General features: G+C 74.2%; 52 protein-coding genes (1 of these 52 only partly in view). 12 read left to right on the forward strand and 40 right to left on the reverse strand.

Features of this window, described 5'->3' with window-relative positions; genetic code table 11:
* Positions 1 to 139 precede the first annotated feature (139 nt).
* The 3 genes from ACZ6ZT_RS16305 to ACZ6ZT_RS16315 all read right to left on the reverse strand — a co-directional run bounded on the left by ACZ6ZT_RS16305 (position 140) and on the right by ACZ6ZT_RS16315 (position 2166).
* Entirely contained in the window at positions 140 to 442 is a 303-nt protein-coding gene (locus tag ACZ6ZT_RS16305; protein ID WP_469719821.1) for a TFIIB-type zinc ribbon-containing protein, read from the reverse strand.
* A gap of 75 nt (positions 443 to 517) precedes the next feature.
* Positions 518 to 1474, reverse strand: coding sequence for a phosphotransferase family protein (locus ACZ6ZT_RS16310; RefSeq protein ID WP_469719822.1), 957 nt, complete (start codon positions 1472 to 1474; stop codon positions 518 to 520).
* A gap of 506 nt (positions 1475 to 1980) precedes the next feature.
* Positions 1981 to 2166, reverse strand: coding sequence for a hypothetical protein (locus tag ACZ6ZT_RS16315; protein WP_469719823.1), 186 nt, complete (start codon positions 2164 to 2166; stop codon positions 1981 to 1983).
* Between the two features lie 545 nt (positions 2167 to 2711).
* Between ACZ6ZT_RS16315 and ACZ6ZT_RS16320 the strand changes: the two genes are divergently transcribed.
* On the forward strand, positions 2712 to 3905 hold the full coding sequence (locus tag ACZ6ZT_RS16320; RefSeq protein WP_469719824.1) for a serine/threonine-protein kinase: 1194 nt from the start codon (positions 2712 to 2714) through the stop codon (positions 3903 to 3905).
* A 36-nt stretch (positions 3906 to 3941) separates the two neighbouring features.
* On the opposite strand, the gene ACZ6ZT_RS16325 is transcribed toward ACZ6ZT_RS16320, so the two are convergent.
* From ACZ6ZT_RS16325 to ACZ6ZT_RS16365, 9 genes are all read right to left on the reverse strand, one after another.
* Positions 3942 to 4754 (reverse strand): TrmH family RNA methyltransferase, encoded by an 813-nt coding sequence (locus ACZ6ZT_RS16325; protein WP_469719825.1) that lies wholly within the window; start codon positions 4752 to 4754, stop codon positions 3942 to 3944.
* Between the two features lie 42 nt (positions 4755 to 4796).
* Positions 4797 to 6062 (reverse strand): uroporphyrinogen-III C-methyltransferase, encoded by a 1266-nt coding sequence (gene cobA / locus ACZ6ZT_RS16330; RefSeq protein ID WP_469719826.1) that lies wholly within the window; start codon positions 6060 to 6062, stop codon positions 4797 to 4799.
* Positions 6063 to 6679: 617 nt separating this feature from the next.
* The gene (gene cobT, locus ACZ6ZT_RS16335) at positions 6680 to 9934 is read right to left on the reverse strand and encodes a nicotinate-nucleotide--dimethylbenzimidazole phosphoribosyltransferase (protein WP_469719827.1); all 3255 of its coding nucleotides are present in this window, start codon (positions 9932 to 9934) and stop codon (positions 6680 to 6682) included.
* A 254-nt stretch (positions 9935 to 10188) separates the two neighbouring features.
* On the reverse strand, positions 10189 to 11409 hold the full coding sequence (cbiE, locus tag ACZ6ZT_RS16340) for a precorrin-6y C5,15-methyltransferase (decarboxylating) subunit CbiE (RefSeq protein ID WP_469719828.1): 1221 nt from the start codon (positions 11407 to 11409) through the stop codon (positions 10189 to 10191).
* A gap of 70 nt (positions 11410 to 11479) precedes the next feature.
* Positions 11480 to 12220: a GNAT family N-acetyltransferase gene (locus tag ACZ6ZT_RS16345; protein WP_469719829.1), complete on the reverse strand. Its 741-nt coding sequence runs from the start codon at positions 12218 to 12220 to the stop codon at positions 11480 to 11482.
* 227 nt (positions 12221 to 12447) lie between these two features.
* The gene (locus tag ACZ6ZT_RS16350) at positions 12448 to 13314 is read right to left on the reverse strand and encodes a MetQ/NlpA family ABC transporter substrate-binding protein (RefSeq protein WP_469719830.1); all 867 of its coding nucleotides are present in this window, start codon (positions 13312 to 13314) and stop codon (positions 12448 to 12450) included.
* A gap of 88 nt (positions 13315 to 13402) precedes the next feature.
* Positions 13403 to 14071, reverse strand: coding sequence for a methionine ABC transporter permease (locus ACZ6ZT_RS16355; protein ID WP_469719831.1), 669 nt, complete (start codon positions 14069 to 14071; stop codon positions 13403 to 13405).
* Complete coding sequence (locus tag ACZ6ZT_RS16360) at positions 14068 to 15132, reverse strand: methionine ABC transporter ATP-binding protein (protein ID WP_469719832.1); 1065 nt, start codon at positions 15130 to 15132, stop codon at positions 14068 to 14070. The genes ACZ6ZT_RS16355 and ACZ6ZT_RS16360 overlap by 4 nt, the downstream gene beginning before the upstream one ends.
* A gap of 389 nt (positions 15133 to 15521) precedes the next feature.
* Positions 15522 to 16169: an HAD-IA family hydrolase gene (locus ACZ6ZT_RS16365; protein WP_469719833.1), complete on the reverse strand. Its 648-nt coding sequence runs from the start codon at positions 16167 to 16169 to the stop codon at positions 15522 to 15524.
* 68 nt (positions 16170 to 16237) lie between these two features.
* Here ACZ6ZT_RS16365 and ACZ6ZT_RS16370 point away from each other — a divergent pair, with 68 nt between their 5' ends.
* Positions 16238 to 16606 carry a hypothetical protein gene (locus tag ACZ6ZT_RS16370; RefSeq protein ID WP_469719834.1) on the forward strand — a complete coding sequence of 123 codons (369 nt, stop codon included), beginning with the start codon at positions 16238 to 16240 and terminating at the stop codon, positions 16604 to 16606.
* Entirely contained in the window at positions 16599 to 17036 is a 438-nt protein-coding gene (locus ACZ6ZT_RS16375) for a hypothetical protein (protein ID WP_469719835.1), read from the forward strand. The genes ACZ6ZT_RS16370 and ACZ6ZT_RS16375 overlap by 8 nt, the downstream gene beginning before the upstream one ends.
* A 64-nt stretch (positions 17037 to 17100) precedes the next feature.
* Here ACZ6ZT_RS16375 and ACZ6ZT_RS16380 read toward each other — a convergent pair whose 3' ends face one another.
* From ACZ6ZT_RS16380 to ACZ6ZT_RS16390, 3 genes are all read right to left on the reverse strand, one after another.
* On the reverse strand, positions 17101 to 17607 hold the full coding sequence (locus ACZ6ZT_RS16380) for a GNAT family N-acetyltransferase (RefSeq protein ID WP_469719909.1): 507 nt from the start codon (positions 17605 to 17607) through the stop codon (positions 17101 to 17103).
* A gap of 17 nt (positions 17608 to 17624) precedes the next feature.
* On the reverse strand, positions 17625 to 18176 hold the full coding sequence (locus ACZ6ZT_RS16385; protein ID WP_469719836.1) for a sigma-70 family RNA polymerase sigma factor: 552 nt from the start codon (positions 18174 to 18176) through the stop codon (positions 17625 to 17627).
* Between the two features lie 74 nt (positions 18177 to 18250).
* Positions 18251 to 19426, reverse strand: a complete 1176-nt coding sequence (locus ACZ6ZT_RS16390; RefSeq protein WP_469719837.1) for a glycerophosphodiester phosphodiesterase — start codon at positions 19424 to 19426, stop codon at positions 18251 to 18253.
* Between the two features lie 300 nt (positions 19427 to 19726).
* Between ACZ6ZT_RS16390 and ACZ6ZT_RS16395 the strand changes: the two genes are divergently transcribed.
* Positions 19727 to 20356: a lysophospholipid acyltransferase family protein gene (locus tag ACZ6ZT_RS16395; RefSeq protein WP_469719838.1), complete on the forward strand. Its 630-nt coding sequence runs from the start codon at positions 19727 to 19729 to the stop codon at positions 20354 to 20356.
* 20 nt (positions 20357 to 20376) lie between these two features.
* On the opposite strand, the gene ACZ6ZT_RS16400 is transcribed toward ACZ6ZT_RS16395, so the two are convergent.
* The 3 genes from ACZ6ZT_RS16400 to ACZ6ZT_RS16410 form a co-directional block, all read right to left on the reverse strand.
* Positions 20377 to 21852 carry a membrane-associated oxidoreductase gene (locus tag ACZ6ZT_RS16400; RefSeq protein ID WP_469719839.1) on the reverse strand — a complete coding sequence of 492 codons (1476 nt, stop codon included), beginning with the start codon at positions 21850 to 21852 and terminating at the stop codon, positions 20377 to 20379.
* A gap of 69 nt (positions 21853 to 21921) precedes the next feature.
* Positions 21922 to 23466, reverse strand: coding sequence for an MFS transporter (locus tag ACZ6ZT_RS16405; protein ID WP_469719840.1), 1545 nt, complete (start codon positions 23464 to 23466; stop codon positions 21922 to 21924).
* Positions 23463 to 24014: a TetR/AcrR family transcriptional regulator gene (locus ACZ6ZT_RS16410; RefSeq protein WP_469719841.1), complete on the reverse strand. Its 552-nt coding sequence runs from the start codon at positions 24012 to 24014 to the stop codon at positions 23463 to 23465. The genes ACZ6ZT_RS16405 and ACZ6ZT_RS16410 overlap by 4 nt, the downstream gene beginning before the upstream one ends.
* An 89-nt stretch (positions 24015 to 24103) precedes the next feature.
* Here ACZ6ZT_RS16410 and ACZ6ZT_RS16415 point away from each other — a divergent pair, with 89 nt between their 5' ends.
* Positions 24104 to 24625: an HAD domain-containing protein gene (locus ACZ6ZT_RS16415; RefSeq protein WP_469719842.1), complete on the forward strand. Its 522-nt coding sequence runs from the start codon at positions 24104 to 24106 to the stop codon at positions 24623 to 24625.
* A gap of 54 nt (positions 24626 to 24679) precedes the next feature.
* On the opposite strand, the gene argH is transcribed toward ACZ6ZT_RS16415, so the two are convergent.
* Together argH and ACZ6ZT_RS16425 are read right to left on the reverse strand one after the other, a co-directional pair.
* Entirely contained in the window at positions 24680 to 26107 is a 1428-nt protein-coding gene (argH, locus tag ACZ6ZT_RS16420) for an argininosuccinate lyase (protein ID WP_469719843.1), read from the reverse strand.
* Between the two features lie 87 nt (positions 26108 to 26194).
* Positions 26195 to 27388 carry an argininosuccinate synthase gene (locus tag ACZ6ZT_RS16425; RefSeq protein ID WP_469719844.1) on the reverse strand — a complete coding sequence of 398 codons (1194 nt, stop codon included), beginning with the start codon at positions 27386 to 27388 and terminating at the stop codon, positions 26195 to 26197.
* Positions 27389 to 27564: 176 nt separating this feature from the next.
* On the opposite strand from ACZ6ZT_RS16425, the gene ACZ6ZT_RS16430 reads away from it, so the two are divergent.
* Entirely contained in the window at positions 27565 to 29184 is a 1620-nt protein-coding gene (locus tag ACZ6ZT_RS16430) for a HEAT repeat domain-containing protein (RefSeq protein ID WP_469719845.1), read from the forward strand.
* Between the two features lie 82 nt (positions 29185 to 29266).
* Positions 29267 to 29959: a L,D-transpeptidase family protein gene (locus ACZ6ZT_RS16435; RefSeq protein WP_469719910.1), complete on the forward strand. Its 693-nt coding sequence runs from the start codon at positions 29267 to 29269 to the stop codon at positions 29957 to 29959.
* Between the two features lie 30 nt (positions 29960 to 29989).
* Here ACZ6ZT_RS16435 and ACZ6ZT_RS16440 read toward each other — a convergent pair whose 3' ends face one another.
* The 6 genes from ACZ6ZT_RS16440 to ACZ6ZT_RS16465 form a co-directional block, all read right to left on the reverse strand.
* The gene (locus ACZ6ZT_RS16440) at positions 29990 to 30526 is read right to left on the reverse strand and encodes an arginine repressor (RefSeq protein ID WP_469719846.1); all 537 of its coding nucleotides are present in this window, start codon (positions 30524 to 30526) and stop codon (positions 29990 to 29992) included.
* Positions 30527 to 30533: 7 nt separating this feature from the next.
* Complete coding sequence (locus ACZ6ZT_RS16445; protein ID WP_469719847.1) at positions 30534 to 31724, reverse strand: acetylornithine transaminase; 1191 nt, start codon at positions 31722 to 31724, stop codon at positions 30534 to 30536.
* Entirely contained in the window at positions 31721 to 32629 is a 909-nt protein-coding gene (gene argB / locus ACZ6ZT_RS16450) for an acetylglutamate kinase (RefSeq protein ID WP_469719848.1), read from the reverse strand. The genes ACZ6ZT_RS16445 and argB overlap by 4 nt, the downstream gene beginning before the upstream one ends.
* On the reverse strand, positions 32626 to 33783 hold the full coding sequence (gene argJ, locus ACZ6ZT_RS16455; RefSeq protein ID WP_469719849.1) for a bifunctional glutamate N-acetyltransferase/amino-acid acetyltransferase ArgJ: 1158 nt from the start codon (positions 33781 to 33783) through the stop codon (positions 32626 to 32628). The genes argB and argJ overlap by 4 nt, the downstream gene beginning before the upstream one ends.
* Positions 33780 to 34808 (reverse strand): N-acetyl-gamma-glutamyl-phosphate reductase, encoded by a 1029-nt coding sequence (argC, locus tag ACZ6ZT_RS16460; protein ID WP_469719850.1) that lies wholly within the window; start codon positions 34806 to 34808, stop codon positions 33780 to 33782. Before argC ends, argJ begins: the two co-directional genes overlap by 4 nt.
* Positions 34809 to 34898: 90 nt before the next feature.
* Positions 34899 to 36320, reverse strand: coding sequence for an aminotransferase-like domain-containing protein (locus ACZ6ZT_RS16465; RefSeq protein WP_469719851.1), 1422 nt, complete (start codon positions 36318 to 36320; stop codon positions 34899 to 34901).
* Between ACZ6ZT_RS16465 and ACZ6ZT_RS16470 the strand changes: the two genes are divergently transcribed.
* Together ACZ6ZT_RS16470 and ACZ6ZT_RS16475 are read left to right on the forward strand one after the other, a co-directional pair.
* On the forward strand, positions 36319 to 37239 hold the full coding sequence (locus tag ACZ6ZT_RS16470) for a DMT family transporter (RefSeq protein ID WP_469719852.1): 921 nt from the start codon (positions 36319 to 36321) through the stop codon (positions 37237 to 37239). The two genes, ACZ6ZT_RS16465 and ACZ6ZT_RS16470, sit on opposite strands and share 2 nt — an antisense overlap.
* Positions 37240 to 37347: 108 nt before the next feature.
* On the forward strand, positions 37348 to 37545 hold the full coding sequence (locus tag ACZ6ZT_RS16475) for a DUF1918 domain-containing protein (RefSeq protein ID WP_469719853.1): 198 nt from the start codon (positions 37348 to 37350) through the stop codon (positions 37543 to 37545).
* Position 37546: 1 nt separating this feature from the next.
* Here the strand turns inward: ACZ6ZT_RS16475 and ACZ6ZT_RS16480 are convergent, their stop codons facing one another.
* Positions 37547 to 38821 carry a glycoside hydrolase family 10-like protein gene (locus ACZ6ZT_RS16480; protein WP_469719854.1) on the reverse strand — a complete coding sequence of 425 codons (1275 nt, stop codon included), beginning with the start codon at positions 38819 to 38821 and terminating at the stop codon, positions 37547 to 37549.
* A gap of 154 nt (positions 38822 to 38975) precedes the next feature.
* Between ACZ6ZT_RS16480 and ACZ6ZT_RS16485 the strand changes: the two genes are divergently transcribed.
* The gene (locus ACZ6ZT_RS16485) at positions 38976 to 39878 is read left to right on the forward strand and encodes a 3-hydroxybutyryl-CoA dehydrogenase (RefSeq protein WP_385009133.1); all 903 of its coding nucleotides are present in this window, start codon (positions 38976 to 38978) and stop codon (positions 39876 to 39878) included.
* Positions 39879 to 39884: 6 nt separating this feature from the next.
* Here the strand turns inward: ACZ6ZT_RS16485 and ACZ6ZT_RS16490 are convergent, their stop codons facing one another.
* From ACZ6ZT_RS16490 to infC, 9 genes are all read right to left on the reverse strand, one after another.
* The gene (locus ACZ6ZT_RS16490; RefSeq protein ID WP_469719855.1) at positions 39885 to 40421 is read right to left on the reverse strand and encodes an NUDIX hydrolase; all 537 of its coding nucleotides are present in this window, start codon (positions 40419 to 40421) and stop codon (positions 39885 to 39887) included.
* Between the two features lie 51 nt (positions 40422 to 40472).
* Positions 40473 to 41810: a transcriptional regulator gene (locus tag ACZ6ZT_RS16495; protein ID WP_469719856.1), complete on the reverse strand. Its 1338-nt coding sequence runs from the start codon at positions 41808 to 41810 to the stop codon at positions 40473 to 40475.
* Positions 41811 to 42323: 513 nt separating this feature from the next.
* Positions 42324 to 44852: a phenylalanine--tRNA ligase subunit beta gene (gene pheT / locus ACZ6ZT_RS16500; protein ID WP_469719857.1), complete on the reverse strand. Its 2529-nt coding sequence runs from the start codon at positions 44850 to 44852 to the stop codon at positions 42324 to 42326.
* The gene (pheS, locus tag ACZ6ZT_RS16505) at positions 44852 to 45979 is read right to left on the reverse strand and encodes a phenylalanine--tRNA ligase subunit alpha (protein ID WP_360887488.1); all 1128 of its coding nucleotides are present in this window, start codon (positions 45977 to 45979) and stop codon (positions 44852 to 44854) included. Before pheS ends, pheT begins: the two co-directional genes overlap by 1 nt.
* Before the next feature lie 151 nt (positions 45980 to 46130).
* Positions 46131 to 47357 carry a sensor histidine kinase gene (locus tag ACZ6ZT_RS16510; RefSeq protein ID WP_469719858.1) on the reverse strand — a complete coding sequence of 409 codons (1227 nt, stop codon included), beginning with the start codon at positions 47355 to 47357 and terminating at the stop codon, positions 46131 to 46133.
* Positions 47358 to 47413: 56 nt separating this feature from the next.
* On the reverse strand, positions 47414 to 48271 hold the full coding sequence (locus ACZ6ZT_RS16515; RefSeq protein WP_469719859.1) for a TrmH family RNA methyltransferase: 858 nt from the start codon (positions 48269 to 48271) through the stop codon (positions 47414 to 47416).
* A gap of 184 nt (positions 48272 to 48455) precedes the next feature.
* Complete coding sequence (gene rplT / locus ACZ6ZT_RS16520; protein ID WP_007263143.1) at positions 48456 to 48842, reverse strand: 50S ribosomal protein L20; 387 nt, start codon at positions 48840 to 48842, stop codon at positions 48456 to 48458.
* A gap of 102 nt (positions 48843 to 48944) precedes the next feature.
* Positions 48945 to 49139, reverse strand: coding sequence for a 50S ribosomal protein L35 (gene rpmI / locus ACZ6ZT_RS16525; RefSeq protein WP_030387121.1), 195 nt, complete (start codon positions 49137 to 49139; stop codon positions 48945 to 48947).
* Between the two features lie 102 nt (positions 49140 to 49241).
* A complete protein-coding gene (gene infC / locus ACZ6ZT_RS16530) occupies positions 49242 to 49964 on the reverse strand; it encodes a translation initiation factor IF-3 (RefSeq protein ID WP_469719860.1) in 723 nt (240 codons plus the stop codon).
* A gap of 324 nt (positions 49965 to 50288) precedes the next feature.
* Between infC and ACZ6ZT_RS16535 the strand changes: the two genes are divergently transcribed.
* Positions 50289 to 50669, forward strand: a complete 381-nt coding sequence (locus ACZ6ZT_RS16535) for a DUF1844 domain-containing protein (RefSeq protein ID WP_469719861.1) — start codon at positions 50289 to 50291, stop codon at positions 50667 to 50669.
* A 73-nt stretch (positions 50670 to 50742) separates the two neighbouring features.
* On the opposite strand, the gene ACZ6ZT_RS16540 is transcribed toward ACZ6ZT_RS16535, so the two are convergent.
* The 3 genes from ACZ6ZT_RS16540 to ACZ6ZT_RS16550 are packed head-to-tail and all read right to left on the reverse strand — an operon-like array spanning position 50743 to position 53488.
* Complete coding sequence (locus tag ACZ6ZT_RS16540; protein WP_469719862.1) at positions 50743 to 51483, reverse strand: SseB family protein; 741 nt, start codon at positions 51481 to 51483, stop codon at positions 50743 to 50745.
* Positions 51484 to 51485: 2 nt separating this feature from the next.
* Positions 51486 to 52694, reverse strand: coding sequence for a type VII secretion-associated serine protease mycosin (gene mycP / locus ACZ6ZT_RS16545; protein WP_469719863.1), 1209 nt, complete (start codon positions 52692 to 52694; stop codon positions 51486 to 51488).
* Positions 52691 to 53488, reverse strand: coding sequence for a hypothetical protein (locus ACZ6ZT_RS16550; protein WP_469719864.1), 798 nt, complete (start codon positions 53486 to 53488; stop codon positions 52691 to 52693). Before ACZ6ZT_RS16550 ends, mycP begins: the two co-directional genes overlap by 4 nt.
* Positions 53489 to 53607: 119 nt before the next feature.
* Here ACZ6ZT_RS16550 and ACZ6ZT_RS16555 point away from each other — a divergent pair, with 119 nt between their 5' ends.
* Positions 53608 to 54801 carry an amino acid deaminase/aldolase gene (locus ACZ6ZT_RS16555; RefSeq protein ID WP_469719865.1) on the forward strand — a complete coding sequence of 398 codons (1194 nt, stop codon included), beginning with the start codon at positions 53608 to 53610 and terminating at the stop codon, positions 54799 to 54801.
* Positions 54802 to 54811: 10 nt separating this feature from the next.
* On the opposite strand, the gene ACZ6ZT_RS16560 is transcribed toward ACZ6ZT_RS16555, so the two are convergent.
* On the reverse strand, positions 54812 to 55074 hold the final stretch of the coding sequence (locus ACZ6ZT_RS16560) for a haloacid dehalogenase-like hydrolase (protein ID WP_469719866.1). 1036 nt of this gene lie beyond the right edge of the window; the window shows 263 of its 1299 coding nt (coding positions 1037–1299); the start codon falls outside the window, past its right edge; the stop codon is at positions 54812 to 54814.

Consider the following 55074-nt stretch of genomic DNA (forward strand, 5'->3'; position numbering starts at 1 on the left):
CAGCGGGAGAGCGCTTCCCTGACACGGAAGAGGTCACTGGTTCAATCCCAGTATCGCGCACCAGACCGGGAAGCCCCGGCCGTTTCGACGGCCGGGGCTTTCGCGTGTCCGGGCTGACCGGGCCGACCGGTCCCGGCTCTCAGGACGAGAAGAGCATGCGGCCGAAACCGCCCTTGTGGTGGCCGTGACCGTGGCCGTGGTGGCCGCCGTGCTGCGGAGCGCCCCAGGCCGGGGCCGCGTGCTGGACCGGGTACGGGGCCGGCGGGGCGGCGGGCGGCGGGACCTGGCCGTACTGCTGCGCGGTGTACTGGGATTCCAGCCGGGTCAACGCCTCCAGCTCGCCGTAGTCGAGGAAGATGCCGCGGCAGCCGCTGCACTGCTCGATCTGGACGCCGTTGCGGTGGTAGGTGTGCATCATCGCGTGACACTTCGGACACTGCATGACCGGTTCAACTCCTTGCCCTCTGCTGCGGCGCCGGGCCCGCGCCCGGCGCCTTCCGCTCACCTTACGACGGAGCTAGGGCTCCAACTCGGCCCGGAACGTAGCCATTCGGACACAGGAATCCAGCATCAGCCGCTCCGCCTCGTCCAGCGGACGGTGGACGGGGGCCGCCTTGGCGACGGCGAGGGCCGCCGTCTGCACGGTCAGCGCCCGGGCGGCCAGGTCGAGTTCCGGCCAGGGGTCGGTGCCGGGCGGGCCCGCGGCCGGGCCGCCCGCGCCGCGGTAGGCGTCGAGGAAGCGCGCCCAGGCGTCGGGGGCGAGGACGCCGGCCGCGTACCAGGCGGCCGGGCGGGCCAGGTCCCAGGCCGGGGCGCCGAGTCCGAGGTCGTCCACGTCGATGAGCCGCCAGGGCCCGTCCGGGGCGGGATGGCGTACGAGCTGGCCGAGGTGGAGGTCGCCGTGGCAGAGCGCCGCCGCCCCGGGCGGCGGGGCGGCCTCGCCGCGGGCCCAGGCCGGGAGGGTGCCGGCAGCGGCGCGGACGGCCCGGCCGTCGTCCCGGCCGGCCTGCGGGGCCCGCGCCAGCCGGCGCAGGGCCAGGGCCACCTTGGCGGGGCCGCGCATGGGCGGGACCGGCCCGGGGAGGACGTCCGGCGGGGTGCGGTGCAGGGCCGCGAGCAGCCGGGCGGCCTCCTCCCAGGGGGCGTCCTCGGGGCGGCCGGGGTCCACGGGGCTCCCGTACGGCCAGAGGGAGACGGGGCGGCCGTGGACGGTCCCGGTGCGCAGCGGGGGCAGCAGCACCCCCGCGAGGGCGCCGGACCCGGCGACGCGGATGCGGGCCGCGAGGTCCTCCGGGTCGCCGCCGGGGGCGTGCGCCTTGGCGACGGCGTCCCCGCAGCGGACGACGGTGCCGTCGGGCCGGTCGGCGAGGATGTCGTACGGCTGCCCGGGGCCACCACGCGCCCAGGCGGCGAGGGCGGCGGGCAGGGGCGCGGGCACCGGCAGCGCGCTCACGCGGCGGCCAGGGGCGTGCATGGCGGTTCCGGCGCGGGCGGGGGCGCGGGGGCGGCACCGTACGGCGATTCCGGGGCGGACACGGGGGCGGACCGCGATCCCGGGGCGGGCCCGAACGGCGCTACCGGCGCGGACGGCGCTACCGGCGCGACCGCGTGCGCGAACGGTGGGCGCGGCGCGGACGGCGCTCCCGGGGTGGGCGCGGGTACGGCGGCGGGCGGCGTGACCGGCGCGGGGGCCGACGGCGGCGCCGGCACGGGCAGAGAGCCCGGCGCGGGCGCGGGCGTCTGGGTGCGCCGGGGTGAAGGGGTGTGGCCGGGGTGTTCGTGCGCCATGGGTCTCCCGTTCGTCCGGGACGAGGCTACGGCGGGCGGCGGGGCAATGAAAGAAAGGGTGCTGCCCGTCCGACTCCCCAGTCGTACGGGCAGCACCCTTCACCTGCCGTCCGTCGTCGCTCCCCCGTCCCCACGGGGTGCGACGTGGCGAATGTCCCGGCCCGGGCCGCTCTCCCGGACCTGGGGCGCCGCTCAGCGCCCCAGCATCACGCTCACGGACGACGCCTGTGCCACCACCTGGTCGAAGCCTCCGAAGAGGAAGAGCAGGAGGGCGGCCAGGGGGAGGACCATCGCCGCCGCCACCAGCGGGTGGCGCGTACCGGACTCATGGCCGTTGAACGCGAAGGCCTTGCGTCCCTGCCGTGCGATGTCCGCCATGGTCCTCTCCCTGTCGTTTGGCAGCGGCGGGCTCGTGACCTCGGGGGACGAGTGCGCCACCCGCCGCTTGTCTTCAACACTAGGCGGCCGGGAGGCCCCTGGCCTCATGCCCTCGTACCCTTGCCGGGCCTACGGGAGGATGAGGAGGGGACATCCGGAGTACTCCCCTGGGTGGAGACCGCTCCCCCGTCCTGGGGGTCTTCCCGGAGGGGATGACCGGAGGGTAGTGACTTCGCTCACTTCCGTCACTCCCCGCACACGCGTGTCCTCGTACGCGGTGTGGACGCCCTCGCGCGGCCGCGACCCACGCCCCGCTCGTGGAACGGCTCCCTCCGGGGCGGGTCGCGGCGCCAATCCCCTTGCCCCGGCAGTGGTTTGGGCACCCGGGCCGGTCGGGGGGCGGGCCCGGCCGGTCGGGCCGACACACCCTCAAGTGGCGTGCCCCGCACTGAGGATCGAATCCCGTGACGAGGGCGCGGCCTCTGAGCGCTCGTGCCGGATGGTCCGTAAGCTGTGCCAGGTCAACAGGACGACCGGTCAGCGGGGTGGACATGGCGATGATGCGGCTCCGGCGCGAGGATCCGCGTGTCGTCGGCTCGTTCAGACTGCACCGGCGGCTCGGCGCCGGCGGCATGGGCGTGGTCTACCTCGGCTCCGACCGGCGCGGACAGCGCGTCGCCCTGAAGGTGATCCGGCCGGACCTGGCCGAGGACCAGGAGTTCCGCTCCCGGTTCGCCCGCGAGGTGTCCGCCGCGCGGCGGATCCGCGGCGGGTGCACGGCCCGGCTGGTGGCCGCCGATCTGGACGCCGAGCGCCCCTGGTTCGCCACGCAGTACGTGCCCGGGCCCTCCCTGCACGACAAGGTGGCCGAGGAAGGCCCCCTGACGGCCGCGCAGATCGCCGCGATCGGGGCCGCGCTCTCCGAGGGGCTCGTCGCGGTGCACGAGGCGGGGGTGGTCCACCGCGACCTGAAGCCCTCGAACATCCTGCTCTCCCCCAAGGGCCCGCGGATCATCGACTTCGGCATCGCCTGGGCGACGGGGGCCAGCACCCTGACCCACGTGGGCACCGCCGTCGGCTCCCCCGGCTTCCTCGCGCCCGAACAGGTGCGCGGCGCCGCCGTCACCCCGGCGACCGACGTCTTCGCGCTCGGCGCCACCCTGGCGTACGCGGCGACCGCCGACTCGCCCTTCGGGCACGGCAGTTCCGAGGTCATGCTGTACCGGGTGGTGCACGAGGAACCGCATCTGGTGGGGGTGCCGGACGCGCTGGCGCCGCTGGTGCGGGCCTGCCTGGCCAAGGACCCCGAGGAGCGGCCGACCACGCTCCAGCTGTCGATGCGGCTGAAGGAGATCGCCGCCCGGGAGGCGCAGGGGCTCGGCGAGGTGCGTCCGCCCGTCCAGCGGGTCCGCGCCGACCGGCCCGTGGGGCGGTCCGTCGACCAGACGGCCCTGTACACCGAGTACGGCGCGGAGCGGCGTACCGGCGGGGGCGGCGGCACCCCCGCGCCCCGGGAGCGGGCCCCGCACGGTGGTCCGGCCTCGCGGCCCTCGTCGCCGCGCAACCCCGGCTCCACGGCGGGCCGTACGGGGGCCGGCGGCCGGCCGGGGCCGCGTACGACCGGGACGGGACGCCGGCCCTCGCGGCCGGACCCGAAGCTGCTGCGGCAGCGGCTGATCGTGTTCGTCGTGGTGACGCTGCTGGTGGCGCTGGGCATCGCCCTGGCACAGAAGCTCTAGGCGTCCGGGCCCCCGGCGGGGGCCCGGAGCCGGGCGTCAGGGGCGGCTGCCGGCCACCGCGTAGAAGGCGACGGCCGCGGCGGCGCCCACGTTGAGCGAGTCGACGCCGTGCGCCATGGGGATGCGTACCCATTCGTCGGCGGCGACCAGGGCCTGGGTGGACAGGCCGTCGCCCTCGGCGCCGAGCATCAGCGCGACCCGCTCCCCGGCCTCGGGGACGGCCCGCTCGATGGGCGTGGCCTTCTCGTGCGGGGTGAGGGCGAGGAGCCGGAAGCCCGCCTCCCGTACCGAGTCGAGGCTCTTGGGCCAGGCGTCGAGGCGGGCGTAGGGGACGGAGAAGACCGCGCCCATGGAGACCTTCACCGAGCGGCGGTACAGCGGGTCCGCGCAGTCGGGTGACAGCAGGACGGCGTCCATGCCGAGGGCGGCGGCGCTGCGGAAGATGGCCCCGATGTTGGTGTGGTCGTTCACCGCCTCCATGACGGCCACCCGGCGGGCCGACACGAGCAGTTCACTGGCCGTGGGCAGCGGCTTGCGCTGCATCGAGGCGAGGGCGCCGCGGTGCACGTGGTAGCCGGTGACGCGTTCGGCGAGGTCCGGGCTGACGGCGTAGACCGGGGCGGGGAGCTCGTCGATGACGTCGCGCATGACGTCGACCCACTTGGCGGAGAGCAGCATCGAGCGCATCTCGTACCCGGCGTCCTTGGCGCGTCTGATGACCTTCTCGCCCTCGGCGATGAAGAGGCCCTCGGCGGGCTCGCGGCGGCGCCGGAGTTCGACGTCGGTGAGGCCGGTGTAGTCGCCGAGGCGCGGGTCGTCGGGGTCTTCGATGGTGATGAGATCAGCCACAGGGTGATACTGCCTTGTCCTGGGTGTGGTGCCAACGGCCTGTCAGGCGCCGGCGGTGGGGAGGGCGCCGGCGGCGGGGTCCGGGGCGCCGGGGGTGTGGACGCGGACGACCTCGCCGATGACGATGACCGCCGGCGGGCGGACCTCCTGCGCGCGCACGGTCTCGCCGACCGTGGCCAGGGTGGCGTCCACCCGGCGCTGGGCGGCGGTGGTGCCCTCCTGGACGACGGCGACCGGGGTGTCGGCGGCGCGGCCGTGACGGACCAGGGCCTCGGCGATCAGGCCGATCTTGTCGACGCCCATGAGGATCACCAGGGTGCCGGTGAGCTTGGCGAGGGAGGCCCAGTCCACGAGGGATCGCGGGTCGTCGGGGCCGACGTGGCCGCTGACCACGGTGAACTCGTGCGCCACGCCGCGGTGGGTGACGGGGATGCCGGCGGCGCCGGGTACGGAGATGGAGCTGGAGATGCCGGGCACGACGGTGCACGGGATACCGGCTTCGGCGAGGGCCTGGAGCTCCTCCATGCCGCGGCCGAAGACGTACGGGTCGCCGCCCTTGAGGCGGACCACGGCCTTGCCGGCCTTGGCGTGCTCGATCAGCGCGTGGTTGATGGCCTCCTGGGCCATGAACCGGCCGTACGGGATCTTCGCGGCGTCGATGACCTCGACGTGCGGCGGGAGCTCGTCCAGGAGGTCGCGGGGGCCGAGCCGGTCGGCGATGACGACGTCGGCCTCGGCGAGCAGGCGCCGGCCGCGGACCGTGATCAGGTCGGGGTCGCCGGGGCCGCCGCCGACGAGGGAGACGCCGGGCTCCCCCTTGTGGCGGTGCGCGGGGGCGGTGAGGGTGCCGTCGCGCAGGCCCTCGACGACGGCGTCGCGGACGGCGGCCGAACGGCGGGGGTCGTTGCCGGTCAGCACGGCGACGGTGACGCCCTCGACGCGGCCGGTGGCCGGGGTCCAGGCGGTGGCGGCGGAGGCGTCGTCGGCGCGGACGCACCAGACGCGCTCGCGCTCGGCCTCGGCGGAGATCCGCTCGTTGTCCTCGCGGTTGCGGGTGGCGATGAGGGCGTACCAGGCCCCGGCGAGGTCGCCATCCTGGTAGCGGCGGCGCTCCCAGCGGATCTCGCCGGTCTCCGCCATGGCGTCGACGGAGGGGGTCGCCGAGGGGGAGATCAGCAGGACGTCGGCGCCGGCCGCGATCAGCGCGGGAAGGCGCCGCTGGGCGACCTGGCCGCCGCCGATGACGACGACGCGGCGCCCGGCCAGGCGGAGCCCTACGGGGTAGGCGGGGTGTGCCGGGTTTGCCATGGCGATGCGGCTCCTGATGCGGCGGGGTGGTCGGCGGGCCGCTGCTGCGCTGGAGCGGCGTGACGGGCGCGCGGTGCGCGGCGCCCGTCCGGCACCACGATACGACCCATCGGCGCTGGTGGTACCTGCGGGGGCGGGGTTGGCGGGACTCCGCCGGGGCGGACAAACCGACCGCCCGGCACCCGGATGAGGGGCGCCCCCCTGCCCCGGACCGGGAGGGTCCGGAGTCGGCGGGACGGCCCGGGACGGGCTCCGGGGCCCCTGGTCGGCGCCCCGCTGCGGAGCCCCGTACGGCGGCATCGCCGGGGGCCGGTCCGGGAGGATACGGGACCGTCGGGGCAGCCCCGGTCGGGCTCCGGGGGCTCCTGGCCGACGCCCCGCTGCGGCGCCCCGTACGGCGCCACCGCCGGGGGCCGGTCCGGGGGTCCGGGACCGTCGGGGCAGCCCCGGACGGGGTCCTGAGCCGCCGGGTCGGCGCCCGGCTGCGGAGCCCCGTACAGCGCCACGGCCGAGGCCGGTCCGGGACCGTCGGGGCGGCCCCGGACGGGGTCCCGAGCCGCCCGGTCGGCGACCGCTGCGGAGCCCCGGCCCGCGCCGCGGCCGGGGGTCGGGCCGGGTTACTTCTCCGTGACTCCGGCCGAGTCGAAGGTGGCCACCTCGTGCATGGCGCGGGCCGCGCTCTGTACCAGCGGGAGGGCCAGCAGGGCGCCGGTGCCTTCGCCGAGGCGGAGGTCCAGGTCGACCAGGGGGCGCAGGCCCAGCTTGTTCAGGGCGGCCACGTGGCCCGGCTCCGCGCTGCGGTGGCCGGCGATGCAGGCCGACAGGGCCTCGGGGGCGATGGCGCGGGCCACCAGGGCCGCCGCGCCGGCGCTCACGCCGTCCAGGATGACCGGCGTACGGAGCGACGCGCCGCCGAGGAGGAGGCCCACGATCGCCGCGTGCTCCAGGCCGCCGATGGCCGCAAGGACACCGACCGGATCCAGCGGGTCGGGCTGGTGCAGCTCCAGGGCGCGGCGGACGACCTCGACCTTGCGGGCGTGGGTCTCGTCGTTGATGCCGGTGCCCCGGCCGGTGACCTCGGCCGGGTCCACGCCGGTGAAGACGGAGATGAGGGCGGCGGAGACCGTGGTGTTCGCGATGCCCATCTCGCCCGTCAGGAGGGCCTTGTTGCCCGCGGCGACCAGGTCGCGGGCCGTCTCGATGCCGACCTCGATGGCCGCGACGGCTTCCTCGCGGGTCATCGCCGGGCCGGTGGAGAGGTCGGCCGTGCCGGGGCGCACCTTGCGCGGGAGCAGGCCCGGGGTGGCGGGCAGGTCGCCCGCGACGCCGACGTCGATGACGCAGACCTCGGCGCCGACCTGGTTGGCGAAGGCGTTGCAGACCGCGCCACCGCCGAGGAAGTTGGCCACCATCTGCGTGGTGACCTCCTGCGGCCACGGCGTGACGCCCTGGGCGTGCACCCCGTGGTCACCGGCGAAGATCGCGACGGCGGCGGGCTCCGGGATCGGCGGCGGGCAGACCCGGGAGAGGCCGCTGAGCTGGGCGGAGAGGATTTCGAGCATGCCCAGGGCCCCGGCGGGCTTGGTCATGCGCTTCTGCCGCTCCCAGGCCTCGCCGAGCGCCTTCGCGTCGAGCGGGCGGATGCTGGCGACCGTCTCGGAGAGCAGGTCGTGCGGCTCCTCGCCGGGCAGCGCGCGGCGCCCGTACGTCTCCTCGTGCACGACCCAGGACAGCGGGCGGCGCTGGGACCAGCCGGCCTGCGCGAGCTCGGGCTCCTCGGGGAACTCGTCGACGTAGCCGACGCACAGGTACGCGACGACCTCCAGGTGCTCTGGCAGGCCGAGCGCGCGGACCATCTCGCGCTCGTCGAAGAAGCTGACCCAGCCGACGCCGAGGCCTTCGGCGCGGGCGGCGAGCCAGAGGTTCTCGACGGCGAGGGCGGAGGAGTACGGGGCCATCTGCGGCTGGGTGTGCCGGCCGAGGGTGTGCCGGCCGCCTCGGGTGGGGTCGGCGGTGACGACGATGTTCACCGGGGTGTCGAGGATGGCCTCGATCTTGAGTTCCTTGAACTGCTTCGCCCGGCCCTTGGGCAGCGACTTGGCGTAGGCCTCGCGCTGGCGCTGGGCGAGCTCGTGCATCGTCCGGCGGGTCTCGGCGGAGCGGATGACGACGAAGTCCCAGGGCTGCGAGTGGCCGACGCTGGGGGCGGTGTGGGCGGCCTCCAGGACGCGGAGCAGCACCTCGTGCGGGATGGGGTCCGTACGGAAGCCCTTGCGGATGTCGCGGCGCTCGCGCATGACGCGCAGGACGGCTTCGCGCTCGGCGTCGTCGTACGCGGGGGCGGGCGCGCCGGCCGGGACGGCCGGCTCTTCGGGGGCCTCGGGGGCCTCGGGGGCCTCCCCAACCTCCGGGGCTTCGTGCGCCACCGGGGCCTCGCCGGTGTCGGGGGCCTCGGCGGCCTCAGGGGCCTCCTGGCTCTCGGGAGTCTCAGGGGCTTCCTCGGGCGCCGCCTCGACCGGCTCGGCGTTCTGCGGCTCGGGCTCGGCCGGTACGTCGACGGGCGCGGGCGCATCGGCGGCGGCATGCGCCACGGCTTCCGCGGGGTCGGCCGGAGCCTGCGCGACGGGCTCGGCGGCCGCGGGCTCCACGGCCTCCGCCTCCACCGGCTCCGCCGCGGCCGGCTCGGGCGCGGCGGGCGCCTCGGCCTCGGGGGGCTGGGGCGCGGCCGGGGCTTCGGCCACGGGCACCTCGGGGGCTTCGGGAACCTCCGGACCCTGCGGCTGCGCCGCCTCGGCGGGCTCCGGTGCCTCGGGACCGGGCTCGGGGGCCTGGAGGGCGGCCTCCGGGGTCACCGGCTCGGCCGCCCACGGCGTGCCCGGCTGCGGCGGGATCTCGGCGGACTGCGCCACCGGGGCATCGGCCTGCGGGAAGTCCAGGTACTCGGGGCCGGTGGTCGGCGGGCCCGCGTGGCCGGCGGGGACCGGCGTCTGCGCCACCGGCATCCCGGGATCGGCGGGCACGGCGGCGGCCACGACGGCGGGCTCGGCCGCCGGCTGCGCCACAGGCGCGGGCTCCGGCTCCGGCTCCGCCGCCAACTCCGGCGCGGGCTCGGGCTCCGCCAAGGGCTCGGCGGTCGCTACGGACACCGCCCCGGGCACCGGCTCGGGCGCCGGGGCGGCGACGGGCGCCACGGGAGCGGCGGCCGGGACCGGAACCGGCGGGGCGGCGGCGGGGGCCGCGGCGGGCCCCCGGTCCGCGAGGGAACGTACGACTCCGGTGGCCTCGGGCACGGCCGGACCCATGTGCAGCGGGCGGCGCGGCGCGACGACGGGAGCCGCGACCGGGGCCTGCGCGGCGGCGGGCGGGACCACGAGGCCGCCGAGGTCGAGGGCGCCGCTGTCGCGGCCGCCGGTCTCGTGCGCCCCCGCGCTGTAGGCCGCGGGGTCGGCGTAGGCCTCGGGGTGACCGGCGCCCGCGTACGGGGCGGAGGGGTCGGGGAAACCGGGCTGCGGGGGCGCGGGGTAGCCGCCCTCGGCGTAGCCCGGCTCCGGGAAGCCGGGGTGGCCGGGCTGGGGGTAGCCGGCCGCGGGGGGCTGCGGGTACTCCTGGTAGACCGGCTCGGACGGGAAGGCCGGCACCGGCGGGACCACCTGCGGGTCGCTCCAGGAGCCCTGGGCGCTCGGCATCAGCAGCAGTTCCTCGTCCTCCGCCTCGGCGGAGTCGTCCATGAGGTCCTGGAAGGCGTAGCCCGCCGGGGGCTGCGCGGGCAGCGGCGGCAGGGGCGGAACCGGAGCGGGGATGCCCTGCTGCTGATCCACCATGCCCGCGTTGTCCGGGTGACCCTCGCCCGGGACCTGGCCGGTGTCAGTCATGCGTACCCCTCGCCCATCGGTGTTGCCTCTTCGATCGCCCGCTCGCCCACAGGGCCCGCCGTACGGCGTGTGCCGTGCGGCGGGGTCGCCGTGCAGGACGACGCCTCACGTGCGCCCGCCCGACAACTCCTGAGCATTGTCGCGCTCGTCGGCCGCCGGGGCGGCCAGAAATCGGTACGGTCCGCTGTGGACTGCGCCACGTCGCGCGTCCCGCGGCCGGTACGACGATCGGCCAGCCTACCCCGGGCCGGGGGTCAGCGGCTCGGCGGGCGTTCGGCTGCCAGCAGGAACACCACGGAACGCTCCTGTTCGGCCCAGGTCCGGGTGTCGAGGCCGACGGACTGGAGCAGGGCGCACTCGACGGCGTATCCGTGCTCGCTCAGGGCGCGTCCGATGGCCTCGGCCTCGTCGCGCGTGGAGGCGTGGCTGACGATCCGTTCGGGACGCCGGTCGGCGACCGCGGCGACGACTTCGGCGCCGCCCCCGCCGACGCGTACGACGTCGGGCTCGGGGAGGTTCTCCAGGACGTGCGGGGCCCGGCCGTGCACGACCTGGAGCTGGACGCCGCGTTCGCGGGCGGCGGCCGTGACGTGGGCGCACGCGTCCGGGTCGGCGTCGACCGCGATGACGGCGGCGCCGAAGGCGGCGGCGTCCACGGCGAGCGCTCCGGAGCCGGATCCGATGTCCCAGACGAGGTCGCCGCTACGGGGGCCGAGGCGGGCGAGCTGGGCGGCGCGCAGCTGGGCGGACTGCCCCTCCCCCGGGGGCTGTCCGGCGCCGGGCGGCCCCGGCCGGGCCCAGCCGCGTGCGGCGGGGGGCTGGGGGCCCTGGCCGAGCAGCCAGGCCGGTTCGGCGGTGGCGGCGACCTGGCCGGCGCCGCCGATGACGATGACCACGTTGGGGTCGCGCCAGGTGTGGTCGGCGGCCTTGTCGGAGGTGAGGACGGTGACGCGTTCGCGGTCGGTGCCCAGTTCCTCGCAGATGACGAAGGTGCGGTGGACTCCGTCGAGCAGCAGGGCGAGTTCGGCGGGGCCGGCGCCGGGCGAGGTGAGGACGGCGACCTTGCTGTGGGCCCGGCAGACGTTCACGGCGCGGCGCAGGGTGCGCGGGTGGGCGACGACGACCTGGGCGTCGTCCCAGGGCATGCCGGCGCGGGCGAAGGCGGCGGCGACGGCGGAGACGGCCGGGACGACCTCGACTTCCAGGCCGTGTTCGGGGGCGCGCAGGACGCGTACGACGCCGAAGAAGCCGGGGTCGCCGTCGGCGAGGACGACGGCGGTGCCGCGGTGTCCGGCGATGCGGCGGGCGGCGAGGCCGAGGCTGCCGAGGCGGATGCGTTCGGCGCCGGGCGGGATCTCGGGGAGCGCGAGGTGGTGGGCGGCGCCGGCCACGAGGGTGGCGGCGGAGAGCGCGGACCGGGCGGCCGCGGTCAGGGGTGAGCCGTCCCAGCCGATCACCGTGACCCGGTCGGCCATCGTCGTCAGTCTCCTGGGGTGGGGTCGGGCGCAGCGTCGTCGGGCACGGTGAGACTACCTGGTCATCGGGTCAGTTCCAGTCGGCGCCGACGGCGCGGCCCGGTGCGTCGCCGTGCCGTGCGGGGGCGTATCCGGGGGCGTGGCCGGGGTAGCCGGGGCCGCTGTCGTAGCCGCCGTTGTAGCCGTTGTATCCGTCGTAGCCGTGGTCGTCGCCGGCGTCGTCGAGGTCCTCGGGGACCAGGCTCCAGACGATGAGGTCGGTACGGGTGTCGGTCCAGCTTCCGTCGGCCGCCTGGGTGCGCACTATCCAGGCGTTGCGCAGGACGCCTTCGCTGATGCAGCCGATCTTCTGCGCGACCTGCTGGGAGGCGGTGTTGTCGGCGGCGGTGCGCAGTTCGAGACGCTCGAAGCCCTGGTCGTGGAAGAGCCATTGGGCGACGGCGAGGACGGATTCGCTGGCGTAACCCTCGCCGCGGGCCCAGGGGGCGGTGACGTAGCGGACCTCGGTGGTGCGGGTGTGCCAGTCGGTGTTCCGGAGGTGGACGGTGCCGACGAGGCGATGGGTGAGGAATTCGGTGACGGCGAGGACGATGCCGGCGCCGCCGGTGCGTTCGGCGTGGGACTGGCGGGTGACCCAGGCGTGGGCGTCGGTGTGGGTGTAGGGGTGCGGGACGGAGGTCCAGGCGGTGACCTGTTCGTCGTTCATCATCTCGGCGAGCGCGGTGACGTCGTCTTCCTCGAAGGCGCGCAGCACCAGCCGGTCCGTGCTGATGGTGACGTCCGGGAAGGTGGTAGTCATGCGCAGCTCCATGCCTGAGACCGTGGGGCGACCGTGGTGCGGGACCGTTCGTGCGGGTCGTAGGCCACAGCATGCAGCATCGGCCGGGTGATGTGCAGGGCCGGGCTGCCCGGGAGCGGGCAGGCTCCGGCAGACTCGCGGCCCCGCGCGGCCGGAAGGCTGCGCGGGGCCGGGATTCCGGTGTCCACCAGGCGGTTCGCGTCGGGGGCGGGCCGCCGGGAGGGTCGCGGGGGGGGAGGTCAGGAGGCGGCCGGGGCGCCGAAGGCCGGGGTGACCGAGCCCTGGTACTTGTCCTCGATGAACTTCTTGACCTCGTCGGAGTTCAGCAGCTTGGCGAGCTTCTGGACGCGCGGGTCGTTCTGGTTTCCGTCCTTGACCGCGAGGAAGTTGGCGTAGGGGTTGCCCTCGGCCTTCTCCAGGATGAGGGCGTCCTTGGCCGGGGAGAGACTGGCCTCGATGGCGTAGTTGCCGTTGATGACGGCGGCGTCGACGTCGTTCAGGGCGCGCGGGACCGTGGCGGCCTCCAGCTCCTTGAACTCCAGGCCCTTCTTGTCGGTGATGTCGGAGAGCTTGGCGTTGGTGCCGACGCCGTCCTTGAGGGTGATCAGCTTGTTCGCGGCGAGCAGCTGGAGCGCGCGGCCCTCGTTGGTGGTGTCGTTGGGCACGGCGACGGTCTGGCCGGGCTTCAGGTCCGTGAGGGCCTTGACCTTCTTGGAGTAGAGGCCGAGGGGCTCCAGGTGCACGTTCACCACGGGCACGATGGTGGTCTTGTTCTTCTTGTTGAAGTCGTCGAGGTACGGCTTGTGCTGGAAGTAGTTGCCGTCGACCTGGCCCTGCTGGGTGGCGGTGTTGGGCAGGACGTAGTCCGTGAACTCCTTCACCTCCAGCTTGAGGCCGGCCTTGGCGGCGAGGTTGTCCTTGACGAACTTCAGGATGTCGGCGTGCGGGGTCGGGGAGGCCGCGATGACCAGCGGCTTGCTCTCGTCGGCCTTGCCGCCGTCCGAGGTCGCCGACGAGGGGTCCGAGGAGCTGCCGCAGGCGGTGAGGCCGAGGGCGAGCGCGGCGGAGGCGGCGGCGAAGGCGGTGAGCTTGATGTTCTTACGCACGAAGAGTGCCTTTCTTGCGGTACGGGTCCGGTGGGACCCGCTGGTGGTGGCCCAAGCACGACAAGTGCGGGCTCTTTGTGGGGGAGGTTCAGGCGGTCCGGCCGCGGCGGGCCAGGACGCGTACCACGCCGTCACCGATGAGCTGGATCACCGTGACGAGGGCGATCAGCACGACGACGGTGGCGACCATGAAGCCGGTCTCGAAGCGCTGGAAGCCATACGTGATGGCCTTGGATCCGAGTCCCTCGCCGCCGACCGCGCCGGCCATGGCGGAGTAGCCGACCAGGGTGATCACGGTGGTGGTGACGGCGGCGACCAGGGAAGGCAGGGCCTGCGGGAGCAGGACCCTGCCGACGAGGGTCGGGATGCCGCCGCCCATGGACTCGACGGCCTCGACGAGGCCGTGGTCGACCTCGCGCACGGCCGTCTCGACGAGCCGGGCGAAGAAGGGGATCGCGCCGATCGCGAGCGGGACGATCATGGCGGTGGGGCCGATGAAGGTGCCCACGACGGCCGTGGTGACCGGGATCAGGAAGATCAGCAGGATGATGAACGGCAGCGAGCGGCCGACGTTCACGATCACGCCGATGACCTTGTTGACCGGCCGGTTCTGGAGCAGGCCGCCCTTGTCGGTCAGGACCAGGAGGATGCCGAGGGGCAGTCCGCCGAGGACGGTGACCAGGGTGGACCACAGCACCATGTAGAGGGTGTCGTACGTGCCCTGGGTGAGCAGGGGCTGCATCTCGGACCAGGTCACTTCACACCATCCTCGACCAGCGCGGCCAGTTCGTTCTCGATCGCCCCGGCGGCGTCCGCTTCCTCGACGACGTCCACCTGGAGGCCCTGCTCGCGCAGGAAGCCGACGGGCACGACGTTCTCCTCGTAGCGGCCGGGCAGTTCGATGCGCATCCGGCCGATCTGGCGGCCGGCGACGGTGTCCATCGCGGCGCCCAGGATCGAGATGTCGATGTTGTACGTGCGCGACAGCTGCGAGATGACCGGCCGGCCGGCGGCCTCGCCGTGGAAGGTGACGTCCACGACGGTCCGGTCGGGGCCGGTGGCGGCGCCGCTGACCGGGAAGAGTTCGGAGGCGAGCTCGGAGCCCGGGGTGGCGAGCAGCTCGGCGACGGTGCCGGACTCGACGACCTTGCCCCCCTTCATCAGCGCGGCGGAGTCGCAGACGGCCTTGACGACGTCCATCTCGTGGGTGATGAGCAGGACGGTGAGGCCGAGCTGCTGGTTGAGGTCGCGCAGCAGCTGGAGGATCGAGCGGGTGGTCTCGGGGTCGAGGGCGCTGGTGGCCTCGTCGGACAGGAGCACCTTGGGGTCGCCGGCCAGGGCGCGGGCGATGCCGACGCGCTGCTTCTGGCCGCCGGAGAGCTGGGTGGGGTAGGCCTTGGCCTTGTCGGCGAGGCCGACGAGGTCGAGGAGCTCCAGGGCCTTGCGGGAGCGCTCGCGGCCGGAGACGCCGAGGATCTCCAGGGGCAGCTCGACGTTGGCCTGGACGGTGCGCGACGACAGCAGGTTGAAGTGCTGGAAGACCATGCCGATGCGGCTGCGGGCCTCGCGCAGTTCCCGGCCGGCGCGCCGGCCGCGGCCGGCCAGCGCGGTGAGGTCGGTGCCGTCGACGGTGACCGTGCCGGTGGTGGGGCGCTCCAGCAGGTTCACGCAGCGGATCAGGGAGGACTTGCCGGCGCCGCTCTGGCCGATGACTCCGTAGACCTCGCCCTCGCGGACGTGCAGGTCGACGCCGTCCAGGGCGGTGACCTCGCGGCCACGGGACTGGTAGACCTTCGTGAGGCCCGATGTGGTGATCACAGGAATTCCGTCGCTGTCGAGTGCACGGCGTGCGGGTGCCGTGCACGGGGCAAACATCTGGGACGCGATACGGCGATACCGTCGGAAAGAGGATGGTGTCGACGCGTGCGCGGGGCGGGAGCGGTCCGTACGGCGGTCAGCGGGTGACGGCTGCGGCGGAGCGGCTCGGCCTGTCTCGCTTCGGGGCGCGAGACCGCGGGTGGGGGGCCCTCAGAAGGCGCGCATTCGACACATACAACGAGCACCGGGCGTCATCGTCGCCTCGGTCGCAAGGGTGCGGCTGCTCGTCGTGGTCATGCGCCCCAGTAAACCAGACGTGGTGACTCACCGATCCATGGTGTCCGCATAGCGGACGGATTCCGGCCGCCATACGGACATCCGGGGCCTCGTCAGCCGGCCGTCTCCAGCGTCACTCCGGCGGCGTCGGCCCGTGCGGACACGGCCGAGAGGTCCCCGACGACCACGTCCGCGTCGAGCTCGGCGTCCCGGTGGGTTGTGGTCAAGGCCACGGTCGTCATCCCGGCGGCGCGGCCGGCGGCCAGGCCCGCGGGGGCGTCCTCGAAGACCACGCAGCGGGCCGGGTCGACGCCCAGGCGCCGGGCGGCGAGCAGGAAGGGCTCCGGGTCGGGCTTGCCGCGGGTGATGTCGTCGGCGGCCACCAGTTCGGGGCAGTCGATGCCGGCCTCCCGCAGCCGGGCCTCGGCCAGCGGGCGGGTGGCCGAGGTGACCACGGCCCAGCGGCCGGCCGGGAGCGCGTTCAGCAGCTCCTTGACCCCGGGGAGCAGGACGACTCCGCCCGGCACGTCCTCCACCTCCAGCGCCTCGATGCGGGCCAGGGCGTCCTCGCGCCACCCGGCGGGCAGCAGCTCGGCGATGATCTCGGCGGCGGGGCGGCCGTGCAGCTCCACCCGGGCGAAGTCCTCGTCGGATATCCCGTACTCCCGGGCCCAGCGGGTCCAGCAGCGGCGTACGGATTCCATCGAGGAGACGAGCGTTCCGTCGTTGTCGAACAGCAGGGCTTCGGCGCGCAGCTTCATGCCCTCCAGGAAAGCCCGGGACGAGGGGTGAGCGCATCGGGTCTTTCGGCCCGTAATACCCTCGCTGCATGCTCGACGCCCTGACGGCCGCCATCGGCGCGGCCGCCCTCGCCCTCGCCGCCTGGTGCGGCCACGCCGCATGGCGGGACCAGCCGACCAAGGACTGGCACTTCATCGGCATGGCCGTGGTGACCGTACTGGTCCTGGCCCAGCTGGCGGTCGGCCTGGTGCAGCTGGCCCGGGGAGAGAAGCCGCAGCAGGGCACCGTGCTCTTCGTGGCCTACCTGATCGGCGCCTTCGCGGCGGTTCCGGCGGCCGGGATGCTCTCGCTCAGCGAACGGACCAAGTGGGGTTCGGTGACGGTGGCCGCGGGCGCGGTCGTCCTCGCCGTCCTCGAAGTACGGCTCTACGACATCTGGGGAACCACCGGTGCCTGACACGACGACCGAGACCGGGACCGGTACGGGATCCGGCGGCGCCGGGCGGAAGCGCCTGGTCTCCGGGCCGGGGCTGCTGCTGGTGTGGCTGTACGGGGTGATGGTGGTCGGAGCCGTGTCGCGCTCGGCGTACCAGATCTCCACCGAGTTCGACCGGGCCCCGCTGGCGTACGCGCTGTCCGGCGCGGCGGCCCTGGTCTACGCCTTCATCACGTACTCGCTGGTGCGCGGCGGGGAGCGGGCCCGCCGGGCGGCGCTGGTGTGCTGCGCGGCGGAGCTGGCGGGGGTGCTGGCCGTGGGGACCTGGACGCTGGTGCGGCCGGACTCCTTCCCCGACGCCACCGTGTGGTCGGACTTCGGGATGGGCTACCTGTTCATCCCGGTGATCCTGCCGGTGACGGGCATGCTCTGGCTGCGCCGCCGGCGCTGAACCCCGGCGCTGAGCCCCCGGGGCGGGGACTCAGCGCGGCGGACCGGACGGACTACGACTACGACTACGCGCTGACGGCGAAGTCGGACGGCTTCGCCGCCTCCTTCTCCAGGATCACCAGGTGCACGCCGTCGGAGGCGGTGCGGTTGCCGACCTGGGCGTAACCGGCCTTGCGGTACAGACGCAGGTTCGACTCGCTCTTGACGCCCGTGTGGAGGCGGAAGCGGGTCGTGCCGGCGTGGCCCGCGAGGGCCCCCTCGACCGCGCGCAGCAGCCGGGCGCCGAGGCCGTGGCCCTGCAGGCGCGGATGCACGCACAGCTTCGCGATGCTGGCCGTGCCGTCCTCGCCGACGCTGCCGCGCACCGTGCCGACCACCTCGTCGCCCAGCCGGGCCACCAGCACGGTGTCCGACGCGAGCTCCGCCTTGAGGGAGTCCAGGGACTGGGTGAGCGGCTGGATCAGGTAATTGCCGTACAGCTCGGCCTCGCGCTGGAACGCCAGGTACTGCAGCTTGAAGATCTGCTCGGCGTCATCGGCGGTCGCCGCCGAAATGATCACGCTCATGCCCATGTGCGCATGCCTCCCGCTCACCTGGTGGCTCTCCGGTTCTCAGGCTCCCTTCCCCGCGGGCCGGGAGCCTCAACCTCTGCAGCCAGCATTCTGCGCAGACATCCCAGGCAACGGGAACGCACGGGTCCCAAACTTCCTTGTGAGATACCCAACTCTCCTGCGATTTCACGGTAAGTGAGGTCTCTCGGCGAAAGAAGTGCGCCCATCAGCTGCGGGCAGCGTCCGGGCAATCGGGCGACCGCCGATCGGAGGGCCCGGTTCGTCTCCCCGTGCAGCAGGGCGTCCTCCGGCTCCCCGGCCGCGGCGGCGGGCGTGGGGGCGGCCGCGTACGGCACCTCCCGGCGGGTCCTGCGGCGGGCGAGCCGGGCTTCGGCGCGCACCGCCCGGCGCAGCCAGCGGGCGCGGCCGGTCGGGTCGGGGGCGCACGGGCCGTGCTCCAGCAGCCTTACCCAGACGGCTTGTTCCAGGTCGGCGGCCTCCACCCCGGCGGCCGGGGCCTCCGCGGCCGCCTCGGCGGAGAGCAGCGGGCCCAGCTCCTGGAGCAGATCGGGTTCCTTCAGCAGGTCCATGCCGGGCGGGACGTACGGGAGCGGCCCGGCGGTTTCCCCGCCGGGCCACGCACATCCGTACGGGGTCGGGCGGGCTAGCGGGTGCCGCCCCGGCCCGGGCGGAAGGCCTCGGCGGCGAGGAGTCCGGTGTCCGGGTTGTCGGTGAAGATGCCGTCGACGCCCAGTTCGAAGTACCGCTGGAAGGCGCCGAAGGCGTCCCCGTAGGCGTTGGGGTCGGCGCCCTTGCGGTACTCGGCCGGCAGGAAGGTGTTCTCGTTGCGCGCGGTGTAGGGGTGCAGCACCAGGCCGCGCGCGTGGGCGTCCTTGACCAGGGCGGTCGGCCGGTCGAGCCGGCCGTCGGCGGTGCGGGGCACGATCAGGTCCAGGGTCGGGCCGATGCCCTGGGCGAAGCCGGCGATCCACTTGAGGCCCTCGGGCTTGACCAGGTCCGCGACGGTACGGGGGTCCTTGGCGGCCTCGAAGTCCCAGGGCCGGGTGTTCGCCGCGCCGAGCAGCACCACGCGCGGGGCCGACACCAGGCGGGAGAGCCGCTGGATGCTGGAGGGCTCGAAGGACTGCAGGAAGACGGCGGCGTCGCGGCCGTCGCGCCCGTAGCGGCGCAGCAGGGCGGCGAGGGGTTCCTCCAGGCCGAGGCCCAGTCCCCGGAAGTAGGTGGGGTGCTTGGTCTCCACGTGCAGCCAGACGCGCTTGTCACGCCGGCGGCCCTCGCGGCCGGCCCAGCGCAGCACCTCTTCGAAGGTGGGGATGCCCCAGCGGCCGTCGTAGAGCGTGTTGCGCTGGCGGACGGCGGGGATGCGCTCCTTGGCCCGCAGGGTCTTCAGCTCGGCGAGCGTGAAGTCCTCGGTGAACCAGCCGGTGACGGAGACCCCGTCGACGGTCTTGGTCGTGCGCCGGGCGGCGAACGCCGGGTGGTCGGCGACGTCGGTGGTGCCGCCGATCTCGTTCTCGTGACGGCACACCAGATGGCCGTCCTTGGTGGGGACGAGGTCCTGCTCGATGACGTCCGCGCCGAGGTCGAGGGCGAGCTGGTAGGAGCCGAGGGTGTGCTCGGGCCGGTAGCCGCTGGAGCCCCGGTGGCCGATGACCGTCGGCACGGGGAGGTCCCGGTAGCCGCCCTCGTCCTGGCCCGTCCGCGCCTCGGCGGCGGAGGCGGGGGCCGCCCCCAGTGCGGTGATCCCGGTTCCGGCCGCGAGGACCGCCGCCCCCAGGACCGTACGCCGTGCCGCTCCCGCTGCCCCGCCCTGTGTCATGAGTGCCTCTCCTCGTTCGGTGACGGGCCCGGGGGCCCGGGATCTCCGGGTCGCGCGGCCCGCAATCGGCGTGCCGATGGTAGGCAAGGGGGGATGGCGGGAGGATGGGCGTGGCGGGAACATGGCGGAAACGTGCGTCAACACTGTGTGTCGACACGCGAACCCGATGTGCGATCAGCGGTGACCCGCGAGTATCGTCCTCACCTGCACTACCGCCGCGTGGTGTGAAAACCGCATTTCGATGCCGGAGGGCTCACGTTGTTCCGTACCGCGCTCATCAAAGCCACTGTGGGACCGGTCATGCGCCTGATCATCCGCACCAGGGTGGAGGGCATCGAGAACATTCCGGGCACCGGTCCGGTGATCCTGGCGGGCAATCACCTCACCTTCATCGACTCGATGATCCTCCCGCTGGTCTGCCACCGGACGGTGCACTTCATCGGCAAGGACGAGTACGTCACGGGCAAGGGCCTCAAGGGCCGGCTGATGGCGTGGTTCTTCACCGGCGCCGGCATGATCCCGGTGGACCGGGACGGCGCGAACGGCGGCGTGGCGGCGCTGATGACGGGCCGCCGGATCCTGGAGGAGGGCAAGATCTTCGGCATCTACCCCGAAGGCACCCGCTCCCCCGACGGCCGCCTCTACCGCGGCCGCACCGGCATCGCCCGCCTCACCCTGATGACCGGCGCCCCCGTGGTCCCCTTCGCGATGATCGGCACCGACAAGCTCCAGCCGGGCGGCGCGGGCATGCCGCGCCCGGGCAAGGTCACCGTCCGCTTCGGCGAGCCGATGGAGTTCTCCCGCTACGAGGGCATGGACCGCGACCGCTACGTGCTGCGCGCCGTCACCGACTCGGTGATGGCCGAGGTCATGCGGCTGTCGGGGCAGGAGTACGTGGACATGTACGCCACCAAGGCGAAGGCCGCCTGAGCCCGGAGACCGCCCGAGCCCTACTGCCGTTGCAGTGACCGGCTGACGCCCGCCAGGGTCGTCGTGGCGAGGATCCAGCCGGTCACGATCAGCAGGTACGACAGCCACTGGTACCAGCCGGCCGGCGCGTAGGCGGACTCCTGGCCGAAGCCGATGACCGGCAGCATCAGGTCGATCGTGTAGAAGACGGCGTTGAAGTCCGGCGCCTCCCCCGCCTTCAGCGGGCGCGGGGCGTGCGCCGTGTACGCGATCGAGCCGATCAGCAGCAGCGCCGCCAGCCAGCCCGCCGCGCGCAGGGGCCGGAAGCCGTACCCCACGGTGGCGTCCTGGAGGAGCCCCCACAGCCGGGCCGCCCGGGGCAGGGTGGCTCGGTGGCGCCGGAGCTTGGCCAGCTGCACGGTCCGCGCGGCCGCCTCGTCGCCGGCCGTCCGGTAGGCCGCGGCGAGCTGCTCGTAGGCGTACGGGAGGTAGCCCGACTCCTCGCGCTCCAGCGCGGGCAGCCGCTCCGCGGCGGGCAGGTGCGGGGCGAGGGCGCGGTAGGTCAGGCCGTCGATGCTGATCCGCTCGGGCCAGGCCCCGCTCGGCACGTGCAGCAGGTCGAACTGGGAGCGGCGCAGGTTGACCAGGCCCTGGACGGGCGGGCAGTTGCGCAGCCACACCTCGCCGATGGCGCAGCTGGAGGCGCGCAGGGCGACGCCGCCGGGGTTGACGAGGGCGGCGTACGCGAAGTTCAGCTGGCCCGGTATCCGGGAGCCGGTGAGGTTGACCGTCCCGTGGGCCTCCATCCGGTGGCCCCGCAGGTCGGTGCCGACGGTCAGCGTCTCGGCCTGGAGCGCGATCCCGCCGGGGGCGAGCAGGCGGGCGCGGTCCAGGACGATCTGACCGCCGACGGTGGCGCCCTTGAGGCGGAGCTGGCCGTGCACGGTGAGGTCGTTGGCGATGACGTCGGTGGTGACCTCGACGTGGTTGAGCTGGAGCGGGGGTTCGTCCGTCTCCTCGCCGGTCACCGGGCCGATCACCGCGCCCTGGAGGAAGAGGCCGCCGTTTATCTTCGCGCCCTGGAGCCGTACGGGGCCGGTGACGCGGCAGCAGGAGAGCCGCAGCACCACCTCGACGCGGACCGTGGCGGCGGTGAGGCCGGGGAGGGTGGAGTAGCCGAGGACGAGGGCCTTGAGCTGGGCCCCGTACAGCAGGGGTTTGCGTTCGAACCAGCAGTCGCGCAGCCGGATGGCATGGTCGACGCTGGCGTAGCGCAGGTCCAGCTTGCCGACGATCTTCGCGCCCTTGACCTTCAGGCCCGCCACCCGGCCCTCCTCGGCGGGGCGCGCGCCCAGCAGGAGGGCCCGGAGCACCTCGGCCCGCACGGTGCGCTCCGGGCCCCAGCCGGCCCCGTCCACGGAGCTGTCGTCGGGCTGCGCGCGGAAGTCGACGCCGTCGCCGCGCGGGAAGGCGTCCCAGACGCGGCGTTCGGCCGGGGTCAGATCGGTGATCTCCATCGCCGGGATGGTGTCCCGGCCGGCGAGGTGGTGTCAACCGCGTTCATGACATGCCCCGCTGGCGGTGCGTCAGTGCTCGACGCCGTCCTGGAGCGCCTGGCCGCGCAGCAGGAACCAGGCGGCCGCGGCGGTGGCCAGCAGGACGGCCGCGCCGACGCCGGAGGCGACCCGCAGGCCGTCCACGAAGGCGTCCTGGGCGGCGGCGACCATCTGCCCGCCGGTCTGCGGGTCCAGCGCCCTGGCGGCTTCGACGGCGCCGCCGAGCGACTCGTGCGCCGCGTCGGCGACCGGCGCGGGGACCGAGGCCGGGGCGGTGAAGGACTGGTAGACGCCGGTGACGATGGAACCGAGCAGGGCGATGCCGAGGGCGGCGCCGAGTTCGTACGCGGTCTCGGAGACGGCCGAGGCCGAACCGGCCTGCTCCTTGGGGACGCTGGAGAGGATCACGTCGGCGGTGACGGTGAAGGAGAAGCCCGCGCCGAGTCCGACGACGAGCAGGGCCGCGCCGAGCAGCGGGTAGCCGGTCTCCTTGTGGATCACCGTGAGGGCGGCCAGGGCCACCCCGATGGCGCCGAGACCGCCGGACACGATGCCGCGTACGGAGTACCGGCGGGCGTAGCGGCCCGCGAGCAGGCCGGTGACGACGGCACCGATGGCTGCGGGCAGTTCGGCCAGGCCGGCTTCCAGGGGGTCGCGGCCCTGGACCAGCTGGAGGAACTGGGACAGGAAGAAGACCAGCCCGGAGAGGCCGAAGACGGTCAGCAGGTCGGCGAGGACCGCTCCGGAGAAGCCGCGGTGCTTGAAGAGCCGCATGTCGAGCAGCGGGGACGGCAGGCTGAACTGGCGCCGGACGAAGGCGTACAGGCAGGCTCCGCCGATGACGGCGGCGGCCCAGACGCCCCAGGTCAGGCCATGGGTGGCGACTTCCTTGACGGCGTAGACCACGCCGATGACGCCGATGAGGGAGAGCGCGACGCTGACCAGGTCCCAGGGCCCGGCGACCGGGTTCTTGGACTCGGGCAGCAGCTTGATCCCGACGAGGACGAGGGCGGCCATCACGGGCAGGTTGATGAGGAAGACCGAGCCCCACCAGAAGTGCTGGAGCAGAGCTCCGCCGACCACCGGTCCGACGGCCGCGCCGGCGGAGGCGGTGGCGCCCCAGATGCCGATGGCGAGGCTGCGCTCGCGGGGGTCGTGGAAGATGTTGCGGATCAGGGCGAGGGTGGACGGCATCAGGGTCGCGCCGGCCACGCCGAGCAGCGCCCGGGCCACGATCATCATCTCGGGGCTGGAGGCGTAGGCGTTGAGGACGGACACCGCGCCGAAGGCGGTGGCGCCGAGGAGCAGCAGCTTCTTGCGGCCGATGCGGTCGCCGAGGGAGCCCATGGAGACGAGCAGGCCGGCGATGACGAAGGAGTAGATGTCGCCGATCCACAGCAGCTGCGTGCCGGACGGCTTGAGGTCCTCGCTGAGGGCCGGGGTGGCGAGACCGAGTACGGTGGCGTCGACCGCGACCAGCAGCACGGCGAGGACGAGCACGGACAGGGCGAGCCAGCGCCCCCCGCTCTTCCCCTCCGCTCCCGCCCGCCGGTTCAGCTGTTCTGTACGGCTCATTGCTCCACACTCCGTCGTGCGCCACCGAGCAGCAACTCGGTGATCATGTACTGGAAGTCCTTGGCGGCGACCCGGCCGTCCATCACGGCCCAGGCGCAGGTGCCGACGAGGCCGTAGAGGGCCTCGGTGAGCCAGGCGGGGCTCAGGTCGATGCGGATGTCGCCCTCCTGCTGGCCGCGCCGGAAGAGCGCGCCGACGCGGGCGTCGAGGCGGGCCCAGCCCTCGTTGACCTGGTCGCCCTCGAAGAGCTGGTTCTCGGTGACGAGGAAGGCCAGCAGCTGGGCGTTGGGCTCCACCTCGGCCACGAGCCGCCGGAGCGCCTCGACGGCCGTGCCCTCGTCGAGCCGGGCCTGGTCGAAGGCCACCTCGAACGCGCGGATCCCGAGGTCCTCCAGGGCCCGTACGAGGGCGTCGCGCCCGGCGAAGTGCCGGTGCAGGGTGGCCCGGCCGATTCCGGCGGCGCGGGCGACCTCGTCCATCGTGGCGGTCGATTTGCGGGAGAGCAGGGCCGCCGCGTCGCGGAGCACCTGGTCACGATCCATAGCCATGAGACAAGCGTACCCCGAATGAAACACCACTGTCTCATTCGATCGTTAAATCGGCTGCTCGCGGGCAGCCGGGAAGGAATTCTGTCCCGATGAGACCCCTGCTGCTGATCGACGTCGACGGCCCGCTGAACCCCTACGCCGCCAAGCCCGAGCGCCGCCCCGAGGGGTACACCACCCACCGGATGCGGCCGCGCGGCTGGACGGTCGCCGGGAACGACAAGCCCCTGCGGGTCTGGCTGAATCCCGCCCACGGAGCAGCGCTGCGCGCGCTGGCGGACACGTACGAGCTGGTCTGGGCCACCACCTGGAAGGACGAGGCCAACGACTGGATCGGCCCGGTCCTCGGACTCCCCCGGCTCCCCTTCATCGACTGGCCGCGGATGCACGGCCGGGCGCCGCGGGGGACCTTCTGGAAGACGCAGTACGTCCTGGAGTACGCGGCGGGCCGGGAGTTCGCCTGGATCGACGACGACATCACGGCCGCGGACCACGAGTACGTGGACCAGCGGCATCCGGCGCACGCGCTGCTGCTGCGCGTCGACGAGCGGATCGGCCTGACGGCGGCGGACTTCGAGCGGCTGGCCGACTGGGCCGCGCCCGGAAAGCCGTGAGGGGCGGTACGGGGCCGGGTGCGGCCCCGTACCGCCCCGGGCGGGCGCGTACGGCTAGCGCTTGTGGGCCGCCCAGGCGTGCTGGATGACCAGGTCGGCCTTCAGCTCGGTGAGCTGGACCGCCACCGCCGACGGGGCCGTGCCGCCCCGGCCGTTACGGGAGGCCAGGGCGCCCTTGACGTTGAGGACGGTGCGCACCTCGGGGGTCAGGTGCTCGGAGATCTTCGCGAACTGCTCGTCCGTCAGCTGGTCGAGCTCGATGCCCTCGGCCTCGCAGACCTTGACGCACTCGCCGGCCACCTCGTGCGCCACCCGGAACGGCACGCCCTGCTTGACCAGCCACTCCGCGATGTCGGTGGCCAGGGAGAAGCCCGCCGGAGCCAGCTCCTCCAGCCGCTCCCGGTGGACCGTGAGCGTGGCCATCATCCCGGTGAAGGCGGGCAGCAGCACCTCCAGGGTGTCGCAGGAGTCGAAGACCGGCTCCTTGTCCTCCTGGAGGTCCCGGTTGTAGGCGAGCGGCAGCGCCTTGAGGGTGGCGAGCAGGCCCGTCAGGTTGCCGATGAGGCGGCCCGACTTGCCGCGCGCCAGCTCCGCGATGTCGGGGTTCTTCTTCTGCGGCATGATCGACGAGCCGGTGGAGAAGGCGTCGTGCAGGGTGACGAAGGAGAACTCCTTCGTGTTCCAGAGGATGATCTCCTCCGCGATCCGGGACAGGTTGATCCCGATCATCGCGGTGACGAAGGCGAACTCGGCGACGAAGTCGCGGGAGGCCGTGCCGTCGATCGAGTTGCCGGCCGAACCCCGCTCGAAGCCGAGGTCGGCGGCGACCTGCTCGGGGTCCAGGCCCAGCGAGGAGCCGGCCAGGGCGCCCGAACCGTACGGGGAGACGGCGGTCCGGGTGTCCCACTGACGCAGCCGCTCGGCGTCCCGGGACAGGGACTGCACGTGGGCCAGTACGTGGTGGGCGAAGAGCACCGGCTGCGCGTGCTGGAGGTGGGTGCGGCCCGGCATCGCGACGTCCGGGTGCGCCTCGGCGAGGCCGACCAGCGCGTCCTGGAGGTCGGCGATCAGGGCGCCGATGATCCGGGCGTGGTCGCGCAGGTACATCCGGAAGAGGGTGGCCACCTGGTCGTTGCGGGACCGGCCGGCCCGCAGCTTGCCGCCGAGGTCGGGGCCGAGCCGCTCCAGCAGGCCCCGCTCCAGGGCGGTGTGCACGTCCTCGTCGGCGAGGGTGCCGGTGAACGAGCCGTCGGCCACGTCGGCCTCCAGCCGGTCCAGGCCGTCGGTCATGCGGTCGAGTTCCTCGGCCGTGAGCAGGCCCGCCGTGGCCAGCGCGCGGGCGTGGGCGCGCGAGCCGGCGATGTCGTACGGCGCGAGGCGCCAGTCGAAGTGGACCGACGCGGACAGCTTCGCGAGGGCTTCCGAAGGCCCGTCGGCGAACCGGCCGCCCCAGAGCCGGACGTCACCGTTGTTGCTGCTCACAGCTACTGCTCCTCATGAGGGTGGATGTACGACGGCCTCCCCGTCGCGGAGGGAACGGGGAGGCCGTCTCGGTACCGCGCGGACGGCTCAGGCGAGGTCGCGGCGGGCGGCGATCTTCGAGGAGAGGCCGAAGATCTCGATGAAGCCCTGGGCCTTGGACTGGTCGAAGGTGTCGCCCGAGTCGTAGGTCGCCAGGTTGAAGTCGTACAGCGACTCGTCCGACTTGCGGCCGGTGACGACGGCGCGGCCACCCTGCAGGGTCATCCGGATGTCACCGGTGACGTGCTGGTTGGCCTCGTTGATGAAGCCGTCCAGCGCCCGCTTGAGCGGGGAGAACCACAGGCCGTCGTAGACCATCTCGCCCCAGCGCTGCTCGACCTGCCGCTTGTAGCGGGCCAGCTCGCGCTCGACGGTGACGTTCTCCAGCTCCTGGTGGGCGGTGATCAGCGCGATCGCGCCCGGGGCCTCGTACACCTCGCGGGACTTGATGCCGACGAGACGGTCCTCGACGATGTCGATCCGGCCGATGCCGTGGGCGCCGGCCCGCTCGTTGAGCTGCTGGATCGCCTGGAGGACGGAGACGGGGCGGCCGTCGATGGCGACCGGGACGCCCTCCTTGAAGGAGATGACGACCTCGTCGGCCTCGCGCGGCAGGGCCGGGTTCGAGGTGTACTCGTAGATGTCCTCGATCGGGGCGTTCCAGATGTCCTCCAGGAAGCCCGTCTCGACGGCGCGCCCGAAGACGTTCTGGTCGATGGAGTACGGGGACTTCTTGGTGGTGGCGATCGGGAGCTGCTTCTCCTCGCAGAAGGCGATCGCCTTGTCCCGGGTCATCGCGTAGTCGCGGACCGGGGCGATGCACTTGAGGTCGGGGGCGAGGGCGACGATGCCGGCCTCGAAGCGGACCTGGTCGTTGCCCTTGCCGGTGCAGCCGTGCGCGACGGTGGTGGCGCCGTGCTTCTTGGCGGCGGCGACCAGGTGCTTGACGATGGCCGGCCGGGAGAGCGCCGAGACCAGCGGGTATCGGTCCATGTAGAGGGCGTTGGCCTTGATCGCCGGGAGGCAGTACTCGTTGGCGAACTCGTCCGAGGCGTCGGCCACCTCGGCCTCGACGGCACCGCAGTCGAGCGCGCGCTTGCGGATGACGTCCAGGTCCTCGCCGCCCTGGCCGACGTCCACGGCAACGGCGATGACCTCGGCGCCCGTCTCCTCGGCGATCCAGCCGATGGCGACGGAGGTGTCCAGGCCGCCCGAGTAGGCGAGTACGACGCGCTCGGTCACGGGTTTCTCCTTACGGTGCATTCAACGACAGGCATAACTATGCACTACTCCGTATGTTTCGTCAATCAGCCGGGGGGGCGGCCCTGTGGGCGCGCCCCCCACCAGCCGGAATTTCCCGGGCGGGGCCGGCGGGAGGCTGCCTAGGATCGGGGCTTCGATGAGACGGGGGAGGACGTATGGGAGCCGGAGCACCACAGGCGGCCGCGCGGGGGCGGGCGGCGGCGCGGCTGCTGCTGGACGGCGGGGGCGGCGGGGAGGTGCCGGCGGGCGGGGAGCCGACGGCGTGGATCGCCTTCGACGCCGAGGTCCGGGCGGGCCGCTCCCGCGCGGACGCGCTCGCGGAGGCGCCGGAGGTCCGTCTGTGCCACCCCGACGGGTGGATCCGGGCGGCGGCCCTGCTCGAAGCCCGCCCGCGGCCCGAACTCCTGGCGATCCGGTGCACCGACTGGGTCCCGCAGGTGCGCGAACGCGCCCGGGTCCGGTTCGCCGAGGCCCTGGCGGGTGCGCCCGCGGCGGCCTTGTGCGCACTGGCGCCGCTCGTCCTGCGCCTGGCCCGGCGCGCGACCGGCGACTGGGCCCTGGAGCGGCTCACGGCCGCGCTGCTCGCCGACCCCGCCGCCCTGACCGCGCTCCGCGACAGCCCCGACCCGCCCACCCGACGGCTGGCGGCCCGGCTCGGCATCGAGAACGGCCGGGTCGGGATCCGCGAGCGGGCCCGGCGGGCCGCCACCGAGCCGGACCCGGCGACGGCCGCCCTGTGGGCCGACGCCACGCTGGCCTCCCTGGCGGCCCTGGCGTCCCCCCGCACCCGGACGCCCTCGGCCCGGGCGGGCGCGGCGCCCACGGCGGCGCCATCGGCTCGGGCAGGCACGGTCCACTCGGCTCGGGCGGGCGCGACCCGGGCTGGCGCGGCTGCTTCGGCTGCGGGCAGCCCGGCTCCTTCGGCTGCGGGCGGCGTGGCTCTTCCGGCTCCGGGCGGCGGCGCGGCTGCTCCGGCTGCCGGCCGGTGGGGTGACGATGACGTGGTGGACGTGGTGGTCGACGCCCTGCTCGGTGGGCGGGTGCCGGCGGTGCGGGCCGCCGGGGTGACCGCCCTGCGCGGGGCCGGCCGGGCCGCCGAGGCCGCCGGGCACCTCGCCGACCGCTCCGGCCTGGTGCGGGCCTGCGCCCGCTGGGCGGTGCGGCAGGACGGCGGGGACCCGCCCGCCCGCTACCGCGCGCTGCTCCACGACCCGGCGCTGCTCACCCCGTACGCGGTGACCGGCTTCTCCGAATGCGCCGCGCGCGCCGAGGCTCCCCTGCTGCGCGCCCTGCTCGGTCATCCGTCCGGCGCGGTGCGGGCCGCCGCCGTGGGCGGACTGCGCCGGCTCGACGACTCCCCGGGCACGGAGCGGCTGCGCGCCCTGCTCGACGACCCGTCACCGGCCGTCGTCCGGCAGGCCTCGTTCAGCCTGCTCCCGTCGGTGGAGCGGCTGCCCGCCGACTGGCTGGCCGCCCGGATCGCGCCCGGGCCGCCTCCGCACGCCCGCCGGGCCGCGTACCGGTTGCTGCACGCGCGCGGCGGGCTGCCCGGACTGCGGGCCTCCGTCGCGCTGCTGTCGGACCAGGACCCGGCGCTGCGCCGGCTCGCCGCGCAGCGGATCCGGAGCCTGTGGAACCCGGACGCGCCGCCCGCCCTGCCGCCCGGCGACCCCGAGGTCGGCAGGCTGCTGGAGCAGTGCGCCCCGCTCTTCGGCGACCACGTCATGCGGCGGATGCGGACCCGGCTGGGACTGCCCGTACCGGCCCGCCCCTGAGCCGATGGGGGGTTTCCCCGCCCGCCCCGACGGCCTGCCTGCACGATGCGCGCCCCCCTCGGCCCGTACCGTCTGACGGGTGCTGCGTACCGCTCTGCTCGTCGGCTCGCTCCTCCTCGCCGCGCTGCCCCGGCCGGGAGGCGAGGCGGGGCCGCTGCCCGGGCTGCTCGCCGACACCGGGGGCGGGAGTCAGCTGATCACCGCCGTCGCGCCGGCGCCCGGGTCCACGACCGGGTGGCTGACCTGGTGGGACCGGCGGGCCGGGCACTGGTACGAGGCGGGCGGCGCGCCCGCGCGGTTCGGCGCGAACGGCCTCACCGAGGGCGCGACGCGGACGCAGGGCACGAACACCACGCCGACGGGGCTGTACGCGCTCCCGTACGCCTTCGGCATCGCACGGCCGCCGGCCGGGACGGCGTACGCGTACCGGCGGGTGACGGACCGTTCGTGGTGGTGCCAGGACAACGCCTCGGCGGAGTACAACCGCTGGACGGAACCGCTCCCGGCGGACTGCGCCCCCGGCGAGGCCGAGCACCTGGCGGCGTACGGGCAGCAGTACGCGCACGCCCTGGTCATCGCCTTCAACTACGACGCGCCCGTACGCGGCCGGGGCGCGGGCATCTTCCTGCACGTCGACGGCCAGGGCGCGACGGCCGGCTGCGTCTCGGTCCCCCGCCGCGCCCTGCGCGCCCTGCTCCGCTGGGCCGACCCCCGCCGCGACCCGCACATCGCGATCGGTACGGAGTCCGGCCCGCTCGCGGTGACCCGGTACTGAGACCGGTGCCCGCCGTGCGCGCCGCCCGGATCAGCTCTCCTTCTGGGCCAGGCGCAGCAGGTGGTCGGCCAGGGCCTGGCCGCCGGAGGGGTCGCGGCTGATCAGCATCAGGGTGTCGTCACCGGCGATGGTGCCGAGGATGGCCTGGAGTTCGGCCTGGTCGATCGCCGAGGCGAGGAACTGGGCCGCGCCCGGCGGGGTGCGCAGGACCACGAGGTTCGCGGAGGCCTCCGCGGAGATCAGCAGTTCGCCGGAGAGGCGCCGCATGCGCTCCTCCTTCGCCGATTCGCCGAGGGGGGCCTGCGGGGTGCGGAAGCCGCCCTCGCTGGGGACCGCGTAGATCAGCTCGCCGCCGGTGTTGCGGATCTTCACCGCGCCCAGCTCGTCGAGGTCGCGGGAGAGCGTCGCCTGGGTGACGCTCAGCCCGTCGTCGGCGAGCAGTTTGGCCAGCTGGCTCTGGGAGCGGACCGGCTGCCGGTTGAGGATGTCCACGATCCGGCGGTGGCGGGCGGTGCGGGTCTGCGGGACGGACGGCCCGTGCTGCTCGTGTTCCTGCGCCTGGCTCATCGTCGTCTCATTCTCCGGATCGTCCCGCTGCGTCGAGGATGCCGGGCAGCGCCCTGACGAACGCGTCGACCTCGGCCTCGGTGATGACGAACGGGGGCATCAGCCGTACGACGTCGGGGGCGGGCGCGTTGACCAGGAATCCGGCCTCCTGAGCCGCCTGCTGCACCTTCGGTGCGAGCGGCTCCGTCAGCACGATACCCAGCAGGAGGCCCGAGCCGCGGACGTGGGAGACCAGGCCGTGGCCGGAGGCTTCGATTCCGCCGCGCAGCCGCTCGCCGCGCGCCTTGACCCGGTCGAGCAGGCCGTCGGTGGCGATGGTGTCGATCACGGCGAGGCCGGCGGCGCAGGCGACCGGGTTCCCGCCGAAGGTGGTGCCGTGCTGGCCGGGCCGCAGCAGGTCGGCGGCCGGGCCGAAGGCGGCCACGGCGCCGAGGGGCAGACCACCGCCCAGACCCTTCGCGAGCGTGACGAGGTCGGGCTCGACGCCCTCGTGGGCCTGGTGCTCGAACCACTGGCCGCAGCGGCCGATGCCGGTCTGGACCTCGTCGAGGACGAGCAGGGTGCCGGTGGCACGGGTGATCTCGCGGGCGGCCGTGAGGTAGCCGGCGGGCGGGACCACGACGCCGTTCTCGCCCTGGACGGGCTCGATGACGACGAGGGCCGTCTCCTCGGTGACGGCGGCCCGCAGGGCCTCGGCGTCGCCGTACGGGACGTGGGTGACCTCGCCGGGCAGCGGCAGGAAGGGCGTCTGCTTCGCGGGCTGGCCGGTGAGCGCGAGGGCGCCCATGGTCCGGCCGTGGAAGCCGCCGGTGGTGGCGACCATGTGGCCGCGACCGGTCAGCCGGCCGATCTTGAAGGCGGCCTCGACCGCTTCCGCTCCGGAGTTGCAGAAGAAAATCCGGCCCGCGCGGCCGAAGAGCTGGAGCAGCCGTTCGCCGAGCGCGAGGACCGGCTCGGAGGCGTAGAGGTTGGAGACGTGGCCGAGGGTGGAGATCTGCGCGGTGACGGCCGCGACGACCGCCGGGTGGGCGTGGCCGAGGGCGTTGACGGCGATCCCGCCGACGTAGTCGGTGTACTGCTTGCCGTCCGCGTCCCAGACCTGGGCGCCCTCACCGCGTACGAGGGCCAGCGCGGGCGTGCCGTAGTTGTCGGTCAGCGCGCCCTTCCAGCGGGCGGCGTACTCCTGGTTGCCGCTCACGCGGGTTCCCCTCCCTGTGCGTCGGGCACGACCATCGTGCCGATTCCCTCGTCGGTGAAGATCTCCAGCAGGATCGAGTGCTGGACCCGTCCGTCGATCACGCGCGCGGTGCCGACGCCGCCGCGGACGGCGTGCAGGCAGCCCTCCATCTTCGGGACCATGCCGCTGGACAGCTCGGGCAGCAGCTTCTCCAGCTGGCTCACGGTGAGCCGGCTGATGACCTCGTCGCTGTTCGGCCAGTCCGCGTAGAGGCCCTCGACGTCGGTGAGGACCATCAGCGTCTCGGCGCCCAGCGCGGCGGCGAGCGCCGCGGCCGCCGTGTCGGCGTTGACGTTGTACACGTGGTGATCGTCGGCGCTGCGCGCGATGGAGGAGATCACCGGGATCCGGCCGTCGGCCAGCAGGGCCTCGATGGCACCGGTGTCGATCGCGGTGATCTCGCCGACCCGACCGATGTCGACGAGTTCGCCCTCGATCGACGGGGTGTGCTTGGTGGCGGTGATGGTGTGCGCGTCCTCGCCGGTCATGCCGACGGCGAGCGGCCCGTGCTGGTTGAGCAGCCCGACCAGCTCGCGCTGGACCTGGCCCGCGAGCACCATCCGTACGACGTCCATCGCCTCCGGGGTGGTGACGCGCAGGCCCGCCTTGAACTCGCTGACCAGGCCCTGCTTGTCGAGCTGGGCGTTGATCTGGGGCCCGCCGCCGTGGACGACGACCGGCTTCAGGCCGGCCTGGCGCAGGAAGACGACGTCCTGGGCGAAGGCCGCCTTGAGGTCCTCGTCGATCATGGCGTTGCCGCCGAACTTGATGACGACGACCTTGCCGTTGTGCCGGGTGAGCCAGGGCAGGGCCTCGATGAGGATCTCCGCCTTGGGCAGGGCCGTGTGCTTGCGTGCGGTGCTCATGAGGCGTAGGCGCTGTTCTCGTGGACGTACTCGGCCGTCAGGTCGTTGGCCCAGATGACCGCGGACTCGCTGCCGGTGGACAGGTCGGCGGTGATGCGGACCTCGCGGTCCTTCATGGAGACCAGGTCGCGGTCCTCGCCGACGGAACCGTTCTTGCAGACCCAGACGCCGTTGATGGCCACGTTGAGGCGGTCCGGGTCGAACGCGGCGGCGGTGGTGCCGATCGCGGAGAGCACCCGGCCCCAGTTGGGGTCCTCGCCGTGGATGGCGCACTTGAGCAGGTTGTTGCGGGCGATGGACCGGCCGACCTCGACCGCGTCCGCCTCGCTGGCCGCGCCGACGACCTCGATGCGGATGTCCTTGCTCGCGCCCTCGGCGTCGCCGATCAGCTGGCGGGCCAGGTCGTCGCAGACGGTCCGGACGGCCCGGGCGAAGTCCTCGTACGCCGGGACCTGCCCGGAGGCGCCGGAGGCCAGCAGCAGCACCGTGTCGTTGGTGGACATGCAGCCGTCGGAGTCGACCCGGTCGAAGGTGGTGCGGGTGGCGTCGCGCAGGGCCGCGTCGAGGGTGGCGGAGTCCAGGTCGGCGTCGGTGGTGAGGACGACGAGCATGGTGGCCAGGCCCGGGGCGAGCATGCCCGCGCCCTTGGCCATGCCGCCGACGGTCCAGCTGTCCTGGACGGCGGTGGCCGTCTTGTGCACGGTGTCGGTGGTCTTGATGGCGATGGCGGCGGCCTCGCCGCCGTCGGCGGTGAGGGCGGCCGCGGCCGTCTCGATGCCGGGCAGCAGCTTGTCCATGGGGAGCAGGACGCCGATCAGGCCGGTGGAGGCCACGGCGATCTCCCCCGCGTTGTGCTCGCCGCCCAGCACGGCCGCGGCCTTCTCTGCGGTGGCGTGGGTGTCCTGGAAGCCCTTGGGGCCGGTGCAGGCGTTGGCGCCGCCGGAGTTGAGGACGACCGCGCTGACGGTGCCGCCCCGCAGGACCTGCTCGGACCAGCGCACGGGCGCGGCCTTGACGCGGTTGGAGGTGAAGACGCCGGCGGCCGCCAGCCGGGGGCCGTGGTTGACCACGAGGGCCAGGTCCGGATTGCCGTTCGCCTTGATCCCGGCGGCGATGCCCGCCGCCGTGAACCCCTGTGCAGCCGTAACGCTCACGGCGCCACTCCCATCGTGGAAAGACCCAGCGCCTCGGGGAGCCCGAGCGCGATGTTCATGCTCTGCACCGCGCCGCCGGCGGTGCCCTTGGTGAGGTTGTCGATCGCGCTGATGGCGATGATCCGCCCGGCGTGCTCGTCGAGGGCCACCTGGACGTGGACGGCGTTGGAGCCGTACACCGACTTGGTGGTGGGCCAGAGGCCCTCGGGGAGCAGCTGGACGAACGGCTCGTCCGCGTACGCCTTCTCGTAGGCGGCGCGCAGCGACTGCGCGGTGGTGCCCGGGAGGGCCTTCGCCGAGCAGGTGGCGAGGATGCCGCGGGGCATGGGGACGAGGTGGGGGGTGAAGGAGACCGAGACGCGCTCGCCGGCGAGCGGGGAGAGGTTCTGCACCATCTCCGGCGTGTGCCGGTGGGCGCCGCCGACGCCGTACGGGGTCACGGTGCCCATCACCTCGGAGCCGAGCAGGTGCGGCTTGAGGGCCTTGCCCGCGCCGGAGGTGCCGGTGGCGGCGACGATCACGGCCTCGGGCCCGGCCAGGCGGGCGGCGTACGCGGGGTAGAGCGCGAGGGAGACGGCGGTCGGGAAGCAGCCGGGGACGGCGATCCGGCGGGCCCCGGCCAGGCCGGCGCGGGCGCCGGGCAGCTCGGGAAGGCCGTAGGGCCAGGTCCCGGCGTGCGGGGCGCCGTAGAACCGGTCCCATTCCGCGGAATCCTTCAGCCGGTGGTCGGCGCCCATGTCGACGACGAGCACGTCCTCGCCGAGCCGCGCGGCGACGGCGGCGGACTGCCCGTGCGGCAGCGCGAGGAACACGACGTCGTGACCGGCGAGGACCTCGGGCGTGGTCGCCTCCAGGGTCCGCCCGGCGAGCGGTACGAGGTGCGGTTGCAGGGACCCGAGGAGCTGCCCGGCGTTGGAGTGCCCGGTCAGCGCGCCGATCTCCACCCCGGGGTGCGAGAGCAGCAGGCGCAGCAGCTCACCACCCGCGTACCCGCTCGCCCCGGCCACCGCTACACGTACCACCATCGGACCTCCTCCTCGATGGCATGACTATACGTAGCGCCGCACTTTTATGCAATGTTGCGCCTCGCCCCCGCCCGCTCGCCGCGACGGGTTTCACAGGGCGGCGCGCAGCCGCTGGACGGCCTCCACCAGTTCCGCCGGGCCGGACACCCCGGCGAAGCTCAGCCGGACGTACGCCGCCGGCGGCTCCGCGCAGAAGAACGGGCGGCCGGGCGCGACGGCGACCCCGGCGCGCAGGGCCTGCGCCGTGAAGTCCGCGTCGTCGCCGCCCCCGGCCAGCCGGGTCCACAGCTGGTAGCCGCCGGCCGGCAGGTGCGCGAGCTCCAGCTCGGGCAGTCCGCGGCGCAGCGCGCCCGCGAGGACGTCCCGGCGGTGGCGCAACTCGGCGGCGACGGAACGCAGATGGCGGGGCCAGGCGGGCGCGCCGACCAGTTCGAGGGCGGCTTCCTGGAGCGGCCGGGGCACGAAGAAGGTGTCCACGACCTGGATGGCGCGCAGCCGCTCCAGCACCGGCCCCCGGGCGGCGAGCGCGCCCACGCGCAGGCTGGGCGAGGTGGCCTTGGTCAGCGAGCGGACGTGCACCACCACCCCGTCGGCGTCCTCGGCGGCCAGCGTGGCGGGCGGCGGGCCGGCGTCCTCGTGGGCCAGGGCCCGCGCGTAGTCGTCCTCGATCACGAAGGCCCCGGCGTCCCGCGCGATCCGCAGCACCTCGGGCCGCCGCGCCGCCGACAGCACCGCACCCGTCGGGTTCTGGAACAGCGGCTGGCATACGAAGACCCGCGCGCCGGTCGCTTCGAAGGCGGCGGCCAGCAGCTCCGGCCGGACCCCCTCCGCGTCCACCGGTACGGGTACGGGCCGGCAGCCGGAGCCGCGGGCGATGGCCAGCAGCCCGGGGTAGGTGGGCGACTCCACGAGGACCGGCGTACCGGGCGGGGCCAGCGCCCGCAGCGCGGTGGTCAGGGCGCTCTGCCCGCCCGCGGTGACCAGCACGTCCGCGGCCCCGACGGCCCCGCCGATCTCGCGGGCGAACCAGTCGCGCAGCTCGGGCAGCCCCTCCGTCGGCGGCCGCCCCCACGCCCCGGGCCGCCGGCCGGCCCGGGCCAGCGCGGCGGCCATCGCCCGTTCCGGCTGGATGGAGGGGTGCAGGTAACCGCTGTTGAGCCCGATCACCCCGGTCGGCGGCATGTTCAGGCACACCAGCACCCCGGAGGCGTCCACGGATCGGGGCACGACGTCACCGGCCCCCTCCGCGCTGAGCGTGACCTCCTGCCAGGAGGTGTCCCCGGGCTCGTCCACCCGGGTGCGCGGCTGCGCCCGGTACGCCCCGGCGCCGGGCCGGGTGACCACAAGCCCCTCGGCGGCGAGCTGCGCGAGGGCGCGGGAGACGGTGACGGGGCTGACGCGGTACCGCTCGACCAGGGCCCGGCTGGACGGCAGCTTTCCACCCACCGGGTAGCGGTCAAGCTCGCTCCGCAGGGATTCCGCCAGGTCTGCCACACTGCTACGCTCATACATGACAGCACAGAATAGCGCTACTCCCTGCACTCCGATAGCGGTGGCGATCCGGGCCGGATCCGCCGACGGCACCCGCCGGGGCACCCTGCTGGCCCTGCTCGGCGTCCTGGCCTTCTCGCTGACCTTCCCCGGTACCGCCTGGGGCCTGGAGAGCTTCGGCCCCTGGTCGCTCGTCGCCCTGCGCAGCGTGCTCGCCGCCGTCATCGCCGGGGGCTTCCTGCTGGCCGGCCGGGTGCCGCCGCCCGCCCGGGAGCACTGGGCGGGGCTGGCCGTCGTGGCGGGCGGGGTGGTGGTCGGCTTCCCGCTGCTGACCACGCTGGCGCTGCGGACCTCCAGCACCTCGCACGCCGCCGTCGTGGTGGGCCTGCTGCCGCTGACCACCGCCGCCGTCTCCGCCCTGCGTACCGGCGCCCGGCCCTCGCGCCGCTTCTGGGCGGCGGCGCTCGCCGGGGCCGCCGTCGTGCTCGGCTTCACCCTGGCCGGTGGCGGCGGGGCCCTCTCGCCGGGCGACGGCTACCTCTTCGGGGCGCTGCTGGTGTGCGCGGCCGGGTACACCGAGGGCGGCCGGCTGGCCCGCGTCCTGCCGGGCTGGCAGGTCATCGGCTGGGCGCTGGTGCTGTGCCTGCCGCTGAGCGTGGCGGGGGCCGCGCTGGGGCTGGCGTACGAGCCGGTGCGGCTGACCGGCCACGGGGTGGCCGGCCTGGTGTGGGTGGCGGCCGGCTCCACCTTCCTCGGCCTGTACGTCTGGTACCGCGGGATGGCCGTGATCGGCGCCCCGCGGGCCAGTCAGCTCCAGCTCGCCCAGCCGCTGCTGACCCTGGTCTGGTCCGTGGCGCTGCTGGGCGAGCACCTCTCCCCGGCCGCTCCGCTCGCCGCGGGCGCGGTCCTGGTCTGCATCGCGGTGACGCAGCGCAGCTGAACCACCGGGAGCCGCCCCCCCAGGCAGCAGCAATTCCGGCAAATCGCCGTAAACTGCTGTCACCGGATTCCGTCCGGCTCCGGGACCTGCTCCCAGGGAGGTCAGCACATGCGCGCGACCGAGGGCGACCAGCTCGTGCAGCACGGCAGGGTCGTAGGGCAGCACGACAAACTGGGCGAGATCACTCAGGTACTGGGCGAGAACGGCACTCCTCCCTACCGGGTCCGTTTCACGGACGGCCACGAGGCCGTCATGTCCCCTGGCCCCGACTGCGTGGTGAAGCACCCCGAGGAGCCCGCGCACTGACTCACCGCGGGGGCACCGCCGTCGGGTAGTGGTCGGCGACGACCCTGGCCATCGCCCCGTTGGGGTCCGCGGCCACCTGCTTCGCGGAGAAGTAGACGTGGCCGCGGACCTCGGTGTACCGCCCGGCGAGCGTCAGGTGCCGTGACAGCTCCGCCGGATCCCGCCAGGCGGGCGTGGAGCTGCGCGCGTCGCAGCGGTAGAGCGCCTCGCCCACGTACAGCCGTACACCGGTGCCGTCCACCGTGCGGGCCCACCACTCGACGATCTCCGCGTAGTCGGCGGCGGCGTTGCCGATGTGCCAGTACGCCTGCGGCACGATCGAGTCGATCCAGCCCTCCTTGACCCACTTGCGGGTGTCCGCGTACAGGTCGTCGTACGTCTGCACGCCCGCCCGCGTCCGCGAGCCCAGCGGGTCCCGGTCGGCGTTGCGCCACACCGCGAACGGGCTGATGCCGAACCGGGCCCGCGGCCGGACCGAGGCCAGCCGGCCCGACATCTCCCGCACCAGGGTGTCGGTGTTGTTCCGGCGCCAGTCGGCGCGGGAGTCGAACCCCTCCCCGTACTCCGCGAAGGCCGCGTCGTCGTCGAAGTCCTGTCCCGCCACCGGGTACGGGTAGAAGTAGTCGTCCCAGTGCACCCCGTCGACCGGGTAGCGGGAGACCGCGTCGAGCATGGCCTCCTGCACGAAGGCCCGTACCTCGGGCAGCCCGGGGTTGTAGTAGAGCTTGCCGCCGTACGCCACCGCCCAGTCGGGGTTGCGGCGGGCCGGGTGCCAGGAGACGAGCCGGCCCGGGTCGGTGTGGTTGGCCACCCGGTAGGGGTTGAACCAGGCGTGCAGCTCCAGCCCCCGGGCGTGCGCCTCGGTGACCGCCGTGCCCAGCGGGTCCCAGCCGGGGTCGCGGCCCTGCACCCCCGTGAGCCACTGCGACCAGGGCTCCTTGGTGGAGGGCCACAGGGCGTCGGCCGCCGGCCGGACCTGGAGGAACACCGTGTTCAGCCGCCGTTCGACGGCCGTGTCGAGCAGCGCCGTCAGCTGCGCGCGCTGCTCGCGCGCGGAGAGCCCGGACGCGGAGGGCCAGTCGACGTTCTCCACCGAGGCGATCCACATCCCCCGCATCTCCGGGCCCGTCGCGCGGCGGGCCCGGACCTCCGGGCGCCCTCCCGGGTCCGCCGCCCCCCGCACCACCGGGTCCGCCGCCGCCGGAACCGCCCCCGCGGCGGTGGCCAGCACCCCCGCGGCCCCCGCCAGCAGCCCCCGCCGTCCGATGTACGTCATGTGACGACTCCGTTCCGTTCCGTGACATCGCTCGATGTGCGCCCAGCATGCCCGCCCCACCCCGCCGCCGTGGCGAACTCGGGGGTAACGTCGGGGGGCGTGGCGGGCGCCGGAAGGGCCGAAACAGGGCCGGAGTACGGGGGACCCGCGATGGATGAGCAGCGAAAGGCACGACGTGACGGACCTCTCTACCCTCCCGACCGACATCGCACGGGTCGGCGTGGTGGGCTGCGGCCAGATGGGCGCGGGCATCGCCGAGGTGTGCGCCCGCAGCGGCCTTGAGGTGATGGTGGCCGAGACCACCGGTGAAGCCCTGGAGATCGGGCGCACCCGGCTGCACAACTCGCTGACGAAGGCCGCCGAACGCGGCAAGATCAGCGAGGAGGAGCGGGACGCCACCCTGGCCCGCCTCACCTTCACCACCGACCTCGGCGAGTTCGCCGACCGCGACCTCGTCATCGAGGCCGTCGTCGAGAACGAGCAGGTCAAGACGGAGATCTTCCAGGTCCTGGACCAGGTGATCACCCGCCCGGACGCGATCCTCGCCTCCAACACCTCCTCGATCCCGCTGGTCAAGCTCGCCGTCGCGACCTCGCGGCCGGACCAGGTCATCGGCATCCACTTCTTCAACCCGGCCCCGGTGCAGCAGCTCGTCGAGCTGATCCCGGCGCTGACCACGGGCGAGGAGACCATCAAGCGCGCCGAGGCCCTGGTGCGGGACGTGCTGGGCAAGCACGCGATCCGCGCCCAGGACCGCAGCGGCTTCGTGGTCAACGCGCTCCTCATCCCCTACCTGCTGTCCGCGATCCGGATGTTCGAGTCCGGCATCGCGAGCCGCGAGGACATCGACAACGGCATGGAGCTGGGCTGCGCCCACCCGATGGGCCCGCTGAAGCTGGCGGACCTGATCGGCCTGGACACGGTCGCCTCGGTGGCCGACTCCATGTACGCGGAGTTCAAGGAGCCGCTCTACGCCGCTCCCCCGCTGCTCCAGCGGATGGTCGACGCCGGCCGCCTCGGCCGCAAGACCGGCTCGGGCTTCTACCCGTACGGCTGAACCGCCTCAGCCCCTGTCGAGGCACAGGTGGTGGAGCAGGAGCAGCCCGGCCGCCATGTTGGCGGCCGGGACCTCCCCCCGCGCGATCAGGTCCGGCACGAGCTTGAGCGGGACCCACTCGCGCCGCGAGGACTCGAAGTCGTCCTGCGGGTGGCCGACGTACGTGGCCCCCTGCGCCCAGTACAGGTGGTGGCGGGCGTCCGTCAGGCCGTTGGACGGCTCCACGGTCATCAGGTGGCGCAGCGGGCCGGGCCGCCAGCCCGACTCCTCCTCCATCTCCCGCGCCGCCGCCGTCTCGACGCTCTCGCCGTCCTCGACCACCCCGGCGGGCAGTTCCCAGCCCCAGCTGTCGGTGATGAACCGGTGCCGCCACAGCAGCAGCACCTCGTTGGCCTCGTTGACCGCCGTCGCGACCGCGACCGGCCGCAGCCGGATCACGAAGTGGTCCAGGTGCCGGCCGTCGGGCAGTTCCACGTCCGCGAGGTTCACGTCGAACCAACGGTTCTTGTACACGGTCTGCTCACTCAGGTTCGTCCACTGCACGGCTGTGCCACCTTCCGTTCGTAGGTGACCACATCGCAGCAGTCGCGACCCTCACAGGGGAACGCGCAGCGCCCCGTCGATGAGCCGCGCGGACTCCTCCGCGCCGGCGCAACCGCTGGTCCGCAGCGCTTCCCGGACCGTCCGGAGCCGGTCGCGCAGCCGCAGCGACTCCATCCCCTGGGCCCGTTCCGCCATTTCGGCCGCTGCGGCCACCGCCCGGTCCGCCTCCCCCTGCCGCAGCTGGATCTCGCACAGCATCGCCAGCCGGTGCACCCGCCCCCGGTCGTGCGCGGGCGTCCCCACCGCCTCGGCCGCCTGCGCGTGCGCCGCGTCCAGGTCCCCGAGGCTCAGCAGCGCCTCCGCGACCTGTACGTTGACCAGCCCGGGCTGGACGTACCCGGTCTCGGCGGGTTCCGCGCCGGGCCGGATCCGCTCGGCGGCCGCCTCCGCGCGGCGGATGCAGGCCAGCGCGGCCGCCGGGTCCCCGAGTTGCGCGTACGCCTTGGCCTGCATCGCGTACAGGTCGGCGGTCAGCGCCGGGGTGGTGTGCCGCCCGGCGGCGCGCAGGGCGGCCTCGGCGAAGGCCACCGCCTGGCGGAACTCCCGCAGGTGCAGGGACTGGTTGACCAGCAGGGCGATCACGTACGCGCCGAGCCCCCGGTCCCCGCTGGCCTTCGCCAGCCGCAGCGCCTGGTGGAAGTAGCGCTGGGCGAGCCCGTGCGCGTCGGAGTCGTACGCGCAGATCCCGGCGACCGCGACCAGGGAGCCGGTGGCCCGGTGCAGCAGCCGGCCGACGTCGTCGGAGTAGCTCCCGCGCAGCATCGGGGCGGTCTCGCTGCCGAGGAAGCGGACGATCCGGGCCCGGGTGGCCACTCCGCCGGCCCGGCGGTACAGCAGCTCGTAGTGCACCCGGGCCGCCCGCAGGATCTCGATGTGCTCGGGCCCGATCCGGCGCGGGCCCGAGCGGGACACGTCGGCGTCCTCGGGCGGGTTCTCCCACTCCCACACCGGGATCACCGCTGTGGTGCCGGTGACCGCCTCGGCGGTGAGCTGCGCGGGCCGGCCCAGTTCGTCGGAGCGCCACAGGGCGGTGGCACGGTCCACGAAGCCGTCGATCCGGCTGCCGTGGGCGGTGGGCAGGCCCGGGACGCCGAGCCCGATGTCCTCCAGGCCGAGGGGGCGTCGCAGCCGGCCGCCGAGCACTTCGCAGATCAGGTCCGGCACCTGGCCGCGGGGGCGCTGGCCCTTCAGCCAGCGGGAGACCGCGGTGTGCTCGTAGCGCAGCGCGAGACCGCGGGAGCGGCCGGCCTGGTTGACGTGGGCGGCGAGCCCGGCGTGGGACATGCCCGCCTCGGCGAGGAGGGCGTCGAGCAGGGCGTTGGGCTGCATGGGCCCCTCCAAGGGCTCGTCGGAACCAGGCTAGTGGCTGCGTGCTCCACTCGGGTCCAGTGCACCGCATTCACACCCCGTGTGAAGCCAGTACGCGCATAAATGCGTTCCGCACCCTGCCGCGGAGGGGCCCCGGGGGGCTTCACTGAAGAGCCTCGCCAAGGAGGCCGCCCGGGTCGTCGGCTCCCCCTCGTACAGTGCGACGACCCGGCACCGCGCCGTCCGTCCTGCTGTCTGCCCGACACTCCATGGCAGGCGGGCGGCGCACCACGGCTCCGTCGGGGCCCGGTTGGTCGCCGGGTCCCGGCGGAGCCGGGCCGCACCCGCACCGGGCCCGTCCACCGGCCCGGTGCGGAGTGGCCCCCCGGCATCACGACCCGACCCGGCCACGCCGCCTCAGGACGCCCCCCGCCACCAGCCGGACGGGTGCGGGCTCCGGCGGCTTCCCCAACGGGTGAGGGGCCCCTCCGGATGTCTCCGGAGGGGCCCCTCACCCGTCTCTGCGGCTCGGGATCAGGCCCCGCGCAGCACCGCCCCGGTCCGCTCGCCCGCCAGGGCCACCGCGGCGTCGCGCGCGGCGGTGGACTCCTCGGCGGTCAGCGTGCGGTCGGCCGCGCGGCAGCGCAGCGCGTACGCGAGGGACTTCTTGCCCTCGCCCACCTGCTCGCCGGTGAACACGTCGAACAGCCGCAGGGACTCCAGCAGTTCGCCGGCGCCGCCGCGCAGCGCGGCCTCCACCTCGCAGGCCGGCACGGACGCGTCGACGATGAGCGCGACGTCCTGGGTCGCCACCGGGAAGGAGGAGATCCGGGGTGCCCGCAGGGCCTCGCCGCCGGCCGCCGCGAGGAGGTCCAGGTCGAGCTCCATGGCGCTGGTACGGGCGGGCAGCCCCATCGCCTTGACCACACGCGGGTGCAGTTCGCCGGCGTGGCCGACGACCGTCTCCACGCCGTCCAGGACGACGAGCAGCTCGGCGCAGCGGCCCGGGTGCCAGGGGCCGTACTGCCCCTGACGGACCACCAGTTCGGCACCGGCCTCGACGGCCAGCGCGCGGGCGGCCTGAACCGCGTCGGCCCAGTCGGCCGGGCGGCCCCTGCCCCACCAGCCGGCCTGCTCGCGGGCCCCGGCCAGCACGACCGCGGCGTACCGCGGCTGGGCCGGCAGGGCCGCGTCCAGGGTGGCGATCTCCTCGTCCGTGGGACGCCGGTCGACGGGCAGCCGTACGGCGACCCCCGGCCGCTCGCCGGCCCGGAAGACCGAGCCGGTCTCGAAGAGCGCGAGGTCGTGGCTGCCCCGGCTGTCGTTGCGGCGCAGCGCGCCGAGCAGACCCGGCAGCAGGGTGGTGCGCAGCGCCGGCTCCTCGTCGGAGAGCGGGTTGACGAGGGTGACGACCCGGCGGGCCGGGTCGTCGGCGGGCAGCTGGAGCTGGTCGAGGACGCCCTCGCCGAGGAACGGGTAGCTCAGCGCCTCGACGTAGCCGGCGCCGGCCAGCGCGCGGCCGACCCGGCGGTGCAGCCGCTGCCGGGGGGTGAGACCCCGGCCGGAGGGCACCTGCGGGAGGGTGGACGGGAGGTTCCCGTAGCCCTCCAGCCGGATGACCTCTTCGGCGAGGTCGTTCGGCGCGGCGAGGTCGGGCCGCCACGAGGGGACGGTGACGACGAGCTCGTCCTGGCCGTAGACGTCGCAGCCGACCTCCTGGAGGCGGCGTACGACGGTCTCGCGGCCGTAGTCCATGCCGGCGACCCGGTCCGGGTGGTCGGCGCGCATCGCGATGCTGCGCGGCGCGCCGGGGGCGGTCAGCTCGGTGACCCCGGCCTCGGCGGTGCCGCCGGCGAGCAGCACGAGCAGGTCGACGGTCCGCTGCGCGGCCGCGGCGGCGGCCGCCGGGTCGACGCCCCGCTCGAAGCGCTTGGAGGCCTCGGAGGAGAGCTTCAGGCGGCGGGCGGTGCGCGAGATCGACACGGAGTCGAAGTGCGCGGCCTCGATGACCACGTCGGTGGTGCCGGTGACGGCGCCCGTCTCCGGGTCGGTGACGGAGTCGGCGATCTCGGTGTTGGCGCCGCCCATGACACCGGCGAGCCCGATGGGGCCGCTGTTGTCGGTGATCACCAGGTCCTCGGCGTCGAGCGTGCGCTTGACCCCGTCGAGGGTGGTGAACTTCTCGCCCTGTTCCGCGCGCCGGACACCGATCGCGCCGTCGAGGCGGGAGCGGTCGTAGGCGTGCAGCGGCTGGCCCAGTTCGAGCATCACGTAGTTGGTGACGTCGACGGCGAGCGAGATCGGGCGCATGCCGGCCTTCTGGAGGCGGCGGGTGAGCCAGATCGGGGAGCGCGCCTCGGGGTCGAGGCCGGTCACCGTGCGGGCGGTGAAGCGGTCGCAGCCCTGCGGGTCGGAGATCTTCACCGCGTAGCCGTACGAGTTCGGCGCGGGCACGTCGAGCAGCGCCGGGTCGCGCAGCGGCAGGCCGTAGGCGGTGGCGGCCTCGCGGGCCACACCGCGCAGGGACATGCAGTAGCCGCGGTCCGGGGTGATGTCGATGTCGAGGACCTCGTCGACGAGCTGGAGCAGCTCGATCGCGTCGGTGCCGACCTCGTGCTCCGGCGGCAGCACGATGATGCCGTGCGTGCCGTCGTCGCCCATGCCCAGCTCGTCGCCGGAGCAGATCATGCCGTGCGAGGTCCTGCCGTAGGTCTTGCGCGAGGCGATCGCGAAGTCCCCGGGCAGCACGGCGCCGGGCAGCACCACGACGACCTTGTCGCCGACGGAGAAGTTCCGGGCGCCGCAGACGATCTCCTGCGGCTCGCCGGTGCCGTTGGCGGCGCCGACGTCGACGGTGCAGAAGCGGATCGGCTTGCGGAAGCCCTCCAGCTCCTCGATGGTCAGCACCTGACCGACGACGAGCGGGCCCTTGAGCCCGCCGCCGAGCTGCTCGACGGTCTCGACCTCAAGGCCGGCGTCGACGAGCTTGGCGGCCACGTCGCGGCCGGTCTCACCTGCGGGGAGGTCTACGTACTCCCGCAGCCAGGAAAGCGGGACGCGCATCAGATCTCACTCCCGAAAGGCCGGGTGAAACGCACGTCACCCTCGACCATGTCTCGCATGTCTTCCACGTTGTGCCGGAACATCAGCATCCGCTCGATGCCGAAGCCGAAGGCGAAGCCGCTGTACTTCTCCGGGTCCACGCCACAGGCGACGAGCACCTTGGGGTTGACCATGCCGCAGCCGCCGAGCTCGATCCAGCCCTCGCTGGAGCAGGTGCGGCAGGGGCGGTCGGGGTTGCCCACCGAGGCGCCGCGGCACACGTAACACTGCATGTCCATCTCGGCGGACGGCTCGGTGAACGGGAAGAAGTGCGGGCGCAGGCGCGTGGTGGTGCCCTCGCCGAACAGCTCCTGGACCATGTGGTCCATGGTGCCCTTGAGGTCCGCCATGGTCAGGCCCTCGTCCACGGCGAGCAGCTCGACCTGGTGGAAGACGGGCGTGTGCGTCGCGTCGAGCTCGTCGGTGCGGTACACCCGGCCCGGGCAGACGATGTAGACGGGGGGCTTGCGCTCCAGCAGCGAACGCGCCTGCACCGGGGAGGTGTGGGTGCGCAGCACGACACCGGACTCGTCGCCCTCGGTGCCCTCGGGGCCCCGGACGAAGAAGGTGTCCTGCATCTGGCGCGCCGGGTGGTCCGGCGTGAAGTTGAGGGCGTCGAAGTTGAACCACTCCGCCTCGACCTCGGGGCCTTCCGCGACCTCGTAGCCCATGGCGACGAAGATGTCCGCGATGCGGTCCATCAGCGTGGTCAGGGGGTGGCGGGCGCCGGCGGGCACGCGGTCGTAGGGCAGCGTGACGTCCACCGCCTCCTCGACCAGCACCCGCTCGTCGCGCTCGGCTTCGAGCTCGACGGTGCGGGCCCCGAAGGCCTTGTTGACGGCGCCGCGGGCCTGTCCGACGCGCTTGCCCGCCTCGGCCTTGGCCTGGGGCGGCAGGGCGCCGATCTCCCGGTTGGCGAGCGCCAGGGGCGAGCGGTCGCCCATGTGCGCGGTCTTCGCCTCGCGGAGTGCGTCGAGGTCACCGGCGGACGCGAAGGCGGCGAGCGCCTCGTCCCGCATGCGCTCGATCTCTTCCGGTTTCAGTGCCTCGACCTCGACAGGGTCGTACGACTTGTTCGGTGCCGACATCTCTTCCCGTACTTCCGATGGCTGGCTGGTGGGTCCCCGTACGGCACGATCAGACCGATCGACGCAGAGACACAAAGGTGCCAAAGGACGAGTCTAAAGGCCGCCGGGGGTGGAGGAGCCCGTGGGCCGCCTGGCGAGACGCTCCGCAGGGTTACTGCGTGAGGTAGGCCGGTGCGCTCACGGGCAGGATAAATCGGAATTCGGCTCCGCCGCCGGGGCCGCGGCCCACGGTGATGGTGCCGCCGTGGGCCTCCACGATGCCCTTGACGATGTACAGGCCCAGGCCGGTGCCGCCGCGCTTGCTCCCCCGCCAGAAGCGGGTGAAGACGCGGCCCATCGATTCCTCGGGGATCCCGGGGCCTTCGTCGGTCACGGTGACGGCGGTTCCCTTCTCGTGCGGCGCCATGTCGATGGTGACCGTTCCGTCACCGTGGCGCACCGCATTTTCGAGGAGGTTGCCGAGGATCTGGTCGATCTTGTCCGGATCGGCCCACAGGTCGGGGAGGGGACGGCACACACGGACGAGGAAGCGCTCGGGCGCCTGGCCGTTCGCGGTGAGCGCCTGGACGTGGCGGCCCACGGCGGCGGCGATGTCGACCGGCTGGCGGCGCACCTCCAGGCGGCCGGAGTCGATGCGGGAGATGTCGAGCAGCTCGGCGATGAGGCGGGTGACGCGGTTGGCGTCGGCGTCGACGGTCTCCAGCATCAGCCGCTTCTGGTCGTCGGTGAACCGCTCCCACTTGGCGAGCAGGGTGGCCGTGAAGCCCTTCACGGACGTCAGCGGGGAGCGCAGCTCGTGCGCGACGGTCGCGATCAGCTCGGCGTGGCTGCGCTCCGTGCGGCGGCGCGCCTCGGTGCCGCGCAGGGTGACCACGAGGCGGCGCAGCGGCCCGGTGGGGTGCGTACGGATGTAGCGGGCGGAGACCAGCACCTCGCGGCCGCCGGGCAGGAGCAGGTTCCGCTCGGGCTGGCCGCGGCGGGTGGCGAGGCCGCCGTAGGGGTCGGTCAGGGCCCACCAGCGGCGGCCTTCGAGGTCTTCGAGCGGCAGCGCGCGGTCGATGCGGGCGCCGAGCGCCTGGCCGGGGTCGGTGGCGGTCATCCGGGCGGCGGCCCGGTTGAAGCAGATGACCCGCCCGGCGCCGTCGGCGACGACGAGCCCGTCGGGCAGCTCGTCGGGGTCGATCCCGAACCCGTCGGGGGCGGGGTCAGGGGCGGACGCCGGGGGCCGGGCGCGGCCGGCGGGGGCCGACTGGGGCGGGACGCCGCGCAGGCCTGCGGCGGCGGGGGCCGGGCCGGGGCCGGGGGGTTCGGGGGTGTCCCGGAGCCGCTCCTCGGCCGCGCCCGGGGCCCCGGGCGAGCTGTTCGTACCGACGGTCATGTCCCCGTACCCCACATCTCCGAGTACCACAGTGGGCCCCCCGGGCGGCCACATTACTAGCTGGGGGTCACGGAGCGGCACCCTCCGGGCGCCCGCTGTGCACGCGCGGACGCGTACAGGCACACGGCGGCGGCCGTGGCGAGGTTCAGGCTCTCCGCCTTGCCGTGGATCGGGACGCGTACGACGGCGTCCGCGAGGGCCCTGGTCTCCTCGGGCAGACCCCAGGCCTCGTTGCCGAAGACCCAGGCCGAGGGGCCGCCCATGGTGCCCGCGTCCAGCTCGGCGTCGAGGTCGTCCGTACCGGCCCCGTCGGCCGCCAGGATCCGCACGCCGGCCGCCCGCAGTCCCTCCACGGCCTGCTCCACCGGGACGCCGACGGCCACCGGCAGGTGGAAGAGGGAGCCCACGGAGGCCCGTACGGACTTCGGGTTGTACAGGTCGACGGAGGCGTCGGTCAGCACCACCGCGTCGGCGCCCGCGGCGTCCGCGCAGCGCAGCACCGTACCGGCGTTACCGGGGTCGCGGACGTGCGCGAGGACGGCGACCAGCTTCGGCCGGGCGCGCAGGATCTCCTCGAAGGGGGAGTCCAGGAAGTGGCAGACGCCCACGAGGCCCTGCGGGGTCACGGTCTGCGAGACCTCGGCCAGCACCTCGTCGGAGGCGTAGTGCACGCGGGCCCCGCCCAGCAGCGCGGCCTCGACGATGTCGGCGTAGCGTTCGGCGGCCTCGACGGTGGCGAACAGCTCGATCAGCGTCGCGCCCTGGGAACCGCGGTGCTCGACGGCCTCGCGCACCGCCTGCGGGCCCTCGGCGAGGAACCGGCGCTCCTTGGTGCGGAAGTTGCGCCGCGCCAGGCGCCTGGCGGCGGCCACCCGGGGGGATCGGGCGGAGATCAGCTCGTCGGGGTAACCCATGGTGTGTGCGGTTCTCTCTCGGGCTCGGGGGTCCGGGGCGGGCGGGGGCGGTGCGGCCGGGGCGCGCGCGGGACGCGGGACGCGCGGGGCCGTGGGGCCCGCCGGGGTGAAAGCACACGGACCCGCAGGCGAATCGCCTGCGGGTCCGTGGGGGCCGGCCGCGTGAAGCGGAGCCGGCTAGGCCTTAGGCAGCGGCCTTGGGGGCGTTGACGTCAGCCGGAAGCGCCTTCTGGGCGACCTCGACCAGCGCGGCGAACGCGTTGGCGTCGTTGACGGCCAGCTCGGCGAGGATCTTGCGGTCCACCTCGATGTTGGCGGCCTTCAGACCCTGGATGAGGCGGTTGTACGTCATGCCGTTCTGGCGGGCAGCGGCGTTGATGCGCTGGATCCACAGCTGACGGAAGTCGCCCTTGCGCTTCTTGCGGTCGTTGAAGTTGTAGACCAGCGAGTGGGTGACCTGCTCCTTGGCCTTGCGGTACAGGCGCGAACGCTGACCGCGGTAGCCGGAGGCCGCCTCGAGGATCGCCCGGCGCTTCTTGTGGGCGTTTACTGCCCGCTTGACGCGTGCCACTTTTTAACTCCTTGTAGCGGGGCCGTGGGTGTCTTCACACGGCCCGAATTCGATGGGGTCCCGGTCTTGACGTCCCGCTCCCGGCGAGGGGAGCGGAGGACGTCACTTGCCGAGAAGCTTCTTGATCTTCGCGGCGTCGCCGGGGGCCATCTCCGCGGTGCCGGTCAGGCGGCGGGTGACACGGGACGACTTGTGCTCGAGCAGGTGGCGCTTGCCGGCGCGCTCACGGAGCACCTTGCCGGAGCCGGTGATCTTGAAGCGCTTCTTGGAACCGCTGTGCGTCTTGTTCTTCGGCATAGCGCCGTTATCTCCTCGTCGGTGGCGCTCCCACCGGCCCGTGCGGACCGGCTGGCGGGAGCGTCATGTTGTGTCGGTGATCCAGGGCGGGCTGCCCCGGAATCAGGCCTCGGCGTTCGCCTCGTCGGCGTCGGCCTCGGTGACCTCAGCGGCCTCGGCGGCCTCGGTGGTCTCCGCCTCGTCCGGGGCGGCGTCCTCGGAAGGAGCCTCCTCGTCACCGGCGGCGCCACCCTGGCGCTCGGCCTTGCGGGCGGCCTGCGCCTCGCGGGCTTCGGCCATCGCCTCGGTCTTCTTCTTGTGCGGACCGAGAACCATGATCATGTTTCGGCCGTCCTGCTTCGGGTTCGACTCGATGAACCCGAGGTCCTCGACATCCGAAGCGAGGCGCTGGAGCAGGCGGTAGCCGAGCTCCGGTCGCGACTGCTCGCGACCACGGAACATGATCGTGATCTTGACCTTGTCGCCCTGCTTGAGGAACCGAACGACGTGACCCTTCTTGGTGTCATAGTCGTGCGGGTCGATCTTCGGCCGGAGCTTCATTTCCTTGATGACCGTGTGCGCCTGGTTCTTGCGCGCCTCACGGGCCTTCATGGCCGACTCGTACTTGAACTTGCCGTAGTCCATGAGCTTGCAGACCGGCGGGCGTGCGGACGCCGCGACCTCGACCAGGTCGAGGTCGTACTCCTGCGCCAGCTCAAGGGCCTTCGCAAGCGGCACGATGCCGACCTGCTCGCCGCTGGGACCGACGAGTCGTACCTCGGGAACGCGAATCCGGTCGTTGATGCGGGGCTCGGTGCTGATGGATCCTCCTCGGTAGCACCACACGACTGTCTGGCAGACAGCCGCTGACGTCATTTGTCGTCAGACCGACCGCGGCGGAGAATCAAAAAAGCCCCGCCGGGCACAGGCAGGGGCTCCAAAACAACCGGAGCACCGCCGCGTGCGAACCGCGGGGCGCAGACTCGGGCAGCTTTCCATCGTCCGTACGGAACGATGGATACCGCCTGACCGGATGACCTGCCTCCCCGGAGGGTGGTCAGGTGGGAGATCGGAGCCTCCACTTGTGGCCGGGCACACAGGTGTCCGGCCGGTCGAAGTACATACTAGCACCCGCGTTGCAAGCCCGCCGCACGGCATATCGTGGGGCGCATGACTGACGCGACGCCCTCCGATTCCCCCGCCGCCGCCCCGGACGCTCCCGACTACGACGACATGACCCGCGACATCGCGGACGTGCCCGCCGTCGAGGTCATCACCACGGTGGCCGTCCACCTGCTGAGCGCCGCCGCGGTCAACCTGGGCCTGGACAAGCCCGACTCCGAGCACAAGGACCTCGACGAGGCCCGCAAGCTGATCACCGCCCTGGCCGGCCTGGTGAGCGCCAGCGCCACCGAGATCAGCTCCTTCCACGCGGCCCCGCTGCGCGACGGCCTGAAGTCGCTCCAGCTGGCCTTCCGCGAGGCCTCGATCGTCCCGGACGAGCCGGGCCAGGGGCCGGGCGAGAAGTTCACGGGGCCGGTCTACGCCTGATCCGCTCCTCCACGTACGCCGAAGGGGCGCCCGCCGACTGCCGGCGGGCGCCCCTTGCGCATGCGTACGCCGCTCAGCGCGCGTACAGCGGCTCGCCGGGCGGGGCCGGGGCGTCGGCCGGGAGCAGCGCCAGGTCCAGGCCGCGTACGAGCCGGCCGCGCAGGGTCTCGTCGGCGGCGAGGGCCTCGGCGACCCGGCGGGCGGCGGTGGCGGCCGGGGCCGCGTCGTCCAGCACGACGGCGAGGGTGCCGTCGGCGCCGGCCCCGCCCGGGCCGAGGTGGGCGCGGAGCACGGCGGGCTCGGCCGCGACGGCCGCCCGTACGGCCTCCCGTACGGCCGGGTCGGCCAGCGGGTCCGCGTCCGTACGGCCCTCGGCGAGGGCGAGCAGCGCGGGGCCGGTCAGCTGGTAGGGCACGGGGCCGGCCAGGTCGAGGACGATCGTGTCGGCCTTCTCGTGCGCGGCGGCGGCCAGGGCCTGGTGCAGCGGGACGGCGACGGGCCGGGCGGCCGGGTCCCAGAGCGCCAGCGAGGCGGTCGAGGTGAAGGCGGGCAGGGCCCGGCGGCTGCCCGCGGTCAGGGTCGGGACGGCCATGTCGCTGGTCTTCTCGCGGGCGAGGCCGGTGGCGGGGTCGGTCTCGGCCTCGCCCAGCACCGCCACGACGGGTACCAGCAGCCGGGCTCCCTTGAGGGCCCGGAGCACCTCCGGCTCGGCCGCGCGGTCGGCTGCCCAGGCGGCGAGGGCCGCGCTCAGCCGGGGATCGGCGGTGCCGTCGTCGTCGGAGAAACCGGGGTCTGGAATGTTCTTGGTGGCCACAGTTACCCGACCCTATCCCGGCGTGCGGCACGCGGGCGCCGGGCCAGTACGGCGGCCAGCACCAGCAGGGCCGCTCCCCCGGCGGCGGCCGCGCCCGCGCCGAGCCGGGGCCGCCGCTCGGGCGGGCGTACGGGGTCGGGGCCCGGGCCGAAGTACCGCGATCCGGCGGCGACGGGGACCGGGGCCGCGGCCTCGGGGCGCAGCCGGCCGGCGGCCTGGAGGGCGGCGACGGGGTCCACGGTGCCGTGGCCCCGGGCGTCGTCGCGGCCACCGGCCGGGCCGCCGGTGGCGGTGTCCTCCAGCAGCTTCTTGACCTGGGCCGGGGAGAGGCCGGGGTGGGCGGCCTTGACGAGGGCGACGGCGCCGGAGACGAAGGCGGCGGCGGCGCTGGTGCCCCAGCCCTCGTAGTAGGCCCGGTCGGGGTCGGCGATGACCACGTCGACGCCGGGGGCGCTGACGCTGGCGTACCAGTGGCGGGTGGAGAAGGCGGCCTTGCGGCCCTGCCGGTCGACGGCGGCGACGGCGATGACGCCGGGGTAGGCGGCCGGGTAGGAGACGTGGTCGCCGCGTTCGCCGCCGTTGCCCGCGGAGGCGACGACGACCACGCCCTTGCCGAGGGCGTACTGGACGGCCTCGTCCTCGGCGGACTCGTGGTGGGCGGTGTCGCTGTCGTCGCCGAGGGAGAGGTTGATCACGTCGGCGCCGTGGTCGGCGGCCCAGCGGATGCCCTCGGCGAGGGCGCCGGACTTGCTGTCGCGGGCCTGGGCGCGGCCGGGGTCGCCCTCCTCCAGGATGACCCGGACCGGGAGGATCCGGGCGCGCGGGGCGATGCCGAGGACGCCCTGGGAGCGGTCGGGGCCGTGGCCGTGGCCCGCGATGATGCTCGCCATCGCGGTGCCGTGCCGGGCCCAGGCCCGTTCGCCGCGGCCGGCGCCCATGCCGATGAGGTCGGTGCCGTCGAGGACCTGTCCGGCGAGGTCGGGGTGGGTGGCGTCGACGCCGGTGTCGAGGACGGCCACGGTGATCCCGTCGCCCTGGGTGGTGCCCCACGCCTCCTCGGCGCGCAGGGTCAGCAGCCCCCACTCCCGGTCCCGGATGGTGTCGGCGGCGGCCGGCGGCGCCGAGACCCCGGCCAGCAGCACGGCCACCGCGAACACCCCGGTGGCGGCGGCACGGCCACGTCGTGCGGCGGCGGTGCGGGCGGCGGTCATCGGGCGGGCTCCGGGTGGAGGGCGGGGGTGGGCGGGGCCGCCAGGGTGTCGAGGGTGGATTCGATGCGGCCGGCCAGGCCCTGGGCGCCGTGGCCGAGGCCCGCTTCGGCGGCCACGCCGGTGGCGCCGTGCCGGGCGGCTTCCCCGGCCAGGACGGGCGGCGCCTCCATGGCCCTGCCGTCGGCGAAGGCGGAGACGGCGTAGACCACGGCCGGGGCTCCGGCGGCGACGCCCGCCGTCCAGGCGGCCCGCCGGGTGTCGGCGTACGCGTAGGCGGGCGGGACGGGGAGCCGGCCGCGCAGGGCGTTCATGGCGGTGGCGTCGGCGGGGGTGAAGACCAGGCCGACGGTGACCAGGGAGCCGCGGGCGGCGTCGGTGTAGGTGGCGCGGAGCACGCGGGTGCAGCCGGTGGCGGTGAGCGCGGCCCGCCAGTCGGCCGGGAGGGCGGCCGCGCAGTCGGCGTCGGGCGCCAGCGCGATCCGGGTCCAGCTGCGGTCGGCGCCGCCGGGGCCGCTGTCGGGGCCGTCGAGGACGGGCGGCAGGAGGCTGTCGGCGGGGGCGGTGTGCCAGAGCGCGGCGGCGGCGCGGTAGGCGGCGTCGGGCGCCACGGGGCGCTCGTCCGCGCGGTGTTGCCGCCAGGCGGTGACGGCGGCGCCGGCGAGGAGGCCGGAGCCGAGGAGGCCGCACAGGGCGGCGGCCACGATCCGGCCGGGACGGCGGCGCGGGGCCGTCTGCGGGGACGCGGGCGCTCCGGGCTCGCCGAGGACCGCGGTCCGTGGTGTCGACGTGGTCATGCGGCGGCTCCGCCCCCCGTTCCGTACGGCTGCCTGCCCGTACTCTACGGTCCCCGGCCGCCGCCCCCGCTCCCGCCGGGGCCTACCCACCGGTAGGCGGGTCTGGCAAGCTGCCGCCCATGACTTCCGACCGGGCTCGGTACGACCGGGCGACCGCGCACCTCGAAGCACCCCTGGCCATCGTGGACCTGGACGCCTTCGACGCCAACGCCGACGACCTCGTGCGGCGGGCGGGCGGGAAGCCGGTCCGTGTCGCCAGCAAGTCGGTGCGGTGCCGCGCGCTCCTCGAACGGGTCCTGGCCCGGCCCGGGTTCGCCGGGATCATGTCGTACACCCTGGCGGAGTCGCTGTGGCTCGCCCGGTCCGGGTTCGAGGACGTGCTGCTCGCCTATCCGTCGGCCGACCGCGCCGCCTTCGCGGAGCTGGCGCACGACCCGAAGCTGGCCGCGGCCGTCACCGTCACGGTGGACGACCCGGCGCAGCTGGACCTGATCGAGCGGGCGCGGGACGGCGGCGCGGAGGAGGTCCGGGTCTGCCTGGAGCTGGACACCGCCCTGCATCTGCTCGGCGGCCGGATCCGGGTCGGGGCGCGGCGCTCGCCCCTGCGGGAGCCGGAGCAACTGGCGGCCCTGGCACGGGCGGTGAGCGAGCGGCCCGGGTTCCGGGTGGTGGGGCTGATGGCGTACGAGGGCCACATCGCCGGGGTCGGTGACGCGCTCGCCGGGCGGCCGGCGCGCTCGCGGATGATCCGGCTGATGCAGGCGGCGGCCCGGCGGGAGCTGGCCGTACGGCGGGCCGAGGTGGTGCGGGCGGTCCGCGCGGTGGTGCCGGACCTGGAGTTCGTCAACGGCGGCGGTACCGGGAGCGTGGCGGAGACGGCCGCCGAGGACGCGGTGACGGAGATCGCCGCCGGGTCGGGGCTGTACGTACCGCGCCTGTTCGACAACTACACCTCGTTCCGGGGCCGGCCGGCCGCCCTGTTCGCGCAGCCGGTGGTGCGCCGGCCGGGGGTGGGCGTGGTGACCGTACTGGGCGGGGGCTACCCGGCCTCGGGCGCGGCGGGCGCCGACCGGCTGCCGGTGCCGTACCTGCCGGCGGGGCTGCGCTACGACCCGCAGGAGGGGGCGGGCGAGGTGCAGACGCCGCTGCTGGGGAGCCCGGCCGACGATCTGCTGATCGGGGACCGGGTGTGGTTCCGGCACGCCAAGGCGGGCGAACTGTGCGAGCGCTTCGAGACGTTGCACCTGGTGGCGGGGGACCGGGTGACGGCCACCGCCCCGACGTACCGGGGCGAGGGCCGCACCTTCCTGTAGGGGCGCCGCGCTAGAAGACGCGGTCCGTCTGGTCGGGGACGACGCTCGCGTCGTCCCGGCGAACGGGGCCGGGCGTGCCGTCGTGGCCGACGTAGCCGGTGGTGGAGCAGGGGTAGGGGCCGCTCTTCGGCTTCTTGGGCTCGATGAACATCGGGTTGACGATCCACGTGCCGTCGCTGTTGTCGTACGCGCGGCACATCAGCTCGTTCTTGTTGCGGTTGATGACGAGCCGCAGGGCGGTCGCGTCGCGCAGGAACGTTACGTCGGTGTCGG

Source organism: Streptomyces sp. NPDC102258 (assembly GCF_055584685.1).

Excerpts from the sequence above, each read along its gene's own strand:
- rpmI (WP_030387121.1), bottom strand. The coding sequence starts at position 49,139 with ATGCCGAAGAACAAGACGCACAGCGGTTCCAAGAAGCGCTTCAAGATC.
- cobA (WP_469719826.1), bottom strand. The coding sequence starts at position 6,062 with ATGGCAAACCCGGCACACCCCGCCTACCCCGTAGGGCTCCGCCTGGCC.
- ACZ6ZT_RS16345 (WP_469719829.1), bottom strand. The coding sequence starts at position 12,220 with ATGGAGCTGCGCATGACTACCACCTTCCCGGACGTCACCATCAGCACG.
- ACZ6ZT_RS16370 (WP_469719834.1), top strand. The coding sequence starts at position 16,238 with ATGCTCGACGCCCTGACGGCCGCCATCGGCGCGGCCGCCCTCGCCCTC.
- ACZ6ZT_RS16380 (WP_469719909.1), bottom strand. The coding sequence starts at position 17,607 with ATGGGCATGAGCGTGATCATTTCGGCGGCGACCGCCGATGACGCCGAG.
- ACZ6ZT_RS16555 (WP_469719865.1), top strand. The coding sequence starts at position 53,608 with ATGACTTCCGACCGGGCTCGGTACGACCGGGCGACCGCGCACCTCGAA.
- ACZ6ZT_RS16550 (WP_469719864.1), bottom strand. The coding sequence starts at position 53,488 with ATGACCACGTCGACACCACGGACCGCGGTCCTCGGCGAGCCCGGAGCG.
- ACZ6ZT_RS16430 (WP_469719845.1), top strand. The coding sequence starts at position 27,565 with ATGGGAGCCGGAGCACCACAGGCGGCCGCGCGGGGGCGGGCGGCGGCG.
- ACZ6ZT_RS16415 (WP_469719842.1), top strand. The coding sequence starts at position 24,104 with ATGAGACCCCTGCTGCTGATCGACGTCGACGGCCCGCTGAACCCCTAC.
- ACZ6ZT_RS16410 (WP_469719841.1), bottom strand. The coding sequence starts at position 24,014 with ATGGCTATGGATCGTGACCAGGTGCTCCGCGACGCGGCGGCCCTGCTC.
- ACZ6ZT_RS16390 (WP_469719837.1), bottom strand. The coding sequence starts at position 19,426 with ATGACACAGGGCGGGGCAGCGGGAGCGGCACGGCGTACGGTCCTGGGG.
- ACZ6ZT_RS16475 (WP_469719853.1), top strand. The coding sequence starts at position 37,348 with ATGCGCGCGACCGAGGGCGACCAGCTCGTGCAGCACGGCAGGGTCGTA.
- ACZ6ZT_RS16385 (WP_469719836.1), bottom strand. The coding sequence starts at position 18,176 with ATGGACCTGCTGAAGGAACCCGATCTGCTCCAGGAGCTGGGCCCGCTG.
- ACZ6ZT_RS16405 (WP_469719840.1), bottom strand. The coding sequence starts at position 23,466 with ATGAGCCGTACAGAACAGCTGAACCGGCGGGCGGGAGCGGAGGGGAAG.
- ACZ6ZT_RS16495 (WP_469719856.1), bottom strand. The coding sequence starts at position 41,810 with ATGCAGCCCAACGCCCTGCTCGACGCCCTCCTCGCCGAGGCGGGCATG.
- ACZ6ZT_RS16535 (WP_469719861.1), top strand. The coding sequence starts at position 50,289 with ATGACTGACGCGACGCCCTCCGATTCCCCCGCCGCCGCCCCGGACGCT.
- ACZ6ZT_RS16400 (WP_469719839.1), bottom strand. The coding sequence starts at position 21,852 with ATGGAGATCACCGATCTGACCCCGGCCGAACGCCGCGTCTGGGACGCC.
- ACZ6ZT_RS16510 (WP_469719858.1), bottom strand. The coding sequence starts at position 47,357 with ATGACCGTCGGTACGAACAGCTCGCCCGGGGCCCCGGGCGCGGCCGAG.
- ACZ6ZT_RS16465 (WP_469719851.1), bottom strand. The coding sequence starts at position 36,320 with ATGTATGAGCGTAGCAGTGTGGCAGACCTGGCGGAATCCCTGCGGAGC.
- cobT (WP_469719827.1), bottom strand. The coding sequence starts at position 9,934 with ATGACTGACACCGGCCAGGTCCCGGGCGAGGGTCACCCGGACAACGCG.
- ACZ6ZT_RS16305 (WP_469719821.1), bottom strand. The coding sequence starts at position 442 with ATGCAGTGTCCGAAGTGTCACGCGATGATGCACACCTACCACCGCAAC.
- pheS (WP_360887488.1), bottom strand. The coding sequence starts at position 45,979 with ATGTCGGCACCGAACAAGTCGTACGACCCTGTCGAGGTCGAGGCACTG.
- ACZ6ZT_RS16470 (WP_469719852.1), top strand. The coding sequence starts at position 36,319 with ATGACAGCACAGAATAGCGCTACTCCCTGCACTCCGATAGCGGTGGCG.
- argB (WP_469719848.1), bottom strand. The coding sequence starts at position 32,629 with ATGAGCACCGCACGCAAGCACACGGCCCTGCCCAAGGCGGAGATCCTC.
- pheT (WP_469719857.1), bottom strand. The coding sequence starts at position 44,852 with ATGCGCGTCCCGCTTTCCTGGCTGCGGGAGTACGTAGACCTCCCCGCA.
- ACZ6ZT_RS16315 (WP_469719823.1), bottom strand. The coding sequence starts at position 2,166 with ATGGCGGACATCGCACGGCAGGGACGCAAGGCCTTCGCGTTCAACGGC.
- ACZ6ZT_RS16515 (WP_469719859.1), bottom strand. The coding sequence starts at position 48,271 with ATGGGTTACCCCGACGAGCTGATCTCCGCCCGATCCCCCCGGGTGGCC.
- cbiE (WP_469719828.1), bottom strand. The coding sequence starts at position 11,409 with ATGGCCGACCGGGTCACGGTGATCGGCTGGGACGGCTCACCCCTGACC.
- argC (WP_469719850.1), bottom strand. The coding sequence starts at position 34,808 with ATGGTGGTACGTGTAGCGGTGGCCGGGGCGAGCGGGTACGCGGGTGGT.
- ACZ6ZT_RS16480 (WP_469719854.1), bottom strand. The coding sequence starts at position 38,821 with ATGACGTACATCGGACGGCGGGGGCTGCTGGCGGGGGCCGCGGGGGTG.
- mycP (WP_469719863.1), bottom strand. The coding sequence starts at position 52,694 with ATGACCGCCGCCCGCACCGCCGCCGCACGACGTGGCCGTGCCGCCGCC.
- ACZ6ZT_RS16395 (WP_469719838.1), top strand. The coding sequence starts at position 19,727 with ATGCGCCTGATCATCCGCACCAGGGTGGAGGGCATCGAGAACATTCCG.
- ACZ6ZT_RS16485 (WP_385009133.1), top strand. The coding sequence starts at position 38,976 with ATGAGCAGCGAAAGGCACGACGTGACGGACCTCTCTACCCTCCCGACC.
- ACZ6ZT_RS16440 (WP_469719846.1), bottom strand. The coding sequence starts at position 30,526 with ATGAGCCAGGCGCAGGAACACGAGCAGCACGGGCCGTCCGTCCCGCAG.
- ACZ6ZT_RS16365 (WP_469719833.1), bottom strand. The coding sequence starts at position 16,169 with ATGAAGCTGCGCGCCGAAGCCCTGCTGTTCGACAACGACGGAACGCTC.
- ACZ6ZT_RS16310 (WP_469719822.1), bottom strand. The coding sequence starts at position 1,474 with ATGCACGCCCCTGGCCGCCGCGTGAGCGCGCTGCCGGTGCCCGCGCCC.